The sequence below is a fragment of the Pseudomonas lyxosi genome, from assembly GCF_047758685.1.
In the GTDB taxonomy this organism is placed as follows: Bacteria; Pseudomonadota; Gammaproteobacteria; order Pseudomonadales; family Pseudomonadaceae; genus Aquipseudomonas; species Aquipseudomonas lyxosi.
Map to the genome: position 1 here is coordinate 57,337 of NZ_CP180481.1, position 56,113 is coordinate 113,449.

The following is a 56,113-nucleotide window of genomic DNA, read 5'->3' on the forward strand; positions in this document are numbered from 1 at the left end:
TCAACAGCCTGTTCCCGAACACCACGCTCAAGCGTTATGCGCTGGTCATCGGCGCCTCGGCCAACTTGTCGTTGACCACCCTGATCGCCAAGAGCCCGTGCCTGTCGGACGATTTCCTGACCCTGATCGTGGCCTTCATTAAGCGTTGCTTTGCGAAAAACCCGTACCGTTTTGACGAAACCCTGGATAACTCGATCCTGGACTTCATCATTAATGAAGAGTTCGACGAAGACCGGATCGACGAGCTGCTTAATGAATTCGAGAACCCGGCGAAGATCCTCGACACCAACTGGTACGCGATCAAACCGATGTACGAGAAGAAGTACCGCGAGTTGATCAATGACAAAGACAAGTTCGTCTCGATCAATGACATTCGTCTGTCCCGGGACTGCGTGAAGAAGTCGATCAAGTACTTGCGCGAGATCTACCGTCATCGCATTGGCAAGACCAAGGTTATTTCGCTGAATAACCATACCGGCAAGACCGCTTAACTCACCTGCTGTCGATCATTCCCACGCTCTGCGTGGGAATGCCTCAATGGACGCTCTGCGTCCGCTTTGGGACGCAGAGCGTCCCGGGCTGCATTCCCACGCAGAGCGTGGGAATGATCATATTCAGAAACAATTAAGCAGCCATAAGGCTGCGCAATAAACTGTTCCCGTTACGTTTACGTCACCCTCGCCAAGACCCTTCTGTGGCCTTTCTCTACGGCAACATGCCATCACGCTACTCGGCTACACACTTTTGCCCGACAAGGTCGCGCACCAATAAAGTGCAAACCTTCAGCTCGTCGCCCTTTCCTGGATCAGAATCCACGGCGAAACGACCACTGCCCACAGTTCCGGATCACGTTCGAAAAGATCCAGCGCCCGCGTTTCAGACAGCTTGGCGACCTTGTCGGCGGCCAGCCAGGCAGCCACTTTCTCGCCTTCGTCAGTCGCTACTGCTTCCGCTGCAGCAATCAAATCCAGACCGGGGTCGACCCACAATAGGGCACCCTTGGCGAAGAACGGCTCCAGCTCCTTCCAGGTAATAGATGCGGTTTCACCAAGCAGCTTGGCATAGAGGGTGCTAGGTTCTTGAGTCATGGGTCCTGTCCGGAAAAGAAATCGACGTAATCATAACGTTGGTGGTCTGGCAGAAAAACCCGGATGCAATTGAGTTACCGATTGAAAACAGCAGGAAAGCCAAGGATTGCTGATATTTCAGCTATAACCCCCGCCGCCATTCTGTCTTTTTCTTTCAATAAAGCGACACCCTCTGATTTTGCCCCCTGGCGCCAGCTTCCCAGGCTAACAATTGGCGCTCTACACTGTACCGGTACAGTTGCCGGGGGCATTTTCCGGAGGATATCGAAGATATCTGACCCGGTTCTGCTGCTACGGCGCCAGGACTATAAAAACTACAACAGTAAGAGTGGAGCACTATGACTAAGGCTACTAAGCAGATTTCCAAACTGTTTGCCGCTATGGTTCTGGCCGGGGTTGCCAGCCATTCGTTCGCAGCTGACACCATCAAGATCGGCATCGCCGGCCCTAAAACCGGCCCTGTAGCCCAATACGGCGACATGCAGTTCAGTGGCGCCAAAATGGCCATCGAACAGATCAACGCCAAAGGCGGCGTAGACGGCAAGAAACTAGAAGCCGTTGAATACGATGACGCCTGTGATCCAAAACAAGCGGTAGCGGTCGCGAACAAAGTCGTCAACGACGGCGTCAAGTTCGTGGTCGGTCACCTGTGCTCCAGCTCCACTCAACCGGCTTCGGACATTTACGAAGACGAAGGCGTGATCATGATCACCCCGGCTGCCACCAGCCCGGACATCACTTCCCGTGGTTACAAAATGGTGTTCCGCACCATCGGTCTGGACAGCGCCCAGGGCCCTGCCGCCGGTAACTACATTGCCGACTTCGTAAAACCGAAAATCGTTGCTGTTCTGCACGACAAACAGCAATACGGTGAAGGCATCGCCACCGCCGTGAAGAAAACCCTGGAAGGCAAAAACGTCAAGGTTGCCGTGTTCGAAGGCATCAACGCCGGCGACAAAGACTTCTCTTCGATGATCTCCAAGCTCAAGCAAGCCAACGTCGACTTCGTCTACTACGGCGGCTACCACCCGGAGCTGGGTCTGATCCTGCGTCAAGCCCAGGAAAAAGGCCTGAAAGCCAAGTTCATGGGTCCGGAAGGCGTGGGTAACGACTCCATTTCGCAGATCGCCAAAGACGCTTCCGAAGGTCTGCTGGTAACCCTGCCGAAATCCTTCGACCAGGATCCGGCCAACGTCGCCCTGGCTGATGCGTTCAAAGCCAAGAAAGAAGACCCGAGCGGTCCGTTCGTGTTCCCGGCCTACTCGGCTGTGACCGTGATTGCCGACGGTATCAAGGCTGCCAAGAGCGAAGACGCTGCCAAAGTGGCTGAAGCCATCCACGCAGGCACCTTCAAGACTCCGACTGGCGACCTGAGCTTCGACGCCAAGGGCGACCTGAAAGACTTCAAATTTGTGGTTTACGAGTGGCACTTCGGTAAACCTAAAACTGAAGCCAAGCCTCAGTAAGGCGTTGCCTGACTGACTGCCAATAAAGCCCACGGCGTGCCGTGGGCTTTGTTTTACGAACGTATTGGGCCGCGCTGGCGTGATCCGCCAGTCTCCCCACCTGAAAATCTCAAAACCGTCATCAGCGGTTCGCTGGCAAACCTCGCGTTCGAAGTGGATGCAGATCCACGGGGCTCGAGCGGGAAAATGACTCCACCAGTGAAATGCGTATCAGGTTTTTAGGAGCGCTGTAATGCCTGACATCTATCACTTTTTCCAACAGCTGGTTAATGGTCTGACCATTGGCAGCACGTATGCCCTGATCGCCATCGGCTATACGATGGTTTACGGCATCATTGGAATGATCAACTTCGCCCACGGCGAGGTGTACATGATTGGTTCCTACGTGGCGTTCATCGCCATTGCGGGCCTGTCCATGATGGGACTCGACAGTGTTCCGCTGTTGATGACCGCCGCTTTTCTCGCGACCATCGTCGTGACCAGTGCCTACGGTTACAGCATCGAACGGATCGCCTACCGCCCATTGCGCGGCAGCAACCGTCTGATCCCGCTGATTTCCGCCATCGGCATGTCGATCTTCCTGCAGAACACGGTTCTGCTGGCGCAAGACTCCAAGGACAAATCCATCCCCAACCTGATCCCCGGCAACTTCTCCATCGGGCCAGGTGGCGCACAAGAAGTGCTGATTTCCTACATGCAAATCGTGGTGTTCGTGGTGACCTTTGTCGCCATGCTCGGCCTGACGATGTTCATCTCCCGCTCTCGCCTGGGTCGCGCCTGCCGTGCCTGTGCCGAAGACATCAAGATGGCCAACCTCTTGGGTATCAACACCAACAACATCATCGCCCTGACCTTCGTCATCGGTGCCGCACTGGCAGCCATCGCGGCTGTGTTGCTGAGCATGCAATACGGCGTGATCAACCCGAATGCCGGTTTCCTGGTCGGCCTCAAGGCCTTCACCGCAGCGGTACTGGGCGGTATCGGCAGCATCCCCGGAGCCATGCTCGGCGGGATCGTGCTTGGGGTGGCGGAAGCCTTTGGTGCCGATATCTTCGGCGACCAGTACAAGGACGTCGTGGCGTTCGGTCTATTGGTTCTGGTGTTGTTGTTCCGGCCAACCGGCCTGTTGGGCCGTCCGGAGGTTGAAAAAGTATGACTAGGAATCTTAAACAGGCGTTGTTCAGCGCCTTGCTGGTGTGGGCCGTTGCCTACCCGGTACTCGGTCTGAAACTGACCATTGTCGGCATCAACCTCGAAGTCCATGGCACCAGCACTGCAACGCTGATCACCATCGCCGTGTGCTCGGTGCTGATGTTCCTGCGGGTGTTGTTCGACCAGCAGATCAGCTCGGCCTGGAAATCCTCGCCAAACATGCCGGTGATGCCGGCCAAGGCCAGTACGTTCCTGACCCTGCCGACCACTCAGCGCTGGATCATCATCGCGTTGATCATCGGTGCGCTGGTCTGGCCGTTCTTTGGCTCCCGCGGTGCGGTGGATATCGCCACGCTGGTGCTGATCTACGTGATGCTCGGCCTGGGCCTGAACATCGTGGTCGGCCTCGCCGGACTGCTCGACCTCGGTTACGTCGGTTTCTATGCCGTCGGCGCCTACAGCTATGCGCTGCTGTCGCACTACTACGGTCTGAGCTTCTGGATCTGCCTGCCGATCGCCGGCCTGATGGCGGCCACTTTCGGCTTCCTGCTCGGCTTCCCGGTCCTGCGGCTGCGCGGTGACTATCTGGCGATCGTGACGCTGGGCTTCGGTGAAATCATCCGTCTGTTCCTGCGTAACCTGACCGGCCTCACAGGTGGTCCGAACGGCATCAGCAACATCGAGAAACCGACGTTCTTCGGCCTGACCTTCGAACGTAAAGCCGCTGAAGGCCTGCAGACCTTCCACGAGTACTTCGGCCTGGAATACAACTCGATCAACAAGGTGATCTTCCTTTACCTGGTTGCGCTATTGCTGGCGCTGTTCGCCCTGTTCGTCATCAACCGCTTGCTGCGCATGCCGCTGGGCCGTGCCTGGGAAGCGTTGCGTGAAGACGAAATCGCCTGCCGTGCGTTGGGTCTCAATCCTACCGTCATCAAGCTCTCCGCCTTTACTCTCGGTGCGTGCTTCGCCGGTTTCGCCGGCAGCTTCTTCGCCGCGCGTCAGGGCCTGGTGACACCGGAGTCGTTCACCTTCATCGAGTCGGCGACCATCCTCGCCATCGTGGTGCTGGGTGGCATGGGCTCGCAACTGGGCGTCGTACTCGCCGCCACGGTGATGATCCTGTTGCCGGAAATGATGCGTGAGTTCAGTGAATACCGCATGTTGATGTTCGGCGCCTTGATGGTGCTGATGATGATCTGGCGTCCTCAAGGTCTGCTGCCTATGCAACGCCCCCACATGGAGCTGCGCAAATGAGCCGCGAGATCCTTAAAGTCGAAAATCTGAGCATGCGCTTCGGCGGCTTGCTGGCGGTCAACGGCGTAGCCCTGAGCGTGAAGGAAAAACAGGTCGTGGCACTGATCGGTCCCAACGGCGCCGGCAAGACCACCGTGTTCAACTGCCTGACCGGTTTCTACCAGCCGAGTGGCGGCAGCATCCTGCTGGACGGCGAGCCGATCGAAGGCCTGCCCGGCCACAAGATTGCCCTCAAAGGCGTAGTGCGCACCTTCCAGAACGTGCGGTTGTTCAAGGACATGACGGCGGTCGAGAACCTCTTGATCGCCCAGCACCGTCACCTGAACACCAACTTCCTGGCGGGCCTGTTCAAGACGCCAGGGTTTCGCAAGAGCGAACGCGAAGCCATGGAGTTCGCCGAGTACTGGCTGGAAAAGGTCAACCTCAAGGCGTTCGCCAACCGTCCGGCCGGCACCCTGGCCTACGGTCAGCAACGTCGTCTGGAAATCGCTCGCTGCATGATGACCCGCCCGCGGATCCTCATGCTCGACGAACCGGCCGCCGGCCTGAACCCGAAGGAAACCGAAGACCTGAAGGCGCTGATCAGCATGCTGCGTGAAGAGCACAACGTCACCGTGCTGCTGATCGAACACGACATGAAACTGGTCATGAGCATTTCCGACCACATCGTCGTGATCAACCAGGGCACGCCTCTGGCCGATGGCACGCCGGAACAGATCCGCGACAATCCCGAAGTGATCAAAGCCTACCTGGGGGAAGCGTAAATGCTGCAATTCGAAAACGTTTCCACCTTCTACGGCAAGATCCAGGCCCTGCACAGCGTCAACGTGGAAATCCGTCAGGGCGAAATCGTCACCCTGATCGGTGCCAACGGCGCGGGCAAATCCACCTTGCTGATGACGCTTTGCGGTTCGCCGCAAGCCCACAGCGGCAGCATCAAGTACATGGGTGAAGAGCTCGTGGGGCAGACCTCGGCGCAGATCATGCGCAAGAGCATCGCCGTGGTTCCGGAAGGTCGTCGGGTGTTTGCCCGTCTGACTGTGGAAGAGAACCTCGCCATGGGCGGTTTCTTCACCGACAAGGGCGATTATCAGGAACAGATGGACAAGGTTCTCGGACTTTTCCCACGCCTGAAAGAACGCTTCGCCCAACGCGGCGGCACCATGTCCGGCGGCGAACAGCAAATGCTCGCCATCGGCCGTGCGCTGATGAGCAAACCCAAACTGTTGCTGCTCGACGAACCTTCGTTGGGCCTGGCACCGATCATCATCCAGCAGATCTTCGACATCATCGAACAGCTGCGTAAAGATGGCGTGACGGTGTTTTTGGTGGAGCAGAACGCCAACCAGGCGCTGAAAATCGCTGACCGTGCGTACGTTCTGGAGAACGGCCGGGTGGTGATGACAGGCACTGGGGAAGCGCTGCTGACCGACCCGAAAGTACGTGAAGCGTACTTGGGTGGTTGAGTCTTCGCGGTAAACAAAAAACGGCCTTCGGGCCGTTTTTTGTGCCTTACACAAACTCAGTAACGATGAAAATCCCCTGTAGGAGCTACCGAAGGCTGCGATCTTTTGATCTTGCTCTCGATGTTCGGCGGCCTGAAAAAAGTCAAAGTCAAAGTCAAAAGATCGCAGCCTTCGGCAGCTCAGAGGTTTGCGTGGACCACGAGACTTATCGTTGGAGCCGATCCAGCGCTTCACCGCTGCGCTTGAACCAGCCGATCAGGTAATCCGCCAACACCTGTGTACGCTTCGGCAAACCGCCCTGATACGGGTGAACCAGGTACATCGGCATGCGGCGGGTCTGATAGTCACGCAGGAGCCAGCGCAAACGTCCGTCAGCCAATTCCGCTTGCAGCAGGTAGGACGGCAACCGCGCAATGCCAGCGCCAGCCAGTGCCGCTTTCTTCAGCAGGCTGTAATGGTTGCTGGCGAACGGTCCCGAGACTCGCACCCGCAACAATTCGTGTTGCTGGTGATAGAGCCACTCTTCGCGACCGCTGTAGTGACTGTTGAGCAGACAGCGGTGTTCAGCGAGTGCTTGAGGCGTCATCGGTTCGCCGTATTGCTCAAGGTAAGCCGGGCTGGCGCAGGTCATTTCGTGCCAGGCTAATAGCGGCCGGGCCACCAGGCGCTCGTCATTGCCCACCTCGGAGCGAACCGCCAGATCAAACCCGTCGCGGGACAAATCACGGTAGCTGTTGCTCAGGTCCAGCTCGATCTGCACCTCGGGATATTTGCCAGAGAACTCCAGCAACAAGCCATCGAAGAAGGTTTCCCCCAGCGATACCGGAACCGTCATACGCACCGGCCCGGCCATGTCGTCCTTCAACCGCGCCAATGCCTGACGCGCCCTCTCGACTTGGACTACGAGCGCCTGGGCTTGCGGCAACAGCGCCGCACCCGCAGCGGTCAGGCTCAAACGGCGGGTGGTGCGTTGCAGCAGCACCACTGAAAAACGCGTTTCCAGCAAGCTTATACGCTTGGACAACTGCCCCTTGCTGCACCCCAGCTGCTGCGCCGCCAGGGTGAAACTCCCTGCTTCGATCAACACTGCGAACGCCGCCAGATCATCCATTTCGCTCATGGATTGTTTCCATTAGAAAACCAAAGGTTGCCTATTAGCGCGCTTATCAATGGAAAAAACCACTCTAGACTTCAACCTCGTTCAACCACTTCGAGGAACAGCACGATGAAAATTCTTTTGATAGGCGCAGGCGGTACCATCGGTTCGGCAGTCGACAAGGAGCTGTCCCAACGTCACGAAGTCATCCGCATCGGCCGTAACAGCGGCGATTTCCATGTCGATATCAGCGACAGCGCTTCGATCCGCAAGCTGTTCGAGCAAACCGGCAAGTTCGACGCCCTGGTCTGCGCCGCCGGCAACGTGACCTTCGCGCCGCTGGATGAAATGACCGAAGAAAGCTTCGCCCTGGGCCTGAAAGACAAGCTGATGGGCCAGGTCAACCTGCTGCTGATCGGTCGCGAATTCGCCAATGACGGCGCCTCATTCACCTTCACCACCGGGGTGCTCAGCCACGACCCGATTCGCAGCGGTGCCTCGGCAGCGCTGGTCAACGGTGCGCTGGACAGCTTCGTGCGAGCGGCGGCCATCGAACTGCCCCGCGGTCTGCGTGTGAACTCCATCAGCCCGACCGTGCTGGTCGAAGCCATGGGCAGTTATGCGCCGTATTTCCGTGGCTACAAGCCAGTTCCTGCGGTGGATGTGGCATTGGCCTACGCCAAAAGCGTCGAGGGCCTGCAAACAGGTCAGACCTTTCACGTGGGCTAAACCCTTGTGATGAACGGTCAGGCTGAGTAACGTGGCGGCACTTGTCTGGAGAGCCAAAGATGCGTGTTGCCCGTTCCTTAGTCCTTGTTGCCCTGCTTCCATTGTTCGCTGCCTGCAATTTGCTGGATGGCCCGCGTGAAAATGCCTCCCACGTGGGCCAGACCCGCATGCAAGGCCAGTTGACCGCGGCGGACGGCAAGTTGCAGTTCCAGCCGTGCAATGAACAACGCAGTTATGTGGTCAACGACACCGGCGGCACCAGCGTCCTGCAAGAGGCCGCGACCCTGGCCGATGCCCAGGGCAAGCTGTTCGCCGACGTGCGCGGGCGAATCGTCGACAGCCGCCTCGATCTTGCGCAGCTGTACCGTGTCGAGCGCTCGGGCACCGCGTGCAACGATCCGAACTTCAAAGTGCTTATCCTGCGCGCCGCCGGCCATGGGCCTGAGTGGAACGTGAAAGTCAGCGGCAAAGGCATGGTCATCGAGCGCGCCGGTCAGCCGCCATTGGCCGTGCCCTACGTTGAAGAGCAACTGGGCGATGGCCGCTTCAACCTCAGCACCGAAGCCAATAACCAGCACATCGAACTGTGGGTCGCACCGCAACGTTGCGTCGACAGCACCACCGGAAGTGTCCAGCATATGAGCGCCGAACTGCGCGTCGACGGCCAGGTTCAGCGTGGCTGCGGGTATTTCGGCGGATCGCGTAACGACTGATCGTTTTAGCCTCACGGGAATCATTCTTTGAGGCTTATAATCGCGGGCTTCAAACGCCTTGGCGCAGTTGTGCGCCCCGCGAACCGGATCCTGTCATGTTACGAATCACCGAACTCAAGCTGCCGATCGACCATCCCGAAGAAGACCTGCGCCCTGCCATCGTGCAGCGCCTGGGCATCACCAGTGATGACCTGCTCGACTTCACCTTGTTCAAGCGCAGCTACGATGCGCGCAAAAAGTCCTCCGAACTGTGCTTCATCTACACCATCGACCTCAACGTTCGCGATGAGGCGGCGGTGCTGCACAAATTCGCCGATGACCGTAACGTCAACGTGGCGCCGGATGTCAGCTACAAACCGGTCGGCCAGGCGCCGGCTGATCTTGAGCAACGTCCTGTCGTCGTGGGTTTCGGCCCGTGCGGGATTTTCGCCGGACTGCTACTCGCGCAAATGGGCTTCAAGCCGATCATCCTCGAGCGCGGCACCGAAGTGCGTCAGCGCACCAAGGACACTTGGGGTCTGTGGCGTAAAAGCGTGCTTAACCCGGAATCCAACGTGCAGTTCGGTGAAGGTGGCGCGGGGACGTTCTCTGACGGCAAGCTCTACAGCCAGATCAAGGACCCGAAATTCATCGGTCGCAAAGTCCTGCACGAGTTCGTAAAAGCGGGTGCGCCGGAAGAAATTCTCTACGTCAGCAAGCCGCACATCGGTACGTTCCGCCTGACCGGTGTTGTGGAAAACATGCGTGAGCAGATTCGTGCGCTGGGTGGCGAAGTGCGCTTCCAGCAGCGCGTTACCGACGTGTTGATCGAGGACGGCCAACTGGTCGGCGTCGAGCTCAATGGCGGCGAGCAGATCCATTCGAAACACGTGATTCTGGCCCTCGGTCACAGCGCCCGCGACACTTTCCGCATGCTCCACGGCCGTGGCGTGTTCATGGAAGCCAAACCGTTCTCGGTGGGTTTCCGCATCGAACACCCGCAGTCGCTGATCGACCGCGCGCGTCTGGGCAAGTACGCCGGCCACCCGAAACTCGGGGCTGCGGACTACAAACTGGTGCACCACGCCAGCAACGGACGTTCGGTCTACAGCTTCTGCATGTGCCCGGGCGGCACCGTGGTGGCGGCGACCTCCGAGCCGGGTCGCGTGGTCACCAACGGCATGAGCCAGTACTCGCGTAATGAGCGCAACGCCAACTCCGGGATCGTCGTCGGGATCACCCCGGAAGTCGATTATCCGGGCGGCCCGCTGGCGGGTATCGAGTTGCAGGAACGCCTGGAATCCCACGCGTTTGTGCTGGGCGGCAGCAACTACGAAGCGCCGGCGCAACTGGTCGGCGACTTCATTGCCGGCAAGCCGTCCACCGAGTTGGGCAGCGTAGAACCGTCCTACAAACCAGGGGTCGCCTTGGGTGATTTGGCGTTGGCCTTGCCGGCGTTCGCCATCGAAGCGATTCGCGAAGCGTTGCCGGCGTTCGAGAAGCAGATTCGCGGTTACTCGCTGCACGACGCGGTGTTGACCGGGATCGAGACACGCACGTCCTCGCCATTGCGGATTACCCGTAACGAGTCGATGCAGAGCCTGAACGTGAAAGGCTTGTTCCCGGCGGGTGAAGGCGCGGGTTATGCGGGCGGAATTCTGTCGGCGGGTGTCGATGGGATTCGGATTGCAGAAGCGGTTGCCCGCGACATCCTCGGCCTCGAGGTCTGACACCAAGATGATCGTTCCCCGCGTGGGAATGCAGCCAGGGACGCTCCGCGTCCCAAAAGCGGACGCAGTGCGTCCGGTGAGGCATTCCCACGCAGAGCGTGGGAACGATCATCACGTCAGATGTTGGCGCGCAGAACGGTGGCCGGCAGCGGCTCGCCGCGCTCAACACTCCCCGCCACCGCATCCATCAAACCACTCAACTCATACCCCTGGGCCTTGAGCCAGGCCTGATCGTAATAGGTGTCGGCATAACGCTCGCCGCCATCACACAAAATCGCCACGATCGACCCCGACTCCCCCGCCGCCGCCATCTGCTGGGCCGCCATCAAGGCGCCAATCAGGTTGGTCCCGCTCGACCCGCCGACCCGACGTCCCAAACGCAGCGCCAGGTAATGCATGGCCGCCAGCGACAACGCGTCCGGCACTTTGACCATCGCATCGATCACTTTGGGCAGGAACGACGCTTCTACCCGAGGCCGGCCAATGCCTTCAATCCGTGAACCGTAATCCAGGCGCAGACTGGCGTCGCCGGTCTGGTAGTAATCGAAGAACACCGAGCGCTCGGCATCGGCGCAGAGCACGCGGGTGCAATGTTGGCGGTAACGCACGTAACGGCCCAGCGTCGCGGTGGTGCCGCCGGTGCCGGGGCTGGAAATCAGCCAGCTCGGCTCGGGATGTTTCTCGAAACGCATCTGATGGAAGATCGACTCGGCGATGTTGTTGTTCGCCCGCCAGTCGGTAGCGCGCTCGGCATAGGTGAACTGGTCGATGAAATGTCCATCGTGTTCGCGGGCCAGCCGCTCGGATTCGGCGTAGATCTGGGTCGGATCGTCGACCAAGTGACTCTTGCCGCCGTAGAAAGCGATCTGCGCAATCTTCTCTTTGGAGGTGGTCGCCGGCATCACCGCAATGAACGGCAAGCCCAGCAAACTTGCGAAGTACGCCTCGGAAATCGCCGTCGAACCGCTGGACGCTTCAATCACCGGCGCCCCGGGTTTGAGCCAGCCGTTACACAGCGCATACAGAAACAGCGAGCGCGCCAAGCGGTGCTTCAGGCTGCCGGTGGGATGGCTGGACTCATCCTTGAAATACAACTCGATGCCCGGAAAACCCGGCAGCGGCAAGGGAATCAGGTGGGTGTCGGCGCTGCGCTGGAAGTCGGCTTCGATGATCCGGATGGCTTCGCGGGCCCACTGTCGATTGTCGCTCATGGTGGTTTTCTCGTTGAGTCGGCCTTGTTGCAAGGCTCAGCTAACAAGCTTAGGAAAAAACCTACATCCCGCACAGGTACAGCTGAGGTTCAATACGCCGGACAACTGCTAGGCTCAGGTCCCTGCCGGTCGTTCACGTTGTAACGGCATATAACAAAAAAGAATATAACTTTTGTTTTAACAACTAACGGTACGGGTTAGGGTGTGCCACCTTTTGAATTCATCGATGGAGAGCGACCTTGCCTCTGCGTAGCACTTTCACGCGTTTCTTCCAGTTGGAAGCTGCCAGCGGACTGTTATTGATCGCCGCTGCGGCCCTGGCTTTGATCATCAACAATTCCCCGCTGTCGTGGCTTTACAGCAGTTTTCTGGACACTCCGGTAGTGGCGCAGGTCGGCGCGCTGCAAATCGCCAAACCGGCGCTGCTGTGGATCAACGACGGCCTGATGGCCCTGTTCTTCCTGCTGATCGGGCTGGAAGTGAAGCGCGAAGTCCTTGACGGTCAACTGTCGAAGCCGTCGCAAATCGTCCTGCCCGGTGCGGCGGCGATTGGCGGCATGGTGGTGCCGGCGCTGATCTACTGGTTTCTGAACCGCGAAGACCCGGCAGCCTTGGGTGGCTGGGCCATCCCGATGGCCACCGACATCGCCTTCGCCCTCGGCGTACTGGCCCTGCTGGGTAAGCGGGTACCGGTGTCGCTGAAGCTTTTTCTGATGACTTTGGCGATCATTGACGACCTCGGCGCAATCATCGTCATTGCGATCTTCTACTCGGGTACGCTCTCGACCCTTTCGCTGACTCTGGCCGCGACGTGCATCGTGGCACTGATCGCGATGAACCGGCTCGGAGTGGTCAAGCTCGGGCCGTACATGATCATCGGCCTGATCCTTTGGGTTTGCGTGCTCAAGAGCGGTGTCCACGCGACACTGGCCGGTGTGACCCTGGCCTTCTGCATTCCGCTGCGCACGAAAAACGCCGAAACTTCGCCGCTGCTGACCCTCGAACACGCCCTGCATCCATGGGTGGCCTACGGCATCCTGCCGCTGTTCGCCTTCGCCAACGCCGGCCTGTCCCTGAGTGGCGTGACCGTCGAAAGCTTCACCCACCACGTGCCGATGGGCATTGCGGTCGGCCTGCTGCTGGGCAAAACCCTTGGCGTCTTCGGCCTGACCTGGCTGGCCGTGAAAATCGGCATCGCCGCCCTGCCCCAAGGCGCCAACTGGGGCCAGGTATTGGGCGTGGCAATCCTCTGCGGCATCGGCTTCACCATGAGCCTGTTTGTCGGCTCCCTGGCGTTTGAGCCGGGTGTCAGTGAATACGCCGGGATGGATCGGATGGGGATTTTGACCGGGTCGATATTGGCGGCATTGATTGGTTATGCGGTGACGGCGGCGGCGAGTCGCAAGAGCGCTGCGTTGCCATCCTGATAATCAGAGACAACTCTTAGAGTCATTGAAGACTCGTCCTACAGCCACGATCAGCCTCGTTCGTTAACGTCGCACAGCCCCTTTGTTGGGGGCTGTCGACGTACGAACGCAAGGAAGATCAGTGGCTGGCAATAAGGACATTCCCCGGGTTCAGACCCCACCGTCAGGCGACGGGCATCACGTCACTCACCGCTTCATGACGGCCACCGAACTGGCCGAGCGGGATGCCAGACAAAACGCTTACGACGCCATGCTCGCAAGGCAAGACGCCTTCGAACGGAGTCGTGAGGTTGCAGCGAAAAAGCACGAAGCCGTTCGCGCGGGCTGTGTCTTCGCCAAGTCCTGCAAGCTTCCCGACGCCATCATCGATTACTCGAATCCTTCAGGGATGGTGCCTACCGACAGCCTCAAGGATTACGGGGAAGTTGCCTGGCTCGGCGCTCGTGAAGCAGACGATTCAGGACTGCTGAATCTCGAAACCATCAGCGGTAGCACCCTCTCGCTCGGCATTGGCCGAATTGCACTGCGTGCCCCGGCGCTCGCTGCTCCGGTTGCAGCACTTGGCGCTGCTGGATCTGCCGTATTGGCCGGCGTGGTCGCACTCTTCTGGACGCCAAGCCTGGGCGACAGCGCGCTCTATACCGAAGATCAATTGCGCACCCTGAAACAGGCCCGAACTCGCGTTCGTCTTCAGGTCGAGCAACAGGCAGATGGCAGTCTCAAGGGTTACGGGTTCTACACCGGCAAGAATCGCGATTGGGAAATGGTCGATGTTGTGCAGTTCACGGTGCGCGGCAGCCAGCAGGTGGCGGATCTCGGGGATGGCGTTGAGCTGATCTGGACGCCGGCCGTGGATGGTTCCGACATCCTCGGCATCCCCGCTTTGGAAGCAGCACCGAAAGCGCCGCACATCTGGGTGTACCCACCGACGAAAGCGGCGGATAGCATCATCGTGAATCCGGTTTACCCGCCTGAGTACAAGGATTTCATTCTTGTGTTTCCGGTGGGGTCGTTGGTGAAGCCGGTTTATGTAGTGATGAGCATGCCGGGGGATCATAAGTACTACGATGATCCAGAAACCCTCCCAGGCTTCCCTGATGCATTCCCCGTAAAACCGAAGGTTTCAGTTCGAGGTGGAGGTAAAAAACGAGCCCGATGGCTAGACCGCAGAGGCCGTATATATGAATGGGACTCCAAAAGCGGTGCTGTAGAGCTTTACGATAAATTCGCAGTGCATTTGGGCGAATTCAATCACGTAACCGGCGAGCGAACTAAAAAGGCAAAGCCTGGTAGAAGAACCTCAAAAAACTGAAGAGAAAAATTATGCGCTATCTATCCATCACCGGCTTTTACCCTGATGAAAAACAAGATGATTCATTGCAGTTCCAACTGACCATCAAAGACTATGAGATGAACCAGGCATTGGCTCAATTGACCGAGTCAAAAAAACTGGAAGAAATAGAGCCTGGAGAGCTGGAGCTGACAGGTGCTCAACTCCTACAGGTTGCAAAACTACTAAAAGTCGACTTCCCAGAGGGGCTGGAATATTTCATAGGCGCCCGCGCCGCGCCGTGATAATCCTCAAACAAACAAAAACCCCGACCAGTCACCTGATCGGGGTTTTCTTTTACCCATATTCCCGCTTAGTGCGAAACGCGGCTAGTCCCATCAACAGTGGCAATCCGCACCCGCTCGCCAACACGGAACACTTCATTCTCCTGAACCTGTTGCACGTAGGCGCGCATGCTGCCGTCGTCTTCGCGAACAGTGATTTCCACGCCTTGGGCGCGGGTCAGGCCTTCTTCTGTGGCCGAGCCGATCAGGCCGCCAGCAACGGCACCGATAACTGCAGCAACGATGCTGCCGCGACCGCCACCGATAGCGCTGCCGCCAACACCACCAACCGCCGCCCCGGCGAGGCCGCCGATCGGGGTTTTGGTGCCTTCGATTTTGACCGGTCGCAGGGATTCGATGGTGCCCATGCGAACGGTCTGCACCCGACGCGCTTCGTCACGGGAGTAGGAGTCACCGGTCAGGCTCGATTGGCAGCCAGTGAGCAACATCGCCATCGTGGAAAAGGAAGCAACCAGCAGAACAGACTTACGCATAGCATCAACTCCAAAGGACAGGTATTCATTAAACTCCGCAGCTTGACGCCTGTCACGGCCTCGCCCGGATAAAATTGGTTTGATTCAGGCCCGGTACAGGGCGCTACCACGAACTTGACACACAGTAGCGGCAAATTCCGCAATCTGCGCCACTGAACCAAGGATTTTCATGGATTACTTCATCATTGTCGTCACTACCGTTGCCGGATTGTATTTCCACTGGTGGCTGTACGTGCGGATCAAACGCTGGATGGACCGCGATCTGGCGTTGGCACTGGCGGGTAAAGACGAGCAGAAAAAGGCGTTCATGCTCCAGCAACTGGCGAACGCTCAAGCGCAGAAGATCAAGCGCCGAGACCTGCCGCAGTGGCTTGAAGCCGCTGCGGCAGGTTATCCCGATCGGTAGACGGCTTAAGGTGCCAGACGTTCAAGAATCCAGTCGGCGCCCTGCAAACGATAGTTGAGGCGATCGTGCAGGCGGCTCGGACGGCCTTGCCAGAACTCGATGCGCTCCGGTAACAAACGATAACCGCCCCAGTGCTCAGGGCAATGAGGTTGCGTGTCGCTGAAACGTTGCTCGGTGTTCTTGAGCAGCGCTTCCAGCTCGGCACGATCGGCGATCACCCGGCTCTGGGGCGAAGCCCAGGCACCGAGGCGACTGCCCAGCGGCCGGACCTGAAAGTAGGCGTCGGACTCTTCAGGCGTAACCTTCACCACCCGCCCTTCGATACGCACCTGGCGTTCCAGGGCCGGCCAGAAAAAGGTCATGGCTGCGAACGGGTTCGCGGCCAGATGCTGGCCCTTGGCGCTGTCATAGTTGGTGAAGAAGGTGAAGCCCTGCTCGTCCAGCCCCTTGAGCAGCAGAATGCGGCAATGCGGCCGACCGTCCTGATCGACGGTGGCCAGGGTCATGGCGTTGGCTTCCACCGGCACCTGCTCGGTTTTCACCGCGTCGGCGAACCACTGATGGAACAGCGCGAACGGCTCGGCCGGGGCTTGCGCCTCGGTCAGGCCATCACGGGTGTAGTCGCGACGCATATCAGCCAGGCCCTGGGTCATGGCGCATTCCTTTTGGTTAACGAATCACTTTTTTACAGTATCGGCGGCGTCGGCGACTTTTTTCGGGTCGGCAGCGGCTTTGGCCGGGGCAGTCTTTTTCGCCGGTGTTGCAGTTTTAGCCGGTGCCTTCTTGGCGGCGGCTTTCTTGGCCGGGGCTTTTTTCGCCGCAGGCACATCGGCTTTCTTCGCGGCTGGCGCCGGGGTGACCGGTTTGACGACTGGCTTGATGTCCTGGGCAGCGACCAACTTCACTGGCGCCGGGGCCGGCATGTTGTACTTGCTCAGCAACGCGACCATGGTGTTTTGCGGGGTCACCAGCAGTTCGACGCGACGGTTCAAGGCACGGCCTTCATTGCTGTCGTTGGCAGCACGCGGGGCTTCGCCACCCATACCGCGCAGCATCAGACGATCACGCTGCAGACCGCTAAGGCGGAAGATCGCCGCCACGGCTTGTGCACGCTCCTGGCTCAGTTTCACGTTGGCCGGTGCGGCGCCCGACGTATCACTGTGGCCGAGCACCAGCACGGCAGTCTTTGGATCAACTTCAAGGATTTTCGCGACGCGAGTGAACGGGCCAAGGGTCACCGGCAGCAGCATGGCCGGACGGTCAGGGTTGAACGAGCCTTCTACCGGCGCGGTCACCACCAATACGTTTTCACGGCGCTCGAGTTGCAGGTTGCTGCCCTTGATCGCTTCGCGCAGGCGCGGTTCGTAGTCGTCGAGCCAGGCCTGGGTAACTTTAGGATCGGGCATTGGCACGGCTTTAGCGGTGCTTTGCTCTTTACCACCGAACGGCCACCACCATTTGCCACCTGCATCGGCCTCAGCCTTGGCCACCTCGACCGGTTTGGCTTCAGGCTTGGTTTCAGCTTTTACCTCGGGCTTCTTGTCGAGAACTTCATCGGAACCGAATGGCCAGTACCAAGGGTTGGAGCTTTCAGCCTTGGCAACCGGAGCGGTTGCGGCAGGCTTCAACGGTGCAGGGGCCGGAGCCGGAGCCGGAGCCGGAGTTTTAGCGGCGACTTTGTCGGAGGAACCGAACGGCCACCAGCTGCTGCCATCCGAGTCATTTTGTGGAGTTTGTGCGCAACCGGTAATAGCGAAGCACAGGGCCAAAGCGAGGGTTTTATTGGAAGACATTGGATATCCACAAAATGAAGTAATGAACTATCAGGCCGGATTGACCCGGATAAACAGACGCTTGGAAATCAAAAAGGCCTTGGGGTTCCGGCCCTGGAACCCCTGAGCGCGATTTACAGACAAGTGGCCAGTGCCCGCACAAGCTTTTGCGCGCGCGGATCCATCAAGACGTACGGCCCTAAGGTATTTGTCACAAAGCCGAAAGCCACATCGTGTTCCGGGTCAGCAAAGCCGGTGGAACCGCCGGCTCCCGGATGGCCAAACGCACGCGGGCCGAGGCCGTAGGTGGCGTTGGGAACGTCCGGTTGATCGAGCATGCAACCCAGGCCAAAACGGGTCCGGGTCAGTAAAGTCTTGTCCTCGCCGACACTGTGCTCGCGCGTCAGCTCGTCGAGCAACTCGCTTTCCAGCAAGCTGCCATCGAGCAGACCGGCATAGAACCCGGCCAGGCTGCGGGCATTGCCGTGGCCATTGGCGGCCGGCTGCTGCATGCGTCGCCACTCGGGTTTGTTGGTGCTGGTCATGATCGACGGCGGGTTAGTAAACGCCCTCGTGGTCATGGCCGTCGGCTCGCGCATGGTCACTTGCAGCAAGCGCTGGGCGGCGGCGTCGCCGACATTGCCCTTGCCACGGGCGATGTGCGCCACGCGATGAAACTCTTCGTCCGCCAGGCCGACGTGGAAATCCAGCCCCAAAGGCTTTGCGACCCGCGCCACGATGCACTCACCCGGTCCACGACCGTCGGCACGACGCAGCAACTCACCGACCAGCCAGCCGTAGGTGATCGCGGCGTAACCGTGACCGACTCCCGGCGTCCACCACGGTTCTTCGGCGGCCAGGGCGTCGACCATGGTTTGCCAGTCGTAAAGCGCTTCCGGGGCCAATAGCTCACGCAGCGCCGGAAGACCGGCCTGATGGCAGAGCAATTGACGCAGGGTCACGGACTCTTTGCCGGCGGCGGCGAACTCGGGCCAGTAGCGGGCAACCGGTGCATCCAGTTGCAGCTTGCCTTCGGCCACCAGTTGCAGGGCGGTCACCGCGGTAAAGGTCTTGGTGCAGGAGAACAGATTGGCGATGGTGTCGCTGTGCCAGGCTTCGGTGCCATCCTTGTCAGCGCTACCGGCCCAAAGGTCGACCACGGTTTCACCGCCAATCTGGATGCACAACGCTGCGCCACGTTCCTGAGGATCGTCGAACAGTGCCGCGAAAGCCTCACGCACCGCTTCGAACTTCAGCTCGTAAAAACCCTGAATCTGCACCCGCAACTCCTCTGGATAAACGCTCTACAAAGTGGCCGCATTGTTCCAGCCATTGAAGGTTTTGGGAACAGGGCCGGGCCGGGCGGTCGCCATCCCGCCCGGATGAAACACTCAAAAAATCTTACGTGCCTGTCAGCACTCAGTGGCCATTGCCGGAATGCCCACCCGCGTGGCCAGCGCCCTGCCCTGCGCCTTTGCCAGCCTCGCCTTTTCTGCCGCCCTCAGCTGTTTGACCGGCTTTATCCGCCTCAGCCTTGGCCTTCTCGGCCTCTTTACCGAGCTGATCGACGGTCTGCAAATTGCTCTTGCGAACGCTGTCGACGAACCCCTGGAACGGCAGATCGGTAATGCCCACCAGCCCAAAGTGACCGTTCTCGCCATCCAGCAGACGACCGGTCACCGGTTGGTCAAGGTATTGGAACCAGTGCACGCCGACGATCGACGGTTCGCTCATCGCCTGTTTGAGGAAATTGGCATAAGCCGGCCCACGGTCTTCTTCCTTCGCCAGTTGCGTCACGCCGCCCCAGAACGGGCCGCGATCCGCGGAGCCGAAGTTGAACTCGGTGATCAGCACCGGTTTGTCCAGGCTGCGCAGCTTGGCGAAGTCGTAACCGTCCTGCGGTTGCAAGGTGTACATGTTGAAGCTCAGCACGTCGCAATACTGGGCGCAGGACTCAACCGCTTCCGGGGTGCTGATGGCAAACCGGCCACCCAGCAACAGCTGATTCGGCGCGTGCCACTTGAGCGAATCGGAGAGGGTCTTGAAGTACGTGTCGGCGAAAACCTTCTGGAAGTATTTGAAGTCGGCTTCGATTTCCGGGTATTCGGCGCTTGGCAGCGGCGGCACGAAGCCCGGGTCTTCCATCAGTTCCCAGGCCGGCAAATCAATGCCCCAGGCTTTGGAAAGGCCCGCCTGATTGCGGTATTTATCCCGCAATTGCTTGAGGAACGCGCGTTTGGCCGGCACGTCGGTGGTCATTTTCAAGGTGCCGTAGGCCAAGGCGTAACGGGCTTTCGGGTCGTCGCCGGGACCGGCCCAAGCCAATTCGTTGTCGGCAAAGTAGCCGATCAGCCATGGATCGTCGCGATGATCGCGCGCGGCGATGGCCACGGCACGTTCGGTGGCCATGGCGAAACGCGGGTCGAACGGATCCGGCATGCCGCCCCACCAGTCGGTGCCTGTGCTGATGCTGGCGTAATCGCCGACGATCGACAGCGGCAAGGTGTACGGCACACGGTCAGCGTTGGCCAGCGCCGGGGCGCTCCAGTTGCCGATGGTGTTGAAGCCCCAGGCTTGTAGGCGATCAAGGGTGTGGCTGGCCCAGCGCTGTTCATCAACCACCGCTTTGCAGGGTTCGGCAGGTGTTTGCTCAGCTGCTTTCGCGGCGGTCGCTTCAACGGCACCGGTCTTGGCTGCTTCGGCGACACCGGATTCGGCCGTCGAAGGAACGACAGGTTGCTCAGCAGCCTTCTCCACTGTTGCCGTTGCCGCAACCGCGTCAGCCTTGGCCGCTTCGGCGACACCGGCCTTGGTGTCGCTGGTCACCACACACGGCGGACCATACAGACGCTGCAAGTTGGCGCCATAGAAGTCGTACCAGCGACCGGCATTGTAGCCACGGCCCTGATCGACACCGTTGCCGCCCCGGTTGTCGCCTTCGCCATAGTGGCTGGCCAGCGGCTCGTCGGGTTTGGGCAGCGATTCAAACATCCACTCACGGCCGGCGACGTAAGTCTGGTCGACGTCCGGGGTGACGGTGTTGACCCCGAGCGAATAGAACGGATGCCCTTCCGGCGTCACCAGGTACCAGCGACCGTCGCGCTTCTCAGTGCGGAAAAAGCCGCTGGCCTTGAATGCCGGGCCTTTGTTCCAGCCACCGAACTTGTCCAGGGACGACTTCTCGCGCTCGGCCAGCCAGGTTTTCAGTTGCTGATGTTCCTTGGCGGCGGCGCTTTTCAGTTGCTCGTCGCTGCTGACTTTCTCTGGCCATTTGGCCCGGGTCGACTGGCCGTAAGCGTCTACAAGGCCGCCAAAAGCCGCTTGGGTAACCGCATCGCCGTCCTGCACGCCAAAGCGCTCAAGCAGAATGCTTTGCGCGACTTTCGGCTGATCCATCGACAAGGTCACCGACACCACCTGGCTGCGCTCCAGCTCACCGGCGCTGCTGGCCAGCAAGACGCGCTGCCCGTCAAACGTCATCGGCATCGGTGGGCCGGCTTTCAGGCCCAGGCTCAAAGGCGTAAAGGGCTGCAGCGGCACCAACAAGGTTTGCGCAGGGCCGGCCGGCAAGTCGACGCGGCTGACCAACGTCTTGCCGTCGTTGCTCTGGATTTTCACGTACAGGGTCACAGCCCAGTTCATTGCGCTCTGAATCCGCAAACTCATGAAGCCCGACTGCGACCAGTCCCAGGCGCCCGTCTGCGGGGTCAGGCGCAAGGTCGGTTGTGCCGCCGGGTTGAACGTCACCCGACGCAGCACTTCGCCTTCGGCCGTTTGCTCGGCGTTGGATTGCGGCAGGCTGGCGTCCTGAGTCGCCACCTGGACCACATCGGCGGGGCGCACAAAGTTGAACAGCGTCTGTTGGCCGGCAGGAGCCGCCAGCAAAGGGGCTGCGAACATCAGAGCGAAAACGGCAGGCAACGAACGGCGAATCATGAGAACGAAATTCTCCCTAACGACCTTCAATGGGTCAGTGGAAAAGCGATGGTAGAGAGATAGACAACGCGGTGGGCAAATTTGCCCACCGGTGTATCAGGAAATTTCTCGACGGAAGGGTGGCAACGCATTGAGGATTGCCTTGCCATAACGCTGGGTGACCAGACGTCGATCGAGCAAAGTGATGGTGCCGCGGTCTTCTTCGGTGCGCAGCAAGCGACCGCAGGCCTGGACCAGCTTCAGCGAAGCATCCGGCACGGAGATTTCCATGAACGGATTGCCACCCCGAGCCTCGATCCACTCGGCCAGGGCCGCTTCGACCGGATCATCGGGCACCGAGAATGGAATCTTCGCGATCACCACGTGTTCGCAATAAGCACCGGGCAAGTCGACCCCTTCGGCGAAACTCGCCAGGCCGAACAACACGCTGGAATCGCCACCATCGACCCGCGCCTTGTGCTTGTTCAGGGTTTCCTGTTTCGACAGGTTGCCTTGAATGAACACTTGCTTGCGCCAGTCACGATCGAGGCCGTCGAACACGTCCTGCATCTGTTTGCGCGAGGAGAACAGCACCAGGGTACCGCGCGAACCTTCCACCAATGCCGGCAAGTCACGGATGATCGCCGCGGTGTGGGCCGGCGCATCACGCGGATCGGCCTTCAGGTCCGGCACTCGCAGCACGCCAGCGTCAGCATGATGAAACGGGCTTGGAACCACCGCGGTCACAGCTTTTTTCGGCAGACCGGCGCGCATGCGGAAGCGATCGAAGGTGCCGAGCGCGGTCAGGGTCGCGGAGGTCACCAGAGCGCCGTAGGCCACGTTCCACAAATTGCGACGGAGCATTTCCGCCGCGAGGATCGGGCTGGCGTTGACCTCGATGTCGAACAGCGAGCCGCTTTCGGCCAAGGTCAGCCAGCGGGCCATCGGCGGGTTGTCTTCCGGGTCTTCGACGGTGAACGCAGTCCACAACTCCCAATTGCCCGAAGAACGGGACAACAGGCTGCCGAACAGCGGATACCACTCTTCGGCCTGGTTGCTGGCGATGCCGATGTTGACCTCACCGTCCATGCCTTCCTTGAGCAGTTCGGTGAGCCGGGTGAACAGGTCAGTCAGACGGGCAAAGCCCTTCTTCAGCTCGATGCCCATTTCGCGCATGTGCTCGGGAATCACCCCGCCGACGAAGCGATGACGCGGCCGCTCGCGACCTTCGACGTCTTCGCCGGGTTTGAAATCGGCGACCTGCTCGCAGGCGCTGAACATGAATTGCTGCTGGGTCTTGATCTCCCGCGCCAGTTCCGGCACTTGTTCGATCAACTTGCCCAGGTCGCCCGGCAGCGGATGCTGGGCCAGCAACTTGGTGAGGTTCTTGGCGGTGGTTTCCAGCCAGTCGGCGGTGGAACGCAGACGCGTGTAATGGGCGAAATGGCCGATGGCCTTGTCCGGCAGGTGGTGGCCTTCGTCGAACACGTAGATGGTGTCGCGCGGGTCCGGCAGCACGGCGCCGCCGCCCAGCGCCAGGTCGGCCAGGACCATGTCGTGGTTGGTGACAATCACGTCGACCTTGCCCATGCCTTCGCGGGCCTTGTAGAAGGCGCACTGGCCGAAGTTCGGGCAATGGCGGTTAGTGCACTGGCTGTGATCGGTGGTCAGGCGTGCCCAGTCGGCGTCTTCCAGGGCGGTGGACCAACTGTCGCGGTCGCCGTCCCACTTATTGCCGGCGAGTTTCTCGATCATGCTGGTGAACAGCTTCTGACTGGCCTCGTCGACCTCGATCTTGAAGCCTTCTTCTTCGAACAGCTGCGCCGTGGCAGTTTGTGCGTGACCTTCCTGCAACAACATGTCGAGCTTGGACAGGCACATGTAGCGCCCGCGCCCCTTGGCCAGGGCGAAGCTGAAGTTCAGCCCGCTGTTGCGCATCAGGTCGGGCAAATCCTTGTAGACGATCTGCTCTTGCAGGGCCACGGTGGCCGTGGCAATCACCAGGCGTTTGCCGGCGGCCTTGGCCGTGGGGATGGCGGCCAGGCTGTAGGCCACGGTTTTGCCGGTACCGGTGCCGGCTTCCACCGCGACAATCGCGGGGTCGCCACTGCGCCGGCCTTCGTCGTCGGTGTCGATGTCACCGAGGACCTTGGCAATTTCGGCGATCATCAGGCGTTGGCCGTAGCGCGGCTTGAGGCTCTTGGCTTCGAGAAAACGCGAGTAGGCGCCCTGGATCGTGGTTTTGAGTTCAGTGCTGATCATGGATTGTCGGGCGCAAAAAACGCTGGATAAATTTTCAGTGGTTTGGGGGGCGTTCTCAGTTAGTTTCCACGCCGCGTTGTTGCCTTAAAGCGAGCCAGGCAAGGCGCAGGCCGCTGGAAATGGTTGTTCCCTTTTCAAGGCCTGCAACGCAGCCTGGCTCGCTTTAGGGCACAACCCGAAGGGCCGGGCCTGCTGTTGTGCAGGGCTGCGTTGCTCGAAGCTTATTTGGAATGACCAAACCACGCTTCTCGCGCCTTGCCCTGCACAACAGCAGACCCGGCGCGGCGCGGAAACTAACTGGGAACGCCCCCTGAATCGGCCGCTATCATACCCCGCTAATTAATCCCGCGCAGAACGGAGTACCCCAATGACACCTTTTGGCCTTGTTTATACCCTGCATGTACTGTCAGCCCTGGTGTGGGTGGGCGGCATGTTTTTCGCGTGGATGGTCTTGCGCCCCGCGGCGATGAAGGCTTTGGAAGGCCCGGCCCGGTTGAAGCTGTGGGTTGAAGTGTTTCAAGGTTTTTTCCGCTGGGTCTGGGTCGCGGTGGTGCTGTTGCCGGTCAGCGGAGTGGGCATGATTCATCTGCAGTACAGCGGTTTTGAAATGGCACCGCGGTATGTGCAGGTGATGATGGGCTTGTACGTGGTGATGACGGCGCTGTTTATCCGGATTCAGGCGTTGTTGTTGCCGGAATTGCGCACGGCAGTGGCGGCGCAGGATTGGCCGACCGGGGCGGCGACACTTGGGAAAATTCGCAAGTTGGTGGGGATTAATCTGATTGTCGGGTTGGTGCTGGTGGCGATTGCTGCGGCTCGACCGTGATCGTTCCCACGCTCTGCGTGGGAATGCCTCAAGGGACGCTCCGCGTCCAGTGACGCGGAGCGTCACGGGCTGTATTCCCACGCGGAGCGTGGGAACAATCAATTAAAGGGTTACAACCGCTGAACAGTCACCGAACCCGCCGCACCGGCAGGCCCCGGCTGACCGTCAGCGCCAGGGCGGCCGCTCTTGCCGCCATCGGCCTTGTAAACGAAACAGCCCTTGGCCTTGCCACCCGCGCCCGGTTTACCGCCAGGCCCGGCCACACCGCCGTCACCGCCGGCCACCTGAACCTTGATCAGTTCCGCCGGGTAATCGCGCGGCACTTCCAGACGAACCAGTCCACCCGGCGCGCCCGGCTGACCGTCGCTGCCGTCACTGCCATCGGCACCACGACCGGCCTGGCCCCAGGTACAACCCGGTGCCTGACCGTTGGCCCCATCGAGACCGACAAACCCCGGTGCGCCCGCACCGCCGCGAGCGTCCACCAACAATAGCGGCGCACTCAGTGCCTTGATCTGCAAGTTCAGGTTACGCCCGGAGCGGGCGGCCTTGAGGTAAGTCCCCGGCGCGCCGCGAGCCGTGATCTGGCTGCCTTCCGACAACTGCGCACGAATGACCTTCAGCTCAAGCGGCTGTTCGCCGGGAACGATGGCGATCCGCGCTTCACGCCCCAGACGCAATTCACCGACGGATACCTCCGTCACATTCGAGGGAATCAACAACGTGCCGTAGTCAGCCACTTCCAGGCGTTCCAGCTGCAAGGTGCTGGCGGTGTTGGGCAAACGCATCAGCGAGTTGGTTTCGACGCTCACCACCTGGGCGCAGGCCAACGGGCTGATGAGTGCAGCGAGCAGACAGAGTTTACGCATGGGAAGCCTTAGGCGCGGTCGGAACCGGGATGGTTTGCAGGTGGAAAACGCCGAAAAAGAGGATCTTCAGGCGATCAAGCCAAGGGTGGGCGCGACCTCTGAGGCTGCGGAAACAGAACACCGCCTCAAGAAGATGAAGGCATGCCAGCAGGCCGCCGGCCACATCGACCAACAGATGCAGAGGATTGACAAACGGCATGAGCTGATTGACCAGCACCACCAGCCAGAACAGCAGGGTCAACAACTTCCCCAGCCCCCAGAACACGTTCATACGCTCCCCCGTTGAGAATTATTCTTTGCGCGCACAGTACCGGCTTCCACGCGGGATAAGCCAGAGGGCAACGGAAAATTCTTCATGAAGGCCGCCGAATGGCCGCCGGACTGACTTCAATTCTGGTCCGACGGCTCTATCACGGGGCTCAGCGATTGATGTGCAACTCCACCCGACGGTTTTTCGCCCGTCCTTCTTCCGTTTCGTTATCGGCCACCGGCTGACTTTGGCCCTTGCCCTCGCTGGTGAGCTTGTTCGGCGCCAGGCCCTGGCTCAACAGGTAGGCCGCCACGCTACTGGCGCGACGTTCCGAGAGTGCCTGGTTATAGGTGTCCGAGCCGACGCTGTCGGTATGACCGATCACCTTGATGCTCACCACATCGGCGCTTTGCAGTTTGGGCATCAGCGAATCCAGCTTGCTCTGCGCGGCAGGGGTCAGGTCGGACTGGTTGAAGGCAAACAGTACGTCGCCCGCGTCGCTCAGGGTGATGACCTCCGATTGCACAGGTTCAGGTTTCACGCTGGCCGGGTACTTTGGCAAGGGGCAACCATGATGTTCGACGGAGGTATTGGCCGGCGTATCAGGACAGCGATCGCGTCGATCGAAAACACCATCGTCGTCTTCGTCGCCATCCTGGGCGTAACAGATCAAGCCACCGGTCAAGATACCAAGCGCCGCCCCTCCGGCCGCCCAACCGCTACTTTGGAGAGCGCCCAGACCGCCACCGACCAGGCCGCCGATAACGCTGCAGACTGGCCAGGTTCGTTGATTGAGGGGGGCGGTGCCATCGCTGTGAGTAGCGCAACCGGTCAACAGGCTGCCAAGCAGCACAACCGGCAAGACGGTCCGTGTGAGAACACTCATGGTGAAAGCTCCTGTGTTACCGGCCAATGCCGGTCACACAGGAGTAAAGACCCGCATCCGCGACTGCACAAGCCGCGGAGTACGAGGGGTTTAGCGGTTGATTTTGATTTCCGTGCGACGGTTCATCGAGCGGCCGTCAGCGGTTTTGTTATCGGCAACCGGCTGGCTTTCACCGGCACCGGTGACAGAAACGAAGCTGCTGCGTGGTACACCTTGGGAAATCAGGTATTCAACTACCGAGTGCGCACGACGATCCGACAGTTTCTGGTTATAGGTATCGCTGCCCACGCTGTCGGTGTGACCGGTTACAGTCAGTTGGGCGTTAGGCGCTTCCCCTTTCAAGCGAGTGGCGATTTTATCGAGTACCACTTTGTCGGCAGGGGTCAGTGTGGCCTTGTCGAACTGGAAGTGAACATCGCGAATGACGATGACTTCTTCTCTAACCACGGCCGCTTCTTCGACCACTGGTGCAGGCACCGGTGGAGGGCAACCATCGGCATCGACCCGCACGCCTCTAGGTGTTCCCGGGCACTTGTCGCGGCTATCCGGCACGCCATCGCCGTCTTCGTCGCCATCACCGTGAACCCAGCAATAGGCCGCAGCGGTGCCGCCGATGAGCAGCGCGCCATACCCCGCCCATGCCGAGCTCTCGGTCGCGCCGAGACCTGCACCCACGACACCGCCGACCGCCGCACAGGTCGGCCAGTCGGTTTTCTGCAAACCTGCGCAACCAGTCAACACACTGGTTAGCAGAACCAAGGGTAATGCTGTGCGAACTATGCTCATCTAGTTTTCTCCTGAGGGGATCGGCTTAGAACCGATTCAGGTAGTAAAGACCCGAGTTTTAATCTCCGCCAGCAATAGGCCATTGCTGTTTTAACCCGTGTTCACGGCAGATCGGCGCTTTTAGGACGAACCAGCTCTAGGCCCGGCCCTTTGAGCAGGCTAGTCTTGGCAGCTCTGATTGAGGATCTTCGATGATTGCAGGTATTTCTTCGCGCACGCCCCAGCAGGCGTTGGCCGCTTTGCTTGATCGTTATGCCCCCGCGCGCCTGTTGCTGATTGGCGCCAGCGAGTTCCCCGCGCTTGAGGCCTTCAAGCTGGCGCACCCGGACGCTTGTGTGGCCCATGCGGCGCCCGGGGCGTTGCCGGCCGAACTGGCGGCGCGCCGGTTTGACCTGGCGCTGGTGGTCGATTGCCTCGAGCACTTGCCCAAACGCGATGGCCTGAACCTGCTTGGCGGGATCCGAAACCTCAACGCCAGTCGCATCGCGGTGCTGGCGGACTTGCCGGCCAGCGGCTGGCAGGAAACCGATTTTTTCTCCCTGGCCCTGCAAGCCAGCGAACGCTTCCAGCGCGACGATCAAGTGCTGACCCTGTTCACCTATGATCTGCTTGACTACAAACAAGTCCCCGACTGGCTCAACTCACGGTTCTGGGCCAATCCGGAAAACTTCGGGAAATATTGGTGGTAACGCAATGAGTACATCCATTTGCCCCTGCGGTAGCGGCACCCTGCTTGATGCCTGCTGCGGTCATTACCACGCCGGTCATCCGGCGCCTTGTGCCGAAGCCTTGATGCGTTCGCGCTACAGCGCGTACGTACTGGGGCTGATCGATTATCTGGTGGCGACCACCCTGCCCGCACAACAGGCAGACCTCGATCGACAGTCCATCAGCGACTGGAGCGCCCAAAGCACCTGGCTGGGCCTTGAAGTGGAAAGCTCCGAGGTCTTGGGCGGTCAGCCGGAACATGCCTTCGTGACCTTTACCGCGCGCTGGCACGATGGCAGCGGTGAACACAGCCACCGCGAACGCTCGTCGTTCGTGCAGAACGCGGGCCGCTGGTATTTCATCGACCCCACCGTACAACTCAAGGCCGGACGCAATGATGCGTGCCCTTGCGCCAGCGGACAGAAATTCAAAAAGTGTTGTGCGGGTTATTTCAGCAGATGAGGTAATCGCAAGAGGCTAGACTGGGCATCAAAGGGAGTCACTCCATGCTCAGTCAGCGGCGCGTCTTTCAAACCCTCACCTTGCTCCTGTTTCTGGGGCTTGGCGGCTGTGCGTCCTGGTTCGGCGACGATGAACCGGAACCGCAGGTGCATCTGGTCAAGGTCGAAGTAGTCCAGGCCAAACTTATGCAACAGCGATTCCTGCTGCACTTTCGCGTCGACAACCCCAACGACAGTGACCTGACGGTGCGGGGCATCGAGTACCGCATTCACTTGGGCGACATGCTGCTGACCGAAGGTGAGCACGAACACTGGTTCACAGTCGGTCCCAAACGCAGTGCCTACTTTAAAGTACCGATCCGCACCAATCTGTGGCCCAAGGTGCGGGATGTGGTGAAACTGCTGAAAAAACCCGACCAGCCCATTCCCTATCGTCTGGAAGGTGAACTGGAAACCGGTTTATTCATCGCGCACTACGTGCACCTGGCGCGCAATGGCGTGATAATCCCCGCCGATTTAATTCCGGAGCAAAACCGATGACCCAGCAACCCCATGTCCATGGCCCTGACTGCAACCACGATCATGACCATCACGACCACCATGATCACGACCATGGCCATGTCCACGGCCCGAACTGCGGCCACGCCCACCAGGAACCGGTGCGCAACGCCCTGAAAGACGTCGGCCGCAACGATCCTTGCCCATGCGGCAACGGCAAGAAATTCAAGAAGTGCCACGGCGCATAAAGCGTTGAAGCACTGCTCTGTAGGAGTGAGCGATCGCTCGCTCCTACAAAATCTGCGCAGAGCTCACGACCGTCGCATATTCCCCATGCAGATTGCCCAACGACATCGCATGCACTTCTTCAGCTGAATGGGCGTTGCCGAAGTAGTCAGCCTTGTCGAAGGTAAAACACGCATCCTCCACGACCCACGTTTCAAACCCCAGATTACCGGCCGTTCGCGCCGTGGACTCCACCGAGTTATTGGTCGCTACGCCGACAATGACCAACTGATCGATCCCCGCCTCTCGCAAACTTTTCTCAAGCCCCGTCGCACAAAACGCATCCGGCACCTGCTTTTGAACAAGTTGCTCACCGGTCTGTGGCTGAAACCGTTCCTGAAATTCCACCCCCGATTGCTGCGGCCAGAACACTGAATCAGGTGAACGGGACAGGTGCTGCACATGAATGACCGGTCGCCCGGTTTGACGCCAATGCCCTAGCAAATCGAGGATTCGCTGCTCGGCCTGAAGATTATTTCGGCGACCCAGCTTGGGATGCAGGATGCCTTTTTGTTGATCGATGATGATCAGCGCCGCGTTTGTTTTGAGCTCCATGCCGGTTTTTCTCATGCGGGGGTCATTGAATTTCCCGCACTTCAGCATCACCTGTTCCTACAGGCAAGCTATAGAACGCAAACATTCCCACGCAGAGCATGGGAACGATCACCGCGAAGAAATAACCCCGCCGCCGCTTGCGCGGGCACCTCCTGCTCACTAACGTAGCGCCTTTAATGACGCTACCCCCCGCAGGAGCTTTGCCATGGCCTCGCCAGCCCTTACACATTTTCTTCCCCGGTTCGGCGTTGCCGCAGCAGTGGCCGGTGTTTTGAGCCTGACCGGTTGTCAGACCTGGAACACCCAGGACACCCTCCCGCCGACCACCGGCGTGCAGCCGCTCAAGGGCCTGGCGCAGAACGTTTCGGTGCGCCGCAATGCCATGGGCATGCCGTTGATCGAAAGCAACACCTTCCACGACGCACTGTTCACCCTGGGTTACGTCCACGCCACCGACCGCATCACGCAAATGGTCACCCTGCGCCTGTTGGCTCAGGGCCGTTTGTCGGAGATGTCCGGTTCAGACCTGCTCGACGCTGACCGCTACATGCGTGCCGTCAATCTGAAGAAAAGCGCCGACGAGCTGTACAAGGCGTCTTCGCCGCGCCTTAAACGCTTCTTCGAAGTCTATGCCCGTGGCGTCAACGCCTACCTGTTCCGCTATCGCGACAAGCTGCCGGCGGACCTCGCGGCCACCGGCTACAAGCCTGAATACTGGAAGCCGGAAGATTCGGCGCTGATTTTCTGCCTGCTGAACTTCAGCCAGTCGGCGAACCTGCCGGAAGAAATCTCCTCGCTGATGCTGGCCCAGACCGTCAGCACCGACAAGCTCCCGTGGCTGACGCCGTCCGCTCCCGATGAAAAACTGCCGCTGGCCGAAGCTGAAAAACTTCAGGGCATCAAGCTCAACGGGCAAATCCCGGGCCTGGCCGAGATCAGCAAAGCCACGAGCCAACTGTCTGATCTGAATCTGCTGGGCGCGACCTCGTCGAACAACTGGGCGATCGGCCCGCAACGCAGCCGCAGCGGCAAAAGCCTGCTGGCCAGCGACAGCCATGGCCCACTGGGCGTGCCGTCGTTGTTCAGTTACGTGCAGATTCGCGCGCCGAAATACCAGGCTTCTGGTGTGACGATTGCCGGTTTGCCGATGGTGCTCGGCGGTTTCAACGGCAAAGTGGCGTGGAGCATGACCACCGTCATGGGCGATAACCAGGACCTGTTCCTGGAAAAAATCAAACGCCAGGGTAATGGTCTTTCCTACGAGGTTGGCGGCAAATGGCAGCCGGCGATCGTGCGTAACGAAACCTACTTCGTCAAAGGACAGCGGCCGATTCGCGAAGTGGTGTACGAAACCCGCCATGGCCCGCTGCTCAACAGTGCCCAAGGCACGACGCTGGCCAACGGTTTCGGCCTGGCCTTGCAGACGCCGAACTTCACCGATGACAAGACCCTGGATGCGTTTTTCGACCTGTCCCGCGCCCAGACCGTCGAGAAAGCTTCGGACGCCAGCCGTGAAATCCGCGCCATCGCGCTGAACCTGGTATTTGCCGACGCCAGCAACATCGGCTGGCAAGTCACCGGTCGCTTCCCGAACCGTCGCGAAGGCGAAGGCCTGCTGCCGTCGCCGGGCTGGGAAGGTCGTTACGATTGGGATGGTTACGCCGACCCGATGCTCCATCCCTACGACCAGGATCCGGCCCAGGGCTGGCTCGGCACCGCCAACCAGCGCGTCATTCCCCATGGCTACGGCATGCAGCTGTCCAATTCATGGTCGGCGCCGGAGCGTGGCGAACGCCTGGCCGAACTGGCAGGCGTGGGCAAACACGACACGCGCAGCCTGATCGCCATGCAATACGACCAGACCACCACTTTCGCTGCCAAGCTGAAGAAAATGTTTGAAGCACCGGGCATGTCGCAACCGCTCAAGCAGGCCATCGAAGCGTTGCCTGAGGCGGATCGTGGCAAGGCTCGCGAGGCGTATACCCGCCTGATGGCCTTCGACGGCAAACTCAGCCCGACCTCCGCTGATGCAGCGATTTACGAATTGTTCCTGCAGCAAAGCACCCAGCAAATCTTCCTCGACGAACTGGGCCCGGAAAGCAGCCTGACGTGGAAAGCCTTTATCGCCAACGGCAAGTTGTCCTACGCGGCCCAGGCCGATCACCTGCTGGGTCGTGAGGACAGTCCGTTCTGGGATGACGCTCGCACGCCACAGAAAGAAGATAAACCGGCGATCCTCGCCCGCAGCCTGGCAGCCGCGATCAGCGCGGGCGACAGTCAGTTGGGCGGCGATCACAAAGCCTGGCAATGGGGCAAACTGCACCGCTACGAATGGAAAAACACCGGTGGCCAGACGGTGCGCGGCCCGCTTGCAGCCGGTGGCGACCACACCACACTGAATACTGCAGCATTCGCCTGGGGTCAGGATTTCAACACCACCCTGGCGCCGGCCATGCGCTTTATCGTCGACTTCGGCCAGGCCGAACCACTGATGGGGCAGAACGGTACGGGGCAATCCGGTAATCCGGCGAGTCCGAACTACCTCGACAGCATTGATCCTTGGCTGAAGGGGCAATACATGAGTCTGCCGATGCAGCCGCAGAACTTTGACAAGGCGTATGGCAACAAGCGGTTGACTCTTACTCCTGGTAAGTAACCCCGCCTCCACCTGAGCATTCCCACGCTCTGCGTGGGAATGCAGCCCGTGACGCTCCGCGTCACTGGACGCGGAGCGTCCCTTGAGGCGTTACCACGCAGAGCGTGGGAACGATCATCATTGACCAATGAAATTTCGATAGAACTTCTGGCTTCGCGCAAACCTCATAGCTAACAAGTCCCTCCACTTTGGTAACAACATGGATCTTGTTATCGCGCGCCCTGAAGGTTTGTACTGCCCGGCCGGGGATTTCTATATCGACCCGTGGCGACCGGTCGAACGTTCAGTCATCACCCACGCTCACGGCGACCATGCCCGCACCGGCAATCAGCATTATCTGGCGGCCGCTCCCGGCGAAGGGATTTTGCGTGCGCGATTGGGTCAGGATATCAACCTGCAAACCCTGCCTTACGGTCAACCTCTGACTCATCACGGCGTAACCCTGAGCTTTCACCCCGCCGGCCATGTGCTTGGCTCAGCCCAGGTGCGTCTGGAATACGGCGGTGAAGTCTGGGTCGCGTCGGGCGATTACAAGATCGAGCCCGACGGCACCTGCGCGCCGTTCGAACCCGTGCGCTGCGATACCTTCATCACAGAATCGACCTTCGGCCTGCCGATTTATCGCTGGCAACCCCAGGCGCACGTCTTCGCCGAGATCAATCAGTGGTGGCAGGCCAATGCCGCCGCCGACAAAACCAGCGTGTTGTTCTGCTATGCCTTCGGCAAAGCCCAGCGCATTCTCCACGGCATCGACGCCAGCCTCGGCCCCATTCTGGTGCATGGCGCTGTGGAACCACTGAACCGGGTGTATCGCGAGAGCGGTATTTACTTACCGCCAACGATCTATGCCGGCGAGGTCCAAAAGAGCGATCCGATGATGCACAAGGCCTTGGTCATCGCCCCACCTTCGGCTGGCGGCAGCACCTGGATACGCCGATTCGGCGACTACAGCGACGGCTTCGCCAGCGGCTGGATGCGTTTGCGTGGCACACGGCGGCGACGTGGCGTGGATCGTGGCTTTGTACTGTCTGACCACGCCGACTGGCCCGGCCTGCTCTGGGCCATCGAACAGACCGGTGCCGAGCGGGTGATAGTTACCCACGGTTCGGTCGGGGTACTGGTGCGCCATCTGCGCGAACAGGGTCTCGATGCCATGGGTTTCAGCACCGAGTACGGCGACGACGAGGAAGAAAGCGCAGCCGTCGAACCCGAGAGTGCCGAGGTACTGCCATGAAGGCGTTCGCCGAGTTGTACGCCGAACTCGACGCCACAACATCGAGCAACGCCAAACTCGCGGCGATGCAAAACTACTTCGCCAAAGCCGCGCCGGAAGATGCCGCATGGGCTGTTTACTTTTTGTCCGGCGGACGGCCTCGGCAACTGGTGCCGGTGCGCATCCTGCGAGAGCTGGCGATGGAGATCTCCGGCCTCGCGCCGTGGCTGTTCGAAGAGAGTTATCAGGCGGTCGGCGATCTGGCGGAAACCATTTCGCTGGTACTGCCCGAAGCGCTTCACAGCTCCACCGATGGATTGGCAGTGTGGATTGAAGACAAACTGCTGCCGCTGCGCGGTGAAACCCCGCAAGTCCTCGCCGAGCGACTGCCTGCCCTGTGGTCGCAACTGGACCGCCAGAGCCTGATGCTGTGCATCAAATTGATCACCGGCAGCTTCCGCGTCGGGGTCTCCAAGCTGCTGGTCACCCGCGCCTTGGCGGCGATGGCCGGGCTCGACAGCAAACGAGTAGCCCAGCGACTGGTGGGGTACACCGACCTGTCCAACCGCCCGAGCGCGCCGGGTTATTTGAAGTTGATCGCCGCCGAATCGTCTGACGAACATGCGCAACGGGGCGGTCAGCCCTACCCGTTTTTCCTCGCTCACGCGCTATCGCAACCCGTTGAACAATTCGAAGCCCTGCTCGGCCCGGTCAGCGATTGGCAAGTGGAATGGAAGTGGGATGGCATCCGCGCCCAAGTGGTCAAACGCGACGGGCGACTGTGGATCTGGTCGCGAGGTGAAGAGCTGGTCACCGAGCGCTTCCCCGAACTCGACAGTCTGGTTCACTGCTTGCCCGAGGGTACGGTGATCGACGGTGAAATCGTCGCCTGGAAAACCGAGCAACCCACCACCGAGGACGCCTTCAACCCTCACTCCCCGGTTTCACCCGCGGTAAAACCTTTCGCTCTGCTGCAACAGCGGATCGGTCGTAAAACCCTGGACAAAAAAATCCTCGAAGAAGTGCCGGTGGTGGTCCTCGCCTACGACCTGCTGGAATGGCAGGGCGAAGACTGGCGCAATCAGACTCAGGCCACGCGTCGCACTCAGCTGGAACAGGTGGTGAAAAGCTGCGCTAACCCGGCGCTGCTGCCCTCGCCTGTGCTCACCGGCGAAGACTGGCTCGACCTCGCCCGACAACGGCAAGCCTCCCGCAAGCTCGGTGTCGAAGGCATGATGCTCAAGGCCCGGGATGCGTTGTATGGCGTCGGGCGCACCAAGGACATGGGCGTCTGGTGGAAATGGAAAGTCGACCCGTTCAGCGTCGACGCGGTGCTGATTTATGCGCAACGCGGCCATGGTCGTCGCGCCAGTCTCTACAGCGATTACACCTTTGCCGTGTGGGACGGGCCGCCTGAGGCGAGCGAACGGGCACTGGTGCCGTTCGCCAAGGCGTATTCGGGGCTGACTGACGAAGAAATGCGCCAGGTAGACAGCATCGTGCGCAAGACCACCGTAGAGAAATTCGGGCCGGTGAGCAGCGTGACGCCGAGCCTGGTGTTTGAACTGGGATTTGAGGGCATCGCCCTGTCCAGACGACACAAGAGCGGGATTGCGGTGCGGTTTCCGAGGATGTTGCGCTGGCGGCAGGATAAGTCGGTCGAAGAAGCTGACAATCTGGGAACGTTGCAGGATTTGTTGGGCTAAGCGGCCCTCTCCCTGATCGTTCCCACGCTCTGCGTGGTAACGCAGCCCGGGACGCTCCGCGTCCCAGATTGGACGCGGAGCGTCCATGGAGGCATTCCCACGCGGAGCGTGGGAACGATCATCCCGAACCAAGTTGGTGCAGCTATTTTCCGGCGCCCGTTTTCGTGCACAAATCCCTCCTTGCCATTTCTTGAATCACCTTTTAAAACACTTGTTCGGGACTCTGGTTCGGAAATTGCTACTTTCATAGGGTCTTACGCTTTCCAGTAACAATAATTCTGCGCCGCAAGCGCTCATATTGGTTTTTAGGGATTGAATAATGAAAAAAGCATTGCTGACCCTTTCTGCACTGGCGTTGTGCATGGCAGCCGGTTCCGCGCTGGCCAAGGAATACAAGGAATTGCGTTTTGGCGTTGACCCTTCCTACGCCCCGTTTGAGTCGAAAGCGGCTGACGGTAGCCTGGTAGGGTTCGACATCGATCTGGGTAACGCGATCTGCGCCGAGCTGAAGGTCAAGTGCAAGTGGGTCGAAAGCGATTTCGACGGCATGATTCCGGGCCTGAAGGCCAATAAATTCGACGGTGTGATCTCATCGATGACCGTCACCCCGGCCCGCGAAAAAGTCATCGACTTCTCCAGCGAGCTGTTCTCCGGCCCAACCGCTTACGTGTCCAAGAAAGGTTCTGGCATCACCGCAGACGTCGCTTCGCTCAAGGGCAAAACCGTCGGCTACGAACAAGGCACCATCCAGGAAGCCTATGCCAAAGCCGTTCTGGACAAGGCGGGCGTGAAAACCCAGGCCTATCAGAACCAGGACCAGGTGTATTCCGACCTGACTTCCGGTCGTCTCGACGCCGGCATCCAGGACATGCTGCAGGCCGAACTGGGCTTTTTGAAGTCGCCAAAAGGCGAGGGTTACGAAATCAGCAAGCCGGTGGACAGCGAATTGCTGCCAGCCAAAACAGCTATCGGTATCTCTAAAGGTAACAAAGACCTCAAGGCACTTTTGGATAAAGGTATCAAAGCGTTACACGACGATGGCACCTACGCCACCATTCAGAAGAAACACTTTGGCGATCTGAATCTGTACAGCGGCAAATAATGCCCGGCGCCCATCTTGCGATGGGCGCTTTTTTCATCCGATCAGGTTGCTGATTTATGTTCGAAAACCTACTACAAAATCTGAGGCTCTCAGCCTTCAGCCTCCAGGGCTTCGGTCCGTTGCTGATGGAAGGCACCTGGATGACCATCAAATTATCGATATTGTCGCTGTTGGTGGCCGTTTTGCTCGGCTTGCTCGGCGCCAGTGCCAAGCTGTCAAAAGTCAAACTGGTGCGCGTCCCGGCCCAGCTCTACACCACACTGATTCGCGGTGTACCGGACCTGGTGCTGATGCTGTTGATCTTCTACAGCCTGCAAACCTGGCTGACGTCGTTTACCGATTTCATGGAATGGGAATACATCGAGATCAACCCGTTCAGCGCCGGGGTCATCACCCTGGGCTTCATTTATGGCGCGTATTTCACCGAAACCTTCCGGGGCGCGATTCTCGCGGTGCCACGGGGTCAGGTCGAAGCGGCAACCGCGTATGGCCTCAAGCGCGGCCAGCGTTTCTGGATCGTGGTGTTTCCGCAGATGATGCGTTTTGCCCTGCCGGGTATCGGTAACAACTGGATGGTGATGCTCAAGGCCACCGCACTGGTCTCGATCATCGGCCTCGCCGACCTGGTCAAGGCTGCGCAAGATGCCGGCAAAAGCACTTATCAGCTGTTCTACTTCCTGGTGCTTGCAGCACTGATTTACCTGCTGATCACCAGCGCCTCCAACTTCGTCCTGCGCTGGCTTGAACGCCGCTACGCCGCCGGTTCCCGGGAGGCGGTACGATGATCGAACTCTTGCAGGAATACTGGAAACCTTTCCTTTATACCGACGGCTACAACATCACCGGTCTGGCCATGACCATGTGGCTGCTCAGCGCGTCGATCTTCATCGGTTTCGTGGTGTCGATCCCGCTGTCCATCGCCCGGGTTTCCCCGCACTTCTACATCCGCTGGCCGGTTCAGTTCTTCACCTACCTGTTCCGGGGTACGCCTCTCTATATTCAGTTGCTGATCTGCTACACCGGGATTTACAGTCTGGCCGCCGTTCGCGCCCAACCTGTACTGGATGCGTTCTTTCGCGATGCGATGAACTGCACGATCCTGGCCTTCGCCCTGAATACCTGCGCCTACACCACGGAGATTTTCGCCGGGGCGATTCGCAGCATGGCGCATGGTGAAGTCGAAGCGGCCAAGGCTTACGGTCTGACAGGCTGGAAGCTTTATGCCTACGTGATCATGCCTTCGGCCTTGCGTCGTTCGTTGCCTTATTACAGCAACGAAGTGATTTTGATGCTGCACTCGACCACCGTGGCCTTCACCGCGACCATCCCGGACATCTTGAAAGTCGCGCGGGACGCCAACTCGGCGACCTTCCTGACCTTCCAGTCGTTCGGCATCGCTGCGCTGATCTACCTGACCGTTACCTTTGCGCTGGTCGGCCTGTTCCGCCTCGCCGAACGCCGATGGCTGGCCTTCCTCGGGCCGACCCACTAGGACCCGCTTTAGGGATAAAGAGACATGCGCCACCAGATTCATGACCTGCTGGCCCCGCTGCCGGGGACCGCTCGACAGATTCACAGTTTTCACTTCGGCCCATCAGCGGCCAAAGGCAAGATCTACATTCAGTCATCCCTGCATGCCGACGAAATACCGGGCATGCTGGTTGCCTGGCACCTCAAGCAACGCTTGGCGGAACTCGAAGCCGCCGGCCGTCTGCGCAGCGAAATCGTGCTGGTGCCGGTGGCCAACCCGGTAGGCCTCGAACAAGTGCTGATGGATGTGCCGCTGGGCCGTTACGACCTCGAAAGCGGGCAGAACTTCAATCGCTGGTTCGTCGATGTGAGCGAAGCCGTCGGCAACGAGATCGAAGGCCTGCTCGGCGACGATCCGCAGCACAACCTCGAACTGATTCGCAGCAGCCTGCGCAATGCCCTCGCCCAACAGACTGCCAGCACGCAACTGCAATCCCAGCGCCTGACCCTGCAACGGCTGGCCTGCGATGCCGACATGGTGCTGGACCTGCATTGCGATTTCGAAGCGGTCGCCCACATCTACACCACGCCCGAGGCCTGGCCGCAGGTCGAGCCGCTGGCGCGCTACATCGGTGCCGAAGCCAGCCTGCTGGCTACCGACTCCGGCGGTCAGTCGTTCGATGAATGCTTCACCCTGCTCTGGTGGCAGTTGAAGGAACGCTTCGGCGAACACTTCGATATTCCGCTGGGCAGTTTCTCGGTCACCGTCGAATTGCGCGGTCAGGGTGACGTCAATCATCCACTGGCCAGCCTCGATTGCCAGGCGCTGATCGATTACCTGATTCATTACGGCGCGATTGCCGGCGAGCCGGCGCCACTACCCGAACTGCCCTACCCGGCCACACCGCTGGCCGGCGTTGAACCGGTGGCAACACCGGTCGGCGGGCTGCTGGTGTTCACCGCGCTGCCCGGGGAATACCTCGAAGCCGGGCAATTGATCGCTGAAATCATCGACCCGATCCTTGATCGCGTCACCCCCGTTCATTGCACCGTTGCCGGGTTGATGTACGCCCGTTCGCTACGGCGCATGGCCACTGCCGGCATGGTGATCGCCCACGTCGCGGGCACCGAAGCCTATCGCAGCGGCTACCTACTTTCGCCTTGAGGATGCATGCCCCATGTACAAACTGACCATTGAAGGCCTGCATAAAAGCTATGGCGAACATGAAGTACTCAAAGGCGTTTCGCTCAAGGCCAACACCGGCGACGTCATCAGCCTGATTGGCGCCAGCGGCTCGGGCAAAAGCACCTTCCTGCGTTGCATCAATTTTCTTGAGCAGCCGAACGACGGCGCCATGAGCCTGGATGGCCAGAACATCCGCATGATCAAGGATCGCCACGGCATGCACGTGGCCGACCCCGATGAACTGCAAAAAATCCGCACCCGCCTGGCCATGGTGTTCCAGCATTTCAACCTGTGGAGCCACATGACCGTGCTGGAAAACATCACCATGGCCCCGCGCCGGGTGCTGGGCTGCAGCAAACAGGAAGCCGAAGACCGCGCACGGCGCTACCTCGACAAGGTCGGGCTGGCGGCGCGCGTGGCGGATCAATACCCGGCGTTTCTTTCCGGTGGCCAGCAGCAACGGGTCGCCATCGCTCGGGCGCTGGCCATGGAACCAGAAGTCATGCTGTTCGACGAACCGACCTCGGCACTCGATCCCGAACTGGTGGGTGAGGTACTCAGGGTGATCCAGGGCCTGGCCGAAGAAGGCCGGACCATGATCATGGTGACCCACGAAATGAGCTTCGCCCGTAAGGTGTCGAGTCAGGTGTTGTTCCTGCACCAAGGGTTGGTGGAGGAAGAAGGTGCACCGGACGATGTGCTGGGCAATCCGAAGAGTGAGCGGTTGAAGCAGTTCCTGAGCGGCAACCTGAAATAGCCTCACTTCCCACCTCTACAACGAAATATGGCCAGTCAGCTGAATTCTTTGAAGACATCAGCTGACTGGCCATTCGTTTTTCGACAGGCGGCGATCAAGCAACGGGCGCGGGAGGTGGCTCATCCGGCAGGGTAGGCTCACCGGGCTCGGTGGGTTGTTCGTTGGGGGTATCGGGATCAGGCTGACCGGGGATGCCCCCTGCCATGCTGATGGGTGGATGTGCCAACAAGGACCAGGCCAAAACGCCAACCTGATTGGGCTCAAGCCTTGCCAGTTCGGCACTTATTTTCGGATCGATCTTCATAGGGCACTCCTGAGCGATGGCCCCGTCCGCGTTGCGCGAACCGGGCAGTACACCCAATAGAGTGTCTACCCGCTCAAGAATTCCCACGACTTGCCAGACGAACGGATCAGGTGCGTGGCAGGGTAACGCCGCGCTGGCCCTGATACTTGCCGCCACGGTCCTTGTAGGACACTTCGCACTCTTCGTCGGATTCAAGGAACAGCATCTGTGCCACGCCTTCGTTCGCGTAGATTTTCGCCGGCAGATTGGTGGTGTTGGAGAACTCCAGGGTCACATGACCCTCCCACTCAGGCTCAAGCGGCGTGACGTTGACGATGATGCCGCAGCGCGCATAGGTGCTTTTACCCAGGCAAATGGTCAATACATTACGCGGAATGCGGAAATATTCGACGGTGCTGGCCAGGGCGAAGGAGTTCGGCGGAATGATGCACACGTCGCTGTGGATGTCGACGAAGCTGCCGGCATCGAAGTTTTTCGGGTCGACGATAGCCGAATTGATGTTGGTGAACACCTTGAAATGATTTGTGCAACGCACATCGTAGCCGTAGCTTGACACGCCGTAGGAGATCACACGGCTATCGTCGCTGCCGCGCACCTGGCGCTCTACGAAGGGCTCGATCATGCCGTGCTCTTGCGCCATGCGGCGAATCCACTTGTCCGATTTGATGCTCATGGCGGGTGTCCTGAATAGCGAGGTGGAGAAAATCTGTCCGGCATCTTACCGGGCGCGCGCTTCGGGTTCAAAGTCCGGGTCACAAATCTTGCCGATCCCCAGTAATTTCCGGCCCTTGCGGGTAAACCGGCGGACCGTCAGTCATGAAAACAGAGAAACCTTCGCAGGAAGCATTGGCACGTTCCGGAAAAAGGGTTAAGGTGGCGCCACTGTGCTGCTTGTGTCACTGAGAATCTCTACACGATATGTTGAATTTCGATCCAACCATCTACAAGAATTTTTCCTGCTCTTTGCACTCAGTCTCGGCCAGGGTTCTTCCTGCGTCGCAGTTATCTTTGTTCAAGGAGTTACACCATGTCTAATCGCCAAACTGGTACCGTTAAGTGGTTCAACGATGAAAAAGGCTTCGGCTTCATCACTCCACAATCCGGTGACGACCTGTTCGTTCACTTCAAAGCTATCCAATCCGACGGCTTCAAAAGCCTGAAAGAAGGCCAACAGGTTTCTTTCATCGCTACCCGCGGTCAGAAAGGCATGCAAGCTGAAGAAGTTCAAGTTATCTAACTTGTACTTGCTTTAGTAAAAAGCCCCGCCCTCAAAAGCGGGGCTTTTTTGTGCCTGTCTGTTTTGCAGGCAAAAAAAATCGCAGCCCATGGCTGCGATTTTTTGCGTCTTACCAGGCCACACCAAACCCAGCGGTGTACCGGGTCTTGTCCAGATCAGCATCGTCGGTGCCGCTAATGATGTCTCGCTCGGCCTTCAGGTTAAGCGACGCCCATTCGGTCACTTTGTAGCGCAAGCCCATCTCGGCATCGAGCGCGTAATCCGCCACGCCCGACAGCGGCTTGCCCACTTCGCCGTTCGTGAAGAACTCCACCTTCTTACCAATCAGGTAGCGGTTGTAGTCCCACTTCATCGCCACGGAATAGAAGTTTTCTTTGCTGCCGTCAGCGAACTCATAGTCCGTGCGGTTGACCAGCGAGCCCAGCGAGAATGCGCCCAGCTCGTTATCCCAGAACTGGTAACCCGGACCAGTACCGACGGTGCGCTGACGGGCCAGCTCTTCGACCTTGTCGCGCTTATAGACCGCGCGCCCTTGCCAGAACCATTTTTCGGTCAGGAAGCGGTCGAGCGAGTATTCGCCCCGCAAGTTATCGGTAGTGACCACGTCATCCTGAAATTCGCGGTTGTACTCGCCTTCTGCGGTGTGTCGCCATCTGCCATGACGCGCAGTGGTCTTGAAGTCGATATCGTAATCGTCGGTGTCTTTCTCGGCCCGCTGATAATCCAGCGCTGCATCGACATTACCCTTCCACACCAAATCCTCTACCACCGGCTTGGGCTTGAGGATCTGCTGAATGCTGGCCAGTTCGACGGTCTTGGGAGCGTCGCCATTGGCCAGGGTGACCTTGCCGTCTTCTGCCGCATGCAGTGCCTTGGCCTTTTCGCCGGTGTAGGCATCCTGCTTGACCAGCAACTGCTGATCGCTTTCCAAGGTTTTGACCTGCTTCCAATCAATCGGGACGGCACCGGCGTATTCGGTCTGGATCAACAGCTTGCCACCATCGAAAACGGTGATCTTGCCGCTCAGCTTGTCACCGTTCTTCAACCAGACGGTATCGGCGAGCAAGGGCGTGGAAGTACTGACGACAGCCAGGCACAGCAGAGTTCTGGACAACATAAGCAAATACAGGCTCAAGTTTGCGAAAAAAAGTCGGCATTATCCATACGAATAAGACCCTAGCAAGGACTGACCCGACTATTTCTATTGAGTTCATTTCTCAATGGGCGATCCAGGATTTACTCTACAGACGGTAAGACGAACTTTTTCAGGAACTGCCGACGTGACCGACTCAACCACTGAAACCGATAGTCCGGCGCAAATCCGACGCACGGCGCTGTACCTGACACTGGCGCAAGTCCCGGAGGGCAAAGTCGTGAGTTACGGTCAACTCGCCGAGTTGGCGGGACTGGGTCGCGCCGCCCGCTTCGTCGGACGGACACTGAGCCAACTGCCGGGCGACAGCAAATTACCCTGGCACCGCGTGCTCGGCGCCGGCGGGCGTATCAGCCTGCCTGCAGGCAGCCCTTCGGGGGATGAACAACGCGCGCGTTTGCGCATGGAGGGCATCAGTATCCTGAACAATCGTGTTGATATTCAGCGCCATGGCTGGCGCCCGGTAGAGCACAGCGGTTAGAGTGCGCGCTTTGTTTCCGTATTTCTTGAGGCAGACTCCAGCCCATGCCCCGTAAAACCTGGCGCGCCGCGCTCGCCGCCTATGCCAGCCCATCGACGCTTGTACTGTTGCTGCTTGGTTTCGCCGCCGGCCTGCCCTACATGCTGGTGTTTTCGACACTTTCGGTCTGGCTGCGCGAAGCCGGCGTGGCTCGCGAAACCATTGGCTATGCAAGCCTGATCGGCCTGGCCTACGCCTTTAAATGGGTCTGGTCACCGCTGCTCGACCAATGGCGCCTGCCATTTCTCGGCAAGCTCGGTCGCCGACGTTCCTGGCTGGTGCTTTCCCAGGCACTGGTCATCCTCGGCCTGATCGGGATGGGTTTCTGCGACCCGCAAAAGCATTTGTCCTGGCTGATCGCTATTGCTGTGGTTGTCGCCTTCGCTTCGGCGACGCAAGACATCGCGGTCGACGCCTATCGCCTGGAAATCGCCGACGACACCCGCCAGGCCGCCCTCGCCGCCAGTTACATGTCCGGTTATCGGATCGCCGCGCTGCTGGCCACCGCTGGCGCCCTGTTCTTCGCTGAGGGCTTCGGTTCCACCGGTTTCAACTATAAGCATTCGGCATGGGCCGGCACCTACATCCTGTTCGGCGCCTTGATGGTTCCGGCGCTGCTGACCTCCTTTTTCATGCGCGAACCGCCGGTGCCGCTGCGCACGCAGCTTCAGGCCGGGCGCTACAGCTTTGTGCATCAACTGGCATCGGTGTTTGTGCTGATCGTACTGTTGGTTTCCGTGCCGGCCATGTTCACTCAGTTGTACAACACCGATTTCGCCAGCGTGCTGTTCGAAGGCGTGAGCGTGCTCGACCTGCTGCTCGAAGACCGCGCGTTCCTGCGGGCAATCCTCTACACCACGCTCACCGCCATGTGCCTGTCGGCCATTGGCCGCCGCGGCCTGGCGCCGGTGCTGACGCCGATCAACGACTTCATTCTGCGCTACCGCTGGCAAGCATTCCTGCTGCTTGGGCTGATCGCCACCTATCGGATGTCCGATACGGTCATGGGCGTGATGGCTAACGTGTTCTACATCGACCAGGGCTTCACCAAGGATCAGATTGCCAGCGTCAGCAAGATCTTTGGCCTGATCATGACCCTGGTCGGCGCCGGCATGGGCGGCCTGCTGATCGTGCGCTTCGGCATCTTGCCGATTCTGCTCATCGGCGGCATTACATCAGCCGGCACCAACCTGCTGTTCCTGATGCTCGCCGACATGGGCGCCAACCTGAACATGCTGATCCTCACCATTTCCCTGGATAACTTCAGTTCGGGCCTGGCGACCTCGGCGTTTGTCGCCTACCTGTCGAGCCTGACCAACCTGAAGTTCTCCGCGACCCAGTACGCCCTGCTCAGCTCGATCATGCTCTTGCTGCCACGCCTGATCGGCGGCTACTCGGGGGTCATGGTGGAGAAATTCGGTTATCACAACTTCTTCCTGATCACTGCCCTGCTGGGCGTACCGACGCTGCTGTTGATCGCGTTGCACTGGTTCCAGGAGAGCCGTCGCGAAGGTCCGACGCCAACGCCGACACCAGAACCGGTTCCGACCCAGGTCGCGGAAGAATCGTAGGTTCTATAGCAGGAAGCAGCGCAGAGGGCGCGGGGATTCCCGCCCTCTCGCCACACCCCGCCGACCGCACGCCTGTACGCCAGCAGATCTCGCCCGTACAATGCTCCGTCATTTCTCGTCATCAGCAACCGACAACGGCCAACCATGCGCACCAGTCAATTTTTGCTCGCCACACAGAAAGAAACGCCTTCCGACGCGGTCGTGATCAGCCATCAGCTGATGCTGCGCGCCGGCATGATCCGCAAACTCGCCTCGGGCCTGTACACCTGGCTGCCGATGGGCTTGCGAGTGATGCGCAAGGTCGAAGCCGTCGTTCGTGAAGAAATGAACGCCGCGGGCTCTCTCGAAGTGTTGATGCCGAGCACCCAACCGGCTGAGTTGTGGCAGGAATCCGGTCGCTGGGAAGAATACGGCCCTGAATTGTTGCGCTTCAAGGATCGCCACGGTCGCGATTTCTGCGCCGGCCCGACTCACGAAGAAGTCATCACTGACCTGATGCGCAACGAGTTGAGCAGCTACAAACAGCTGCCGATCAACCTGTATCAGATCCAGACCAAATTCCGCGATGAAATCCGTCCACGCTTCGGTTTGATGCGCGGTCGCGAATTCATCATGAAGGACGCCTACTCCTTCCACGCCGACCAGCCATCGCTGCAGGTCACCTATGACCGCATGCACCAGGCGTATTGCAACGTGTTCACCCGTCTGGGCCTGAAATTCCGCCCGGTTGAAGCCGACAACGGCTCGATCGGTGGTGCTGGCTCCCACGAGTTCCACGTACTGGCCGAATCCGGCGAAGACGATATCGTCTTCAGCAACGGTTCCGACTACGCGGCGAACATCGAGAAAGCCGAAGCCGTGCCACGCGAAACTTCCCGCGCCGCACCAACCGAAGAGCTGCGCCTGGTCGACACGCCGAACGCCAAGACCATTGCGCAACTGGTCGAAGGCTTCAACCTGCCGATTGAAAAGACCATCAAGACCCTCGTGGTTCACGCTGAAGAGAAAGGCAAGCTGATTGCCCTGATCATCCGTGGCGACCACGAGCTGAACGAAATCAAGGCCGGCAACCAGCCTGGCGTTGCCAGCCCGCTGGTCATGGCCTCCGAAGCCGAACTGCGCGACGCCATTGGCGCCGGCGCCGGCTCCCTGGGCCCGTTGAACCTGCCGCTGCCAATCATCATCGACCGTTCCGTCGAGCTGATGAGCGACTTCGGCATCGGTGCCAACATCGATGACAAACACTATTTCGGCGTGAACTGGGAGCGTGATCTGCCGGTTCCGACCGTTGCCGACCTGCGCAACGTGGTCGCCGGCGACCCGAGCCCGGATGGCAAGGGCACCCTGGAAATCAAGCGCGGCATCGAAGTCGGGCACATCTTCCAGCTGGGCAACAAGTACAGCAAAGCGATGAAGTGCGAAGTACTGGGCGAGAATGGCAAGCCAGTGACCCTGGAAATGGGTTGCTACGGCATCGGCGTTTCCCGCGTGGTGGCTGCGGCGATCGAGCAGAACAACGACGCCAACGGAATCATCTGGAGTGACACGCTGGCCCCGTTCCAGATCGCTCTGGTACCGCTGCGCTACGAAACCGAACAGGTTCGCGAAGCCACCGACAAGCTGTATGCAGAATTGACTGCCGCCGGCTTCGAAGTACTGCTGGACGACCGCGACAAGAAAACCAGCCCGGGCATCAAGTTCGCGGACATGGAGCTGATCGGCATTCCTCACCGGATCGTGGTCAGTGACCGCGGCCTCGCCGAGGGCAATCTTGAATACAAGAGCCGCACCGAGCCCGAAGCGCAAGCGCTGCCGGTCGCAGACGTGCTGTCCTTCCTTCAGTCCCGTATCCGCCGCTGACACCAGATAGAGAAGTCATGTTCAAGCGAAACACCTTAGGCCTCGGTGGTGCCGCCCTGTGCGGCACCCTGCTGGTCAGCGGCTGTGCCAATCACATGTCACAACGCAGCGAGCACGAGGAACGTGTCGAGCGTAAATTGCTCGATCACAGCCTGCAGATTGATGTCGGCGAGCCAAAGGTGCTTGAGCTGCCGCAACGTCGGGTGAAGATCCACGAGCAGAAGACGTTCGAAGTCACCGAATTCGAAGTCACACGCCACTACGACCGCTACACGCCTTACCAACCCTGGCGGGAGGCTTACGAGATTCCGCTGGGTGCGGTGGCCGTGGTGGCCGGTGTCGGTGCGAACGTGGTCAATGTGTTCGCCCTCGGCAACCTGCCGGACAGCGTGACGAAAGACTGGTTGAGCTACGGTTTCGCCGGGCTCAACCCGTTCATGAACGTGCAGTCTCATGGTCGCGCGCAACAGAACCTGGCGGGAATCGACGAGGTCCAGCTCGACAAGCGCACCGAATACTCGAGCCTGCCATGGAGCGAGCGTCCGGTTGAGGTCAAGGCCGGCAAGGAAACGTTCGAGATGAGCACCGACAAAAACGGTGTATTGCGCGTGAACCTGCTGGACAGCCCGTTCGCCGAACACGACATCAATCATTTGAGCCGACTGCTGATCAGTGTCCAGGATGCTCAGGACGACGTGCACACCAATTCGTCCCTGGCGGTCAGTAGCTCCTTGCGTGGCAAGCTGCTCGAAGCTCACGGACTGATTTACGACGACCTCGAAGACGACGAAGTGAGCCAGTGGGTACACCGGGTCAAACGCTTGTCGGAACTGGGTCTGGAAGAAGAAGCCACCGAGCTGGAACAAAGCCTGATCGAACTGACGCGCAACGATCCCGAGTTGCAGACCGAATTCCTCAAGTCGTTGACCAAGGATGCCGGGCGACTGGTAGCGGATCCGGGACCGAATTAAGGCCCCTTAAAAGATCGTCCGCATGGGCGATCTTTTGCTTTCAGGTCTCAACGCTCAAACAACTCCATCTGCTCAAACCCGCCCCGCAAATCCTCCAGCCGCACCCCAATCCCCAACAACCGCACCGGTTTCCCGCCGCGATTGAACGCCTGGGTCAGCAACAACTGATAGCTCCCCAAATCCCGCCCTGCCCCGGCCTGCTCCAGAGTGGTCTGGGTGAAGTCATGGAATTTCACTTTGACGAACGGCTTGCCCGGTCGATAGCTGCTGTCGATTCTCGCCATGCGGCCGGCCAGGGTTTCCAGTAACTCGGGTAATTTATCGAGGCAGCTCACCAGATCCGGCAGGTCGACGTCGTAGGTGTTTTCGACACTGATCGACTGTCGACGACTATCGTTGTGCACCAACCGGTCATCGATCCCACGGGCCAGGCTCCAGAGTCGCTCGCCGAAGCTGCCAAATTCCCGCACAAGCGCCAACTTGTCCCATTCGCGCAGATGCGAACAATCGACGATGCCGAGCCTGCCTAATTTGTCTGCGGTCACTTTGCCAACGCCGTGCAGCTTGCTCACCGGCAAACCACTGACAAAATCCTCGACCTGATCCGGCGTAATGACGAACAAGCCGTTGGGCTTCTTCCAGTCGCTGGCGATCTTGGCCAGAAACTTGTTCGGCGCAACGCCCGCCGAAACGGTGATGTGCAGCTGATTAGAGACGCGACGGCGAATGTCCTGGGCGATCCGCGTGGCGCTGCCACCGAAATGCGCGCTGTCCGACACGTCGAGGTAGGCCTCATCCAGCGAAAGCGGCTCGATCAAGTCGGTGTAATCGCGAAAGATCGTGTGAATTTCCTTGGAGGCTTCTCTATAGGCATCCATGCGTGGCTTGACGATGGTCAGGTCCGGGCACAGCTTCAAGGCATGTCCGGAAGACATGGCCGAGCGTACCCCATAAGCCCGCGCTTCATAATTGCAGGTGGCGATCACTCCACGCCGATCCGCAGAACCGCCCACTGCCAGAGGTTTCCCGGCCAGGCGCGGGTCGTCACGCATCTCGATGGCGGCGTAGAAGCAGTCACAATCGACGTGGATGATTTTTCGCTGCGTCATATAAATGCAGTGTTCATGGTGAAGAAATGGCGTATTGGCGAGTCAGATCGGCAGTATCTCACTGACACCTGTATATAGCACCAGTACTCTGAATGTTCTTTTCCACCCGTAGGAAAAGTGCCGGATGAATTTATTTTTTCAATCGAGAAGCTTCACGCGATAGAGCTGAAAGCCTTGCCACACCGACCTTACAGCCAATCACTCAGCCCTGTTTTCAAGCTAAGCGATTGAACGGGAAGAGGTTTTCTCTGGATTGAAGGTTGACAGCTTACCGATCCTCTGTAGAATACCGACACACAGACGCGGGATGGAGCAGTCTGGTAGCTCGTCGGGCTCATAACCCGAAGGTCGTCGGTTCAAATCCGGCTCCCGCAACCAAACATCAAAAAAGGCTACTCGAAAGAGTGGCCTTTTTTGTGCGCGTCTCTTTTGTAAACACGAGATAGAAAAGAGCGGGTAACGGCTGACGGTGCAGGATTGAGAAATCGTTCTGATTCCGAAACTTAAGTCTCCCTCACGACCGTTCGCCGCTCATTTGCACTTATTTCGCCCTATTCAGGATTAACGGTAGACACTCCGGCGTTCGCCTGTAGAATGCCGCCACACAGACGCGGGATGGAGCAGTCTGGTAGCTCGTCGGGCTCATAACCCGAAGGTCGTCGGTTCAAATCCGGCTCCCGCAACCAAACATCAAAAAAGGCTACTCGAAAGAGTGGCCTTTTTTGTGCGCGTCTCTTTTGTAAATATGAGCATAGATACGAGCGGGTTACGTCTGACGGCGCAGAAACGAGAAATCGTTCTGATTCCGAAACTTAAGTCCCCCTCACGACCGTTCGCCGCTCAATTACGCTTATTTGACCCTATTCAGGATTAACGGTTGACACTCCGACGTTCGCCTGTAGAATGCCGCCACACAGACGCGGGATGGAGCAGTCTGGTAGCTCGTCGGGCTCATAACCCGAAGGTCGTCGGTTCAAATCCGGCTCCCGCAACCAAACATCAAAAAAGGCTACTCGAAAGAGTGGCCTTTTTTGTATCTGTTGAAAAAGTCCTTTCGCAACAATGATCTGCCACTGTGTAGCGAGCCGTTCGGGATCACCCATGCTCTGAGCCCAGACTATCCTGAACCTCAGACAGAACCCTCTACGACTGATGACGCACCATCGCCGATACCCGGTGAGAGGCGTTAATATTTGTGATTATTTTTTTCTACAGGGATTGGTAACTTGGCTGGATACCCCCATCCTGTCGCGCACAATCCAAGAGGTGATTGATGCGCGCCAACTCGTCTGATCCACAAGACACCGTCACAGCGACACAACCGATCAAGGCCGAGCGTCTGCGCTTGCTTGATCGAATCAGTAAATACCGTCAGCCCATCGGCCTGGCGGTCACTCTGCTGCTGTTCGCTATCGCGCTGATTGCCTGTCGTCATCTGCTGAGCGAACTCGATCTGTACGCTTTGCATGACTCGATTCTCGAAGTTCCGAAACCGGCATTATTGGGCGCGCTGGGCGCGACCGTGGTCGGCTTCATTATCCTGCTGGGCTACGAATGGTCGGCCAGCCGCTACGCAGGCGTGAATCTGGCGCCGCGAATCCTGGCCCTGGGCGGGTTCACCGCATTCGCCATCGGCAATGCCATCGGCCTTTCGATGCTCTCGGGGGGCTCGGTTCGTTACCGTTTATATGCACGTCATGGCCTAGGCGCCTCTGAAGTCGCGCATATGACGCTGTTCGCCAGCCTCTCGCTCGGCTGCGCCCTGCCCCCTCTGGCCGCCCTCGCCACCCTCAGCAACCTGCCTGGCGCCTCTGCCGCCCTGGGTTTGTCCGAGACCTTGCTGGGCGCCATCGCCGCGGCCGTTTTGCTGTTGTTCACGGTACTGGCCATCGGCATCTACCGCCGTCGCCTGCCAGAGCAACCTTACCCGGATAACCTGCTGGTCAAGGTCGGACGCCGCACCTTGCGCCTCCCAGGCCGTCGCCTGACGTTCCTGCAACTGATCATCACTGCCCTGGACGTAGCCGCCGCGGCGACCGTGCTCTATCTGTTGCTGCCTGAAGCACCGCCCTTCGGCGCGTTCCTGCTGGTGTACCTGCTGGCACTGGCCGCCGGTGTGCTCAGCCATGTTCCCGGCGGTGTCGGAGTATTCGAAGCGATTCTGCTGGCTGCCTTCTCCAACACACTCGGCGCCGCGCCACTCGCTGCCGCCCTGCTGCTCTATCGCCTGATCTATGTGGTGCTGCCGTTGCTGGTGGCCTGCGTATTCCTGCTGATCAATGAAGGGCAGCGCCTGTTTCAATCGCGTCAGTCCTTAAGGGTCGCGTCGGGCCTGGCCGCGCCGATTCTGGCGGTGCTGGTATTTTTGTCCGGCGTGGTGCTGCTGTTCTCCGGTGCCACCCCGGAAATCGACACACGCCTGGAGCACATCGGCTTTCTGATCCCGCATCGACTGGTCGACGCCTCGCACTTCGGTGCCAGTCTGATCGGCGTGCTTTGCTTGCTGCTGGCCCAAGGGCTGCGCCGCCGACTGTCAGCCGCCTGGATGCTGACCACCATATTGTTGCTGGTCGCTGCCCTGCTCTCTCTGCTCAAGGGTTTCGACTGGGAAGAAGCCTGCCTGCTGACCCTGACTGCGAGCTTGCTGGGGGTTTTCCGCAGCTCGTTCTATCGCCCCAGCCGTCTGACCGAGGTGCCGTTCTCGCCGCTGTATCTGGTGGCGAGCCTGTGCGTACTCGGTGCGTCGATCTGGCTGTTGCTGTTCGCCTATCAGGACGTTCCGTACAGCCATCAGCTCTGGTGGCAATTCACCCTCGACGCCGATGCCCCGCGGGGCTTGCGCTCGCTGCTCGGCGCCGCCGTGCTGCTGGTGGTGGTGTCCCTGACCTGGCTGCTGCGAACTGCACGCCCGGTGATCCATCTGCCAACGCCCGATGAAATGGGCCGTGCGGTAAAGATCCTCATGGCCTCCGCACAACCGGATGGTGGCCTCGCCCTGACCGGTGACAAGGCGCTGCTGTTTCACCCCAATGACGAGGCGTTCCTGATGTACGCCCGCCGTGGTCGCAGCCTGGTGGCCTTGTATGACCCGATCGGCCCGACCCAGCAACGGGCGGAAATGATCTGGCAGTTCCGCGACCTTTGCGACATCCACCACGCCCGTCCTGTGTTCTATCAAGTGCGCGCCGAGAACCTGCCGTACTACATGGACATCGGCCTGACCGCGATCAAGCTCGGCGAAGAAGCCCGGGTCGATCTGCTTCGCTTTGATCTCGAGGCCAAAGGCAAAGAGATGAAAGACCTTCGTTACACCTGGAACCGTGGCACTCGCGATGGCTTGTCGCTGGAGATCTTTGATCCTGGGCAAGCGCCGATGGATGAACTCAAGGTAATTTCCGACGCCTGGCTGACCGGCAAGAACGTGCGCGAGAAAGGTTTCTCGCTCGGCCGTTTCAGCGATGATTACCTCAAACATTTCCGCGTCGCGGTGATTCGTTTCGAAGGGCGCCCGGTGGCGTTCGCCAACCTGCTCGAGACTTATGGCCATGAACTGGCCAGCCTCGACCTGATGCGCGCGCACCCGGATGCCCCCAAGCTGACCATGGAGTTCATGATGGTCGGCCTGATCCAACATTATAAAAATCATGGATACGCGCGCTTCAGCCTGGGCATGGTGCCGTTGTCGGGGTTGCAACCCCGTCGTGGCGCACCACTGACCCAGCGTCTGGGCTCGATGGTTTTCCGCCGTGGTGAGCAGCTCTACAACTTTCAAGGCTTGCGCCGTTTCAAAGACAAGTTCCAGCCTGACTGGGAACCCCGTTATATGGCCGTGCCCGCCGGACTCGATCCGCTGGTTGCCCTGGCCGACACTGCTGCCCTGATTGCGGGCGGCTTGACTGGATTGGTGAAACGCTGATGATTCAACGCTCCTTGCGGTACGTACTGGCCACACTGGTAGTGCTGGCCCTGATTCTCGGTGGCGGTTACTGGTACCTGAAACGCCCGGCACCCGAACCGACCCTCGAACAGCTGACACCGGCCGATGGCGCCGCGATGACCCGTGTCATCCCCGGCAACACACCACGCGCCCAAGTGCTGGTGGCGGTCAATGAAGACCAGAAGCTCAGCAACAAACAGTTGATGACCCTGAGCCGCAGCGGCTCGGCGCAGATAGTTCAGGTGATCCTGCCCAAAGACTGCCTGCTGCAAAGTCGCGCCCTGCAATCGGCCCTGAGAGAACTCAAAGGCCCGGCAACCCTGGTCAGCGGCATCGGCCCTGGCGCCGTGCTGGCGTGGCGCTGGTTGTCCGAGCAGAAGGACGACAAGGCTCAGGCCGTCTCCGTCGACCTGGCACTGGAAAAACCCGGCTGCACGCACCTGCTACCGAAAAGCGCCACTCACGGCCACTGGCTGGTGGCCTGGAACGACAACCCGGACGACACCAGCGCCGGTTTCGTACGCGATCAACCCAATGCCGAAACCAGCATCAGCGACTACGACATCAACCTGCCGCAAGTGCTGAACAACGAGTTGCGCAAGATCCTTGTCGGTGGCGATAAAGCCGCTGGCGGCCTGCAGATTCCGGTGGTCGAAGTCCCGGCCGGCCAGGCCAAGGACACTGTGACCCTGTTCCTCTCCGGTGACGGCGGCTGGCGCGACCTTGACCGCGACGTCGCGGGCGAGATGGCCAAGATCGGCTACCCGGTCGTCGGCATCGACACCCTGCGCTACTACTGGCAACACAAGAGCCCGGAGCAAAGTGCCCTGGACCTGGCCGAACTGATGCAGCACTACCGGCAGAAATGGGGCACCAAGCGCTTCATCCTGACCGGTTACTCGTTCGGCGCCGACGTCCTGCCAGCCATCTACAACCGTCTGGAGCCATCGGAACAGCAACGGGTCGACGCGATCATCCTTCTGGCCTTCGCCCGCACTGGCAGCTTCGAAATCGAAGTAGAAGGCTGGCTCGGCAACGCCGGGAAAGAAGCCGCCACCGGCCCGGAAATGGCCAAGCTGCCGCCGGAGAAAGTGGTGTGCATCTACGGTGAAGAAGAAGTCGACGAGAGCGGCTGTACCGACAAGACTGCCGTGGGTGAGGCGATGAAATTGCCGGGTGGCCATCACTTCGACGAGAACTATCCGAAGCTGGCGCAGCGGTTGGTGGACATCATCGAGAAGCGACAAGCCAAGGGTGAGACGGCTCAGGAGTGATCTGATTTCCGCCCACAGAAAAGCCCTCGCTAACTCACGGTAGCGGGGGCTTTTTGATGTTACTTACATCTCTACCTGAGTCCCCAGTTCAATCACCCGGTTCAGCGGCAGATTGAAGAAGCGCAAATTGCCGTTGGCGTTCTGCAACATGAAGGCGAACAGCGCCTCGCGCCAGCGGGCCATGCCTTCGAGTTTGGAGGCGATGACCGTCTCGCGGCTGAGGAAGTAGGTGGTGCGCATCGGGCTGAAGTCCAGGTCATCGAGATGACACAGCTTCAGCGCTTGCGGCACGTCCGGCTCGTCGACGAAGCCGAAGTGCAGGATCACCCGGAAGAAGCCTTCGCCGTGGGATTCAACCTCGAAACGCCGTGATGCCGGCACCCGCGGGATATCTTCGTACACCACCGTCAGCAGCACCACTTGCTCGTGCAGCACCTGGTTATGCAGCAGGTTGTGCAACAGCGCATGGGGCACGGCGTCCGGGCGCGCCGTCAGGAACACGGCAGTGCCCTGAACGCGATGCGGCGGTTGCACGGCGATGCTGCTGATGAAGATCGGCAGCGGCAATCCACCTTCGTCGAGACGATCGACCAGCAATTGCTTGCCGCGTTTCCAGGTGGTCATCAGGACAAACAGCACGATACCGGCGATCACCGGGAACGCCCCGCCCTGAATGATTTTCGGCACGTTGGCAGCGAAGTACAGACCGTCTACCAAGAGGAATCCGAGCAACAGCGGAACCGCGAGGACCGGAGGCCATTTCCACAGCAGCAATATCACCGCCGACACCAGAATGCTGGTCATCAACATGGTCCCGGTCACCGCCACGCCGTAGGCCGAAGCCAGAGCGCCGGAAGATTCGAAACCCAGCACCAGTAGCACCACGCCGACCATCAGCGCCCAGTTCACCGCGCCAATGTAGATCTGGCCTTGTTCGGCACTGGAGGTGTGCCGAATGTGCATGCGCGGAATGTAACCGAGCTGGATCGCCTGACGGGTCAGGGAGAACGCACCGGAAATCACCGCTTGGGAGGCAATCACCGTGGCCATGGTCGACAATCCTACCAATGGAATCAGCGCCCAGCTGGGTGCCAACAAGTAGAACGGGTTGCGCGCGGCTTCCGGGTCACCGAGCAGCAGCGCCCCTTGGCCGAAGTAATTCAGCACCAGCGCCGGCAGCACCAGAATGAACCAGGCACGGGCAATCGGCTTGCGACCGAAGTGGCCCATGTCGGCGTACAGCGCTTCGGCACCGGTCAATGCCAGCACTACCGCGCCGAGAATCGCCACGCCCATGCCCGGGTGCACGATGAAGAAGCGCACGCCCCACACCGGGTTCATCGCTTTCAATACTTCCGGATGCTGCATGATGCCGTAGACACCCAGCGCCCCCAGCACCACAAACCAGGTCACCATGATTGGCCCGAACAGGATGCCGATCCGCGCGGTACCGTGACTCTGAATCAGGAACAACGCCACCAGCACGATCAGCGACAGTGGCACCACCCAATGGTCGATACCCTCGAAAGCCAGTCCCAGGCCTTCAATCGCCGAGAGCACAGAGATCGCCGGCGTGATCATGCTGTCGCCATAGAACAGCGCCGCGCCGATCAGCCCACAGACCACCAGGAACCCCCTCAACTTCGGATGCCCGGCCGCCGCCCGCCGAGCCAGGGCGGTCAAGGCCATGATCCCGCCTTCGCCCTGGTTGTCGGCGCGCAGGACGAACATCATGTACTTGATTGACACGACCCAGATCAGCGACCAGAAGATCAGCGCCAGAATCCCCAGCACCCCGTCATGATTGACGGGCACGCCATAGCCACCGGAAAACACTTCTTTGAGGGTGTACAGCGGGCTCGTGCCGATATCGCCATAAACCACCCCGACCGCCGCGACCAGCATGCCGATCGGCTTTGCCGCCGAATGCTCGGCACCCGCCGCCTGACTACTTGCCTGACCCATCCACCACTCCTACTACCCAGACCGGACTTCTTTGGAAGAAGCACTATGCTTTGCCGTGCAGCATGCACCGTTTTACTTACTGTTACAGACGTTTTGTTGACTGTAAAAAATCGATAAAGCGTAAAGGCGCGAAGCATAGCGCAGCACTCGTCGTATTTCCCTGCATAAAGCTGGTCAAGTGCGCCTCTCATCGCTAGAATTGCGCACTTTTTGATCAGAGG

The 56,113-nt window shown here is 59.5% G+C and carries 52 protein-coding genes and 3 tRNA genes (1 of these 55 cut by a window edge); 36 read left to right on the forward strand and 19 right to left on the reverse strand.

From position 1 onward, the window contains the following. Positions 1–491, forward strand: partial view of a hypothetical protein gene (locus tag ACMXYI_RS00260; RefSeq protein ID WP_415770985.1) — the end only. Its footprint begins 1,705 nt before the window's first position; the window shows 491 of its 2,196 coding nt (coding positions 1,706–2,196); its start codon lies off the left edge, out of view; the stop codon is at positions 489–491. A 291-nt stretch (positions 492–782) separates the two neighbouring features. Here the strand turns inward: ACMXYI_RS00260 and ACMXYI_RS00265 are convergent, their stop codons facing one another. Next, positions 783–1,088, reverse strand: coding sequence for a DUF2288 domain-containing protein (locus ACMXYI_RS00265; RefSeq protein WP_033059033.1), 306 nt, complete (start codon positions 1,086–1,088; stop codon positions 783–785). Positions 1,089–1,426: 338 nt separating this feature from the next. Here ACMXYI_RS00265 and ACMXYI_RS00270 point away from each other — a divergent pair, with 338 nt between their 5' ends. From ACMXYI_RS00270 to ACMXYI_RS00290, 5 genes are all read left to right on the forward strand, one after another. Beyond that, on the forward strand, positions 1,427–2,554 hold the full coding sequence (locus tag ACMXYI_RS00270; RefSeq protein WP_150654892.1) for a branched-chain amino acid ABC transporter substrate-binding protein: 1,128 nt from the start codon (positions 1,427–1,429) through the stop codon (positions 2,552–2,554). Between the two features lie 232 nt (positions 2,555–2,786). Continuing rightward, positions 2,787–3,710 carry a high-affinity branched-chain amino acid ABC transporter permease LivH gene (gene livH / locus ACMXYI_RS00275; protein ID WP_033059029.1) on the forward strand — a complete coding sequence of 308 codons (924 nt, stop codon included), beginning with the start codon at positions 2,787–2,789 and terminating at the stop codon, positions 3,708–3,710. Further along, positions 3,707–4,963, forward strand: a complete 1,257-nt coding sequence (locus ACMXYI_RS00280; protein WP_415770987.1) for a high-affinity branched-chain amino acid ABC transporter permease LivM — start codon at positions 3,707–3,709, stop codon at positions 4,961–4,963. The genes livH and ACMXYI_RS00280 overlap by 4 nt, the downstream gene beginning before the upstream one ends. Then, entirely contained in the window at positions 4,960–5,727 is a 768-nt protein-coding gene (gene livG, locus ACMXYI_RS00285) for a high-affinity branched-chain amino acid ABC transporter ATP-binding protein LivG (RefSeq protein ID WP_415770988.1), read from the forward strand. Before ACMXYI_RS00280 ends, livG begins: the two co-directional genes overlap by 4 nt. Further along, a complete protein-coding gene (locus ACMXYI_RS00290) occupies positions 5,728–6,429 on the forward strand; it encodes an ABC transporter ATP-binding protein (protein WP_046046223.1) in 702 nt (233 codons plus the stop codon). Between the two features lie 205 nt (positions 6,430–6,634). Here the strand turns inward: ACMXYI_RS00290 and ACMXYI_RS00295 are convergent, their stop codons facing one another. Continuing rightward, positions 6,635–7,549, reverse strand: coding sequence for a LysR family transcriptional regulator (locus ACMXYI_RS00295; RefSeq protein ID WP_415770989.1), 915 nt, complete (start codon positions 7,547–7,549; stop codon positions 6,635–6,637). Positions 7,550–7,654: 105 nt separating this feature from the next. Between ACMXYI_RS00295 and ACMXYI_RS00300 the strand changes: the two genes are divergently transcribed. The 3 genes from ACMXYI_RS00300 to ACMXYI_RS00310 all read left to right on the forward strand — a co-directional run bounded on the left by ACMXYI_RS00300 (position 7,655) and on the right by ACMXYI_RS00310 (position 10,676). Further along, on the forward strand, positions 7,655–8,254 hold the full coding sequence (locus ACMXYI_RS00300; protein ID WP_415770990.1) for a short chain dehydrogenase: 600 nt from the start codon (positions 7,655–7,657) through the stop codon (positions 8,252–8,254). Between the two features lie 59 nt (positions 8,255–8,313). Continuing rightward, positions 8,314–8,967 carry a COG3650 family protein gene (locus ACMXYI_RS00305; protein ID WP_415770992.1) on the forward strand — a complete coding sequence of 218 codons (654 nt, stop codon included), beginning with the start codon at positions 8,314–8,316 and terminating at the stop codon, positions 8,965–8,967. 95 nt (positions 8,968–9,062) lie between these two features. Further along, positions 9,063–10,676, forward strand: coding sequence for an NAD(P)/FAD-dependent oxidoreductase (locus ACMXYI_RS00310; RefSeq protein WP_415770994.1), 1,614 nt, complete (start codon positions 9,063–9,065; stop codon positions 10,674–10,676). Between the two features lie 116 nt (positions 10,677–10,792). Here ACMXYI_RS00310 and ACMXYI_RS00315 read toward each other — a convergent pair whose 3' ends face one another. Continuing rightward, on the reverse strand, positions 10,793–11,887 hold the full coding sequence (locus tag ACMXYI_RS00315) for a PLP-dependent cysteine synthase family protein (RefSeq protein WP_415770995.1): 1,095 nt from the start codon (positions 11,885–11,887) through the stop codon (positions 10,793–10,795). A 239-nt stretch (positions 11,888–12,126) separates the two neighbouring features. On the opposite strand from ACMXYI_RS00315, the gene nhaA reads away from it, so the two are divergent. From nhaA to ACMXYI_RS00330, 3 genes are all read left to right on the forward strand, one after another. Continuing rightward, positions 12,127–13,314 carry a Na+/H+ antiporter NhaA gene (nhaA, locus tag ACMXYI_RS00320; protein WP_415770996.1) on the forward strand — a complete coding sequence of 396 codons (1,188 nt, stop codon included), beginning with the start codon at positions 12,127–12,129 and terminating at the stop codon, positions 13,312–13,314. Positions 13,315–13,435: 121 nt separating this feature from the next. Next, positions 13,436–14,626: an S-type pyocin domain-containing protein gene (locus ACMXYI_RS00325; protein WP_415770998.1), complete on the forward strand. Its 1,191-nt coding sequence runs from the start codon at positions 13,436–13,438 to the stop codon at positions 14,624–14,626. Positions 14,627–14,637: 11 nt separating this feature from the next. Further along, entirely contained in the window at positions 14,638–14,889 is a 252-nt protein-coding gene (locus ACMXYI_RS00330; protein WP_415771000.1) for a pyocin S6 family toxin immunity protein, read from the forward strand. A gap of 68 nt (positions 14,890–14,957) precedes the next feature. On the opposite strand, the gene ACMXYI_RS00335 is transcribed toward ACMXYI_RS00330, so the two are convergent. Then, on the reverse strand, positions 14,958–15,422 hold the full coding sequence (locus ACMXYI_RS00335; protein WP_017336812.1) for a glycine zipper 2TM domain-containing protein: 465 nt from the start codon (positions 15,420–15,422) through the stop codon (positions 14,958–14,960). Between the two features lie 169 nt (positions 15,423–15,591). Here ACMXYI_RS00335 and ACMXYI_RS00340 point away from each other — a divergent pair, with 169 nt between their 5' ends. Further along, positions 15,592–15,828, forward strand: a complete 237-nt coding sequence (locus ACMXYI_RS00340) for a hypothetical protein (protein ID WP_033059010.1) — start codon at positions 15,592–15,594, stop codon at positions 15,826–15,828. Positions 15,829–15,833: 5 nt separating this feature from the next. On the opposite strand, the gene pdxH is transcribed toward ACMXYI_RS00340, so the two are convergent. The 5 genes from pdxH to dinG all read right to left on the reverse strand — a co-directional run bounded on the left by pdxH (position 15,834) and on the right by dinG (position 23,777). Beyond that, a complete protein-coding gene (pdxH, locus tag ACMXYI_RS00345; protein WP_415771001.1) occupies positions 15,834–16,481 on the reverse strand; it encodes a pyridoxamine 5'-phosphate oxidase in 648 nt (215 codons plus the stop codon). 24 nt (positions 16,482–16,505) lie between these two features. Next, positions 16,506–17,621 carry an OmpA family protein gene (locus ACMXYI_RS00350; protein WP_415771003.1) on the reverse strand — a complete coding sequence of 372 codons (1,116 nt, stop codon included), beginning with the start codon at positions 17,619–17,621 and terminating at the stop codon, positions 16,506–16,508. A 113-nt stretch (positions 17,622–17,734) separates the two neighbouring features. Beyond that, entirely contained in the window at positions 17,735–18,880 is a 1,146-nt protein-coding gene (locus ACMXYI_RS00355; protein WP_415771005.1) for a serine hydrolase domain-containing protein, read from the reverse strand. 139 nt (positions 18,881–19,019) lie between these two features. Continuing rightward, positions 19,020–21,536 (reverse strand): beta-agarase, encoded by a 2,517-nt coding sequence (locus tag ACMXYI_RS00360; protein ID WP_415771007.1) that lies wholly within the window; start codon positions 21,534–21,536, stop codon positions 19,020–19,022. A 96-nt stretch (positions 21,537–21,632) separates the two neighbouring features. Beyond that, on the reverse strand, positions 21,633–23,777 hold the full coding sequence (dinG, locus tag ACMXYI_RS00365; protein WP_415771008.1) for an ATP-dependent DNA helicase DinG: 2,145 nt from the start codon (positions 23,775–23,777) through the stop codon (positions 21,633–21,635). 367 nt (positions 23,778–24,144) lie between these two features. On the opposite strand from dinG, the gene ACMXYI_RS00370 reads away from it, so the two are divergent. Continuing rightward, on the forward strand, positions 24,145–24,603 hold the full coding sequence (locus tag ACMXYI_RS00370) for a CopD family protein (protein ID WP_415771010.1): 459 nt from the start codon (positions 24,145–24,147) through the stop codon (positions 24,601–24,603). Positions 24,604–24,713: 110 nt separating this feature from the next. On the opposite strand, the gene ACMXYI_RS00375 is transcribed toward ACMXYI_RS00370, so the two are convergent. The 4 genes from ACMXYI_RS00375 to ACMXYI_RS00390 all read right to left on the reverse strand — a co-directional run bounded on the left by ACMXYI_RS00375 (position 24,714) and on the right by ACMXYI_RS00390 (position 27,394). Further along, positions 24,714–25,472 carry a collagen-like protein gene (locus ACMXYI_RS00375; protein WP_415771012.1) on the reverse strand — a complete coding sequence of 253 codons (759 nt, stop codon included), beginning with the start codon at positions 25,470–25,472 and terminating at the stop codon, positions 24,714–24,716. Further along, complete coding sequence (locus tag ACMXYI_RS00380; RefSeq protein ID WP_415771014.1) at positions 25,465–25,743, reverse strand: DUF1145 domain-containing protein; 279 nt, start codon at positions 25,741–25,743, stop codon at positions 25,465–25,467. Before ACMXYI_RS00380 ends, ACMXYI_RS00375 begins: the two co-directional genes overlap by 8 nt. Before the next feature lie 148 nt (positions 25,744–25,891). Continuing rightward, positions 25,892–26,608 (reverse strand): OmpA family protein, encoded by a 717-nt coding sequence (locus tag ACMXYI_RS00385; RefSeq protein ID WP_415771016.1) that lies wholly within the window; start codon positions 26,606–26,608, stop codon positions 25,892–25,894. A 90-nt stretch (positions 26,609–26,698) separates the two neighbouring features. Beyond that, positions 26,699–27,394, reverse strand: coding sequence for an OmpA family protein (locus ACMXYI_RS00390; RefSeq protein WP_415771018.1), 696 nt, complete (start codon positions 27,392–27,394; stop codon positions 26,699–26,701). Positions 27,395–27,585: 191 nt separating this feature from the next. On the opposite strand from ACMXYI_RS00390, the gene ACMXYI_RS00395 reads away from it, so the two are divergent. Genes ACMXYI_RS00395 through ACMXYI_RS00410 form a run of 4 tightly spaced genes read left to right on the forward strand, consistent with a single transcriptional unit; the run spans position 27,586 to position 29,309 of the window. After that, positions 27,586–28,083: a DUF6231 family protein gene (locus tag ACMXYI_RS00395; protein ID WP_415771019.1), complete on the forward strand. Its 498-nt coding sequence runs from the start codon at positions 27,586–27,588 to the stop codon at positions 28,081–28,083. A 4-nt stretch (positions 28,084–28,087) separates the two neighbouring features. Continuing rightward, positions 28,088–28,564: a YchJ family protein gene (locus ACMXYI_RS00400; protein WP_415771020.1), complete on the forward strand. Its 477-nt coding sequence runs from the start codon at positions 28,088–28,090 to the stop codon at positions 28,562–28,564. 44 nt (positions 28,565–28,608) lie between these two features. Then, on the forward strand, positions 28,609–29,103 hold the full coding sequence (locus ACMXYI_RS00405) for an LEA type 2 family protein (protein WP_415771022.1): 495 nt from the start codon (positions 28,609–28,611) through the stop codon (positions 29,101–29,103). Continuing rightward, a complete protein-coding gene (locus tag ACMXYI_RS00410; RefSeq protein WP_007906737.1) occupies positions 29,100–29,309 on the forward strand; it encodes an SEC-C metal-binding domain-containing protein in 210 nt (69 codons plus the stop codon). Before ACMXYI_RS00405 ends, ACMXYI_RS00410 begins: the two co-directional genes overlap by 4 nt. 43 nt (positions 29,310–29,352) lie before the next feature. Here ACMXYI_RS00410 and ACMXYI_RS00415 read toward each other — a convergent pair whose 3' ends face one another. Beyond that, entirely contained in the window at positions 29,353–29,901 is a 549-nt protein-coding gene (locus ACMXYI_RS00415; protein ID WP_415774005.1) for a cysteine hydrolase family protein, read from the reverse strand. A 205-nt stretch (positions 29,902–30,106) separates the two neighbouring features. Here ACMXYI_RS00415 and ACMXYI_RS00420 point away from each other — a divergent pair, with 205 nt between their 5' ends. The 8 genes from ACMXYI_RS00420 to ACMXYI_RS00455 all read left to right on the forward strand — a co-directional run bounded on the left by ACMXYI_RS00420 (position 30,107) and on the right by ACMXYI_RS00455 (position 39,991). Further along, positions 30,107–32,557: a penicillin acylase family protein gene (locus ACMXYI_RS00420; protein WP_415771025.1), complete on the forward strand. Its 2,451-nt coding sequence runs from the start codon at positions 30,107–30,109 to the stop codon at positions 32,555–32,557. A gap of 199 nt (positions 32,558–32,756) precedes the next feature. Beyond that, the gene (locus ACMXYI_RS00425; protein WP_415771027.1) at positions 32,757–33,791 is read left to right on the forward strand and encodes a ligase-associated DNA damage response exonuclease; all 1,035 of its coding nucleotides are present in this window, start codon (positions 32,757–32,759) and stop codon (positions 33,789–33,791) included. After that, entirely contained in the window at positions 33,788–35,476 is a 1,689-nt protein-coding gene (locus ACMXYI_RS00430; protein WP_415771029.1) for an ATP-dependent DNA ligase, read from the forward strand. Before ACMXYI_RS00425 ends, ACMXYI_RS00430 begins: the two co-directional genes overlap by 4 nt. A gap of 319 nt (positions 35,477–35,795) precedes the next feature. Continuing rightward, complete coding sequence (locus ACMXYI_RS00435; protein ID WP_415771031.1) at positions 35,796–36,578, forward strand: transporter substrate-binding domain-containing protein; 783 nt, start codon at positions 35,796–35,798, stop codon at positions 36,576–36,578. Positions 36,579–36,634: 56 nt separating this feature from the next. Next, positions 36,635–37,363, forward strand: coding sequence for an ABC transporter permease (locus tag ACMXYI_RS00440; protein ID WP_415771033.1), 729 nt, complete (start codon positions 36,635–36,637; stop codon positions 37,361–37,363). Next, on the forward strand, positions 37,360–38,070 hold the full coding sequence (locus tag ACMXYI_RS00445) for an ABC transporter permease (RefSeq protein WP_415771036.1): 711 nt from the start codon (positions 37,360–37,362) through the stop codon (positions 38,068–38,070). The genes ACMXYI_RS00440 and ACMXYI_RS00445 overlap by 4 nt, the downstream gene beginning before the upstream one ends. Positions 38,071–38,094: 24 nt before the next feature. Beyond that, the gene (locus ACMXYI_RS00450) at positions 38,095–39,213 is read left to right on the forward strand and encodes a succinylglutamate desuccinylase/aspartoacylase family protein (RefSeq protein WP_415771038.1); all 1,119 of its coding nucleotides are present in this window, start codon (positions 38,095–38,097) and stop codon (positions 39,211–39,213) included. A 13-nt stretch (positions 39,214–39,226) separates the two neighbouring features. Then, positions 39,227–39,991, forward strand: coding sequence for an ABC transporter ATP-binding protein (locus ACMXYI_RS00455; protein ID WP_415771039.1), 765 nt, complete (start codon positions 39,227–39,229; stop codon positions 39,989–39,991). A 94-nt stretch (positions 39,992–40,085) separates the two neighbouring features. Here ACMXYI_RS00455 and ACMXYI_RS00460 read toward each other — a convergent pair whose 3' ends face one another. Together ACMXYI_RS00460 and dcd are read right to left on the reverse strand one after the other, a co-directional pair. Then, on the reverse strand, positions 40,086–40,295 hold the full coding sequence (locus tag ACMXYI_RS00460) for a hypothetical protein (RefSeq protein ID WP_095197445.1): 210 nt from the start codon (positions 40,293–40,295) through the stop codon (positions 40,086–40,088). Between the two features lie 106 nt (positions 40,296–40,401). Then, a complete protein-coding gene (gene dcd / locus ACMXYI_RS00465; RefSeq protein WP_007904652.1) occupies positions 40,402–40,968 on the reverse strand; it encodes a dCTP deaminase in 567 nt (188 codons plus the stop codon). Positions 40,969–41,322: 354 nt separating this feature from the next. Between dcd and ACMXYI_RS00470 the strand changes: the two genes are divergently transcribed. Next, complete coding sequence (locus ACMXYI_RS00470) at positions 41,323–41,532, forward strand: cold-shock protein (protein ID WP_002554837.1); 210 nt, start codon at positions 41,323–41,325, stop codon at positions 41,530–41,532. Between the two features lie 109 nt (positions 41,533–41,641). Here ACMXYI_RS00470 and ACMXYI_RS00475 read toward each other — a convergent pair whose 3' ends face one another. Next, positions 41,642–42,649 (reverse strand): DUF481 domain-containing protein, encoded by a 1,008-nt coding sequence (locus ACMXYI_RS00475; RefSeq protein WP_415771042.1) that lies wholly within the window; start codon positions 42,647–42,649, stop codon positions 41,642–41,644. 163 nt (positions 42,650–42,812) lie between these two features. Here ACMXYI_RS00475 and ACMXYI_RS00480 point away from each other — a divergent pair, with 163 nt between their 5' ends. From ACMXYI_RS00480 to ACMXYI_RS00495, 4 genes are all read left to right on the forward strand, one after another. Next, entirely contained in the window at positions 42,813–43,166 is a 354-nt protein-coding gene (locus ACMXYI_RS00480; RefSeq protein ID WP_008153938.1) for an MGMT family protein, read from the forward strand. A gap of 44 nt (positions 43,167–43,210) precedes the next feature. Next, the gene (locus ACMXYI_RS00485) at positions 43,211–44,776 is read left to right on the forward strand and encodes an AmpG family muropeptide MFS transporter (protein ID WP_415771044.1); all 1,566 of its coding nucleotides are present in this window, start codon (positions 43,211–43,213) and stop codon (positions 44,774–44,776) included. Positions 44,777–44,920: 144 nt separating this feature from the next. Further along, on the forward strand, positions 44,921–46,636 hold the full coding sequence (locus ACMXYI_RS00490) for a proline--tRNA ligase (protein ID WP_415771045.1): 1,716 nt from the start codon (positions 44,921–44,923) through the stop codon (positions 46,634–46,636). Positions 46,637–46,653: 17 nt separating this feature from the next. Beyond that, positions 46,654–47,607, forward strand: coding sequence for a hypothetical protein (locus ACMXYI_RS00495; protein WP_415771047.1), 954 nt, complete (start codon positions 46,654–46,656; stop codon positions 47,605–47,607). A gap of 47 nt (positions 47,608–47,654) precedes the next feature. Here ACMXYI_RS00495 and dinB read toward each other — a convergent pair whose 3' ends face one another. Next, complete coding sequence (gene dinB / locus ACMXYI_RS00500) at positions 47,655–48,716, reverse strand: DNA polymerase IV (RefSeq protein ID WP_008153950.1); 1,062 nt, start codon at positions 48,714–48,716, stop codon at positions 47,655–47,657. 301 nt (positions 48,717–49,017) lie between these two features. On the opposite strand from dinB, the gene ACMXYI_RS00505 reads away from it, so the two are divergent. From ACMXYI_RS00505 to ACMXYI_RS00525, 5 genes are all read left to right on the forward strand, one after another. Further along, a tRNA-Met gene (locus ACMXYI_RS00505) sits at positions 49,018–49,094 on the forward strand. Positions 49,095–49,325: 231 nt separating this feature from the next. Then, positions 49,326–49,402, forward strand: a tRNA-Met gene (locus ACMXYI_RS00510). Positions 49,403–49,634: 232 nt separating this feature from the next. Next, positions 49,635–49,711: transfer RNA gene (locus tag ACMXYI_RS00515), tRNA-Met, on the forward strand. A gap of 278 nt (positions 49,712–49,989) precedes the next feature. After that, entirely contained in the window at positions 49,990–52,632 is a 2,643-nt protein-coding gene (gene mprF, locus ACMXYI_RS00520) for a bifunctional lysylphosphatidylglycerol flippase/synthetase MprF (RefSeq protein WP_415771049.1), read from the forward strand. Next, the gene (locus ACMXYI_RS00525; protein ID WP_415771051.1) at positions 52,632–53,927 is read left to right on the forward strand and encodes a virulence factor family protein; all 1,296 of its coding nucleotides are present in this window, start codon (positions 52,632–52,634) and stop codon (positions 53,925–53,927) included. Before mprF ends, ACMXYI_RS00525 begins: the two co-directional genes overlap by 1 nt. Positions 53,928–53,990: 63 nt before the next feature. On the opposite strand, the gene ACMXYI_RS00530 is transcribed toward ACMXYI_RS00525, so the two are convergent. Then, entirely contained in the window at positions 53,991–55,892 is a 1,902-nt protein-coding gene (locus ACMXYI_RS00530) for a potassium transporter Kup (protein WP_415771053.1), read from the reverse strand. Positions 55,893–56,113 lie beyond the last annotated feature (221 nt).

Excerpts from the sequence above, each read along its gene's own strand:
- ACMXYI_RS00340 (WP_033059010.1), top strand. The coding sequence starts at position 15,592 with ATGGATTACTTCATCATTGTCGTCACTACCGTTGCCGGATTGTATTTC.
- ACMXYI_RS00395 (WP_415771019.1), top strand. The coding sequence starts at position 27,586 with ATGATTGCAGGTATTTCTTCGCGCACGCCCCAGCAGGCGTTGGCCGCT.
- ACMXYI_RS00435 (WP_415771031.1), top strand. The coding sequence starts at position 35,796 with ATGAAAAAAGCATTGCTGACCCTTTCTGCACTGGCGTTGTGCATGGCA.
- ACMXYI_RS00485 (WP_415771044.1), top strand. The coding sequence starts at position 43,211 with ATGCCCCGTAAAACCTGGCGCGCCGCGCTCGCCGCCTATGCCAGCCCA.
- ACMXYI_RS00280 (WP_415770987.1), top strand. The coding sequence starts at position 3,707 with ATGACTAGGAATCTTAAACAGGCGTTGTTCAGCGCCTTGCTGGTGTGG.
- pdxH (WP_415771001.1), bottom strand. The coding sequence starts at position 16,481 with ATGACCCAGGGCCTGGCTGATATGCGTCGCGACTACACCCGTGATGGC.
- ACMXYI_RS00530 (WP_415771053.1), bottom strand. The coding sequence starts at position 55,892 with ATGGGTCAGGCAAGTAGTCAGGCGGCGGGTGCCGAGCATTCGGCGGCA.
- ACMXYI_RS00360 (WP_415771007.1), bottom strand. The coding sequence starts at position 21,536 with ATGATTCGCCGTTCGTTGCCTGCCGTTTTCGCTCTGATGTTCGCAGCC.
- ACMXYI_RS00430 (WP_415771029.1), top strand. The coding sequence starts at position 33,788 with ATGAAGGCGTTCGCCGAGTTGTACGCCGAACTCGACGCCACAACATCG.
- ACMXYI_RS00450 (WP_415771038.1), top strand. The coding sequence starts at position 38,095 with ATGCGCCACCAGATTCATGACCTGCTGGCCCCGCTGCCGGGGACCGCT.
- ACMXYI_RS00495 (WP_415771047.1), top strand. The coding sequence starts at position 46,654 with ATGTTCAAGCGAAACACCTTAGGCCTCGGTGGTGCCGCCCTGTGCGGC.
- ACMXYI_RS00440 (WP_415771033.1), top strand. The coding sequence starts at position 36,635 with ATGTTCGAAAACCTACTACAAAATCTGAGGCTCTCAGCCTTCAGCCTC.
- ACMXYI_RS00390 (WP_415771018.1), bottom strand. The coding sequence starts at position 27,394 with ATGAGCATAGTTCGCACAGCATTACCCTTGGTTCTGCTAACCAGTGTG.
- ACMXYI_RS00405 (WP_415771022.1), top strand. The coding sequence starts at position 28,609 with ATGCTCAGTCAGCGGCGCGTCTTTCAAACCCTCACCTTGCTCCTGTTT.
- ACMXYI_RS00265 (WP_033059033.1), bottom strand. The coding sequence starts at position 1,088 with ATGACTCAAGAACCTAGCACCCTCTATGCCAAGCTGCTTGGTGAAACC.
- ACMXYI_RS00335 (WP_017336812.1), bottom strand. The coding sequence starts at position 15,422 with ATGCGTAAGTCTGTTCTGCTGGTTGCTTCCTTTTCCACGATGGCGATG.
- ACMXYI_RS00270 (WP_150654892.1), top strand. The coding sequence starts at position 1,427 with ATGACTAAGGCTACTAAGCAGATTTCCAAACTGTTTGCCGCTATGGTT.
- ACMXYI_RS00370 (WP_415771010.1), top strand. The coding sequence starts at position 24,145 with ATGACACCTTTTGGCCTTGTTTATACCCTGCATGTACTGTCAGCCCTG.
- ACMXYI_RS00490 (WP_415771045.1), top strand. The coding sequence starts at position 44,921 with ATGCGCACCAGTCAATTTTTGCTCGCCACACAGAAAGAAACGCCTTCC.
- ACMXYI_RS00315 (WP_415770995.1), bottom strand. The coding sequence starts at position 11,887 with ATGAGCGACAATCGACAGTGGGCCCGCGAAGCCATCCGGATCATCGAA.
- ACMXYI_RS00295 (WP_415770989.1), bottom strand. The coding sequence starts at position 7,549 with ATGAGCGAAATGGATGATCTGGCGGCGTTCGCAGTGTTGATCGAAGCA.
- ACMXYI_RS00475 (WP_415771042.1), bottom strand. The coding sequence starts at position 42,649 with ATGTTGTCCAGAACTCTGCTGTGCCTGGCTGTCGTCAGTACTTCCACG.
- ACMXYI_RS00445 (WP_415771036.1), top strand. The coding sequence starts at position 37,360 with ATGATCGAACTCTTGCAGGAATACTGGAAACCTTTCCTTTATACCGAC.
- ACMXYI_RS00310 (WP_415770994.1), top strand. The coding sequence starts at position 9,063 with ATGTTACGAATCACCGAACTCAAGCTGCCGATCGACCATCCCGAAGAA.
- ACMXYI_RS00425 (WP_415771027.1), top strand. The coding sequence starts at position 32,757 with ATGGATCTTGTTATCGCGCGCCCTGAAGGTTTGTACTGCCCGGCCGGG.
- livG (WP_415770988.1), top strand. The coding sequence starts at position 4,960 with ATGAGCCGCGAGATCCTTAAAGTCGAAAATCTGAGCATGCGCTTCGGC.
- ACMXYI_RS00470 (WP_002554837.1), top strand. The coding sequence starts at position 41,323 with ATGTCTAATCGCCAAACTGGTACCGTTAAGTGGTTCAACGATGAAAAA.
- ACMXYI_RS00375 (WP_415771012.1), bottom strand. The coding sequence starts at position 25,472 with ATGCGTAAACTCTGTCTGCTCGCTGCACTCATCAGCCCGTTGGCCTGC.
- ACMXYI_RS00400 (WP_415771020.1), top strand. The coding sequence starts at position 28,088 with ATGAGTACATCCATTTGCCCCTGCGGTAGCGGCACCCTGCTTGATGCC.
- ACMXYI_RS00300 (WP_415770990.1), top strand. The coding sequence starts at position 7,655 with ATGAAAATTCTTTTGATAGGCGCAGGCGGTACCATCGGTTCGGCAGTC.
- ACMXYI_RS00460 (WP_095197445.1), bottom strand. The coding sequence starts at position 40,295 with ATGAAGATCGATCCGAAAATAAGTGCCGAACTGGCAAGGCTTGAGCCC.
- ACMXYI_RS00305 (WP_415770992.1), top strand. The coding sequence starts at position 8,314 with ATGCGTGTTGCCCGTTCCTTAGTCCTTGTTGCCCTGCTTCCATTGTTC.
- ACMXYI_RS00290 (WP_046046223.1), top strand. The coding sequence starts at position 5,728 with ATGCTGCAATTCGAAAACGTTTCCACCTTCTACGGCAAGATCCAGGCC.
- mprF (WP_415771049.1), top strand. The coding sequence starts at position 49,990 with ATGCGCGCCAACTCGTCTGATCCACAAGACACCGTCACAGCGACACAA.
- dinB (WP_008153950.1), bottom strand. The coding sequence starts at position 48,716 with ATGACGCAGCGAAAAATCATCCACGTCGATTGTGACTGCTTCTACGCC.
- ACMXYI_RS00455 (WP_415771039.1), top strand. The coding sequence starts at position 39,227 with ATGTACAAACTGACCATTGAAGGCCTGCATAAAAGCTATGGCGAACAT.
- ACMXYI_RS00380 (WP_415771014.1), bottom strand. The coding sequence starts at position 25,743 with ATGAACGTGTTCTGGGGGCTGGGGAAGTTGTTGACCCTGCTGTTCTGG.
- livH (WP_033059029.1), top strand. The coding sequence starts at position 2,787 with ATGCCTGACATCTATCACTTTTTCCAACAGCTGGTTAATGGTCTGACC.
- ACMXYI_RS00350 (WP_415771003.1), bottom strand. The coding sequence starts at position 17,621 with ATGTCTTCCAATAAAACCCTCGCTTTGGCCCTGTGCTTCGCTATTACC.
- ACMXYI_RS00385 (WP_415771016.1), bottom strand. The coding sequence starts at position 26,608 with ATGAGTGTTCTCACACGGACCGTCTTGCCGGTTGTGCTGCTTGGCAGC.
- ACMXYI_RS00420 (WP_415771025.1), top strand. The coding sequence starts at position 30,107 with ATGGCCTCGCCAGCCCTTACACATTTTCTTCCCCGGTTCGGCGTTGCC.
- ACMXYI_RS00410 (WP_007906737.1), top strand. The coding sequence starts at position 29,100 with ATGACCCAGCAACCCCATGTCCATGGCCCTGACTGCAACCACGATCAT.
- ACMXYI_RS00415 (WP_415774005.1), bottom strand. The coding sequence starts at position 29,901 with ATGGAGCTCAAAACAAACGCGGCGCTGATCATCATCGATCAACAAAAA.
- dinG (WP_415771008.1), bottom strand. The coding sequence starts at position 23,777 with ATGATCAGCACTGAACTCAAAACCACGATCCAGGGCGCCTACTCGCGT.
- ACMXYI_RS00525 (WP_415771051.1), top strand. The coding sequence starts at position 52,632 with ATGATTCAACGCTCCTTGCGGTACGTACTGGCCACACTGGTAGTGCTG.
- dcd (WP_007904652.1), bottom strand. The coding sequence starts at position 40,968 with ATGAGCATCAAATCGGACAAGTGGATTCGCCGCATGGCGCAAGAGCAC.
- ACMXYI_RS00330 (WP_415771000.1), top strand. The coding sequence starts at position 14,638 with ATGCGCTATCTATCCATCACCGGCTTTTACCCTGATGAAAAACAAGAT.